Source organism: Streptomyces sp. NPDC050439 (assembly GCF_040655335.1).
GTDB lineage: Bacteria > Actinomycetota > Actinomycetes > Streptomycetales > Streptomycetaceae > Streptomyces.
The window spans coordinates 57,672-107,552 of the sequence record NZ_JBFAJT010000005.1 but is presented as its reverse complement, the minus strand read 5'-3'; the positions used below and the strand labels follow the sequence as shown (position 1 = coordinate 107,552).

Annotated in this window: 79 protein-coding genes and 1 pseudogene (1 of these 80 cut by a window edge); 20 read left to right on the top strand and 60 right to left on the bottom strand. The window is 70.5% G+C overall.

Annotated elements, in window-relative coordinates; translation table 11 throughout:
• The 5 genes from AB0I66_RS21615 to AB0I66_RS21595 form a co-directional block, all read right to left on the bottom strand.
• Positions 1-1,114, bottom strand: the 5' portion of a protein-coding gene (locus tag AB0I66_RS21615; RefSeq protein ID WP_363209532.1) for a phage terminase large subunit. Its footprint begins 224 nt before the window's first position; 1,114 of the gene's 1,338 nt are visible here — the first part of the coding sequence; it begins with the start codon at positions 1,112-1,114; its stop codon lies off the left edge, out of view.
• Positions 1,111-1,818, bottom strand: coding sequence for an endonuclease VII domain-containing protein (locus AB0I66_RS21610; protein ID WP_363209531.1), 708 nt, complete (start codon positions 1,816-1,818; stop codon positions 1,111-1,113). Before AB0I66_RS21610 ends, AB0I66_RS21615 begins: the two co-directional genes overlap by 4 nt.
• Positions 1,819-1,916: 98 nt before the next feature.
• Positions 1,917-2,450 (bottom strand): hypothetical protein, encoded by a 534-nt coding sequence (locus AB0I66_RS21605; protein ID WP_363209530.1) that lies wholly within the window; start codon positions 2,448-2,450, stop codon positions 1,917-1,919.
• A gap of 98 nt (positions 2,451-2,548) precedes the next feature.
• Entirely contained in the window at positions 2,549-2,722 is a 174-nt protein-coding gene (locus tag AB0I66_RS21600) for a hypothetical protein (protein WP_363209529.1), read from the bottom strand.
• A gap of 16 nt (positions 2,723-2,738) precedes the next feature.
• Positions 2,739-3,155 (bottom strand): hypothetical protein, encoded by a 417-nt coding sequence (locus tag AB0I66_RS21595; RefSeq protein WP_363209528.1) that lies wholly within the window; start codon positions 3,153-3,155, stop codon positions 2,739-2,741.
• A gap of 100 nt (positions 3,156-3,255) precedes the next feature.
• On the opposite strand from AB0I66_RS21595, the gene AB0I66_RS21590 reads away from it, so the two are divergent.
• Positions 3,256-3,507 carry a hypothetical protein gene (locus AB0I66_RS21590; protein ID WP_363209527.1) on the top strand — a complete coding sequence of 84 codons (252 nt, stop codon included), beginning with the start codon at positions 3,256-3,258 and terminating at the stop codon, positions 3,505-3,507.
• Positions 3,504-3,740, top strand: coding sequence for a hypothetical protein (locus AB0I66_RS21585; protein ID WP_363209526.1), 237 nt, complete (start codon positions 3,504-3,506; stop codon positions 3,738-3,740). The genes AB0I66_RS21590 and AB0I66_RS21585 overlap by 4 nt, the downstream gene beginning before the upstream one ends.
• Positions 3,741-3,806: 66 nt before the next feature.
• Here the strand turns inward: AB0I66_RS21585 and AB0I66_RS21580 are convergent, their stop codons facing one another.
• The 11 genes from AB0I66_RS21580 to AB0I66_RS21530 all read right to left on the bottom strand — a co-directional run bounded on the left by AB0I66_RS21580 (position 3,807) and on the right by AB0I66_RS21530 (position 8,820).
• Positions 3,807-4,088 carry a hypothetical protein gene (locus tag AB0I66_RS21580; RefSeq protein ID WP_363209525.1) on the bottom strand — a complete coding sequence of 94 codons (282 nt, stop codon included), beginning with the start codon at positions 4,086-4,088 and terminating at the stop codon, positions 3,807-3,809.
• A 161-nt stretch (positions 4,089-4,249) separates the two neighbouring features.
• Entirely contained in the window at positions 4,250-4,417 is a 168-nt protein-coding gene (locus AB0I66_RS21575) for a hypothetical protein (protein ID WP_363209524.1), read from the bottom strand.
• 247 nt (positions 4,418-4,664) lie between these two features.
• Positions 4,665-4,871 (bottom strand): hypothetical protein, encoded by a 207-nt coding sequence (locus AB0I66_RS21570; RefSeq protein ID WP_363209523.1) that lies wholly within the window; start codon positions 4,869-4,871, stop codon positions 4,665-4,667.
• Positions 4,872-4,907: 36 nt separating this feature from the next.
• On the bottom strand, positions 4,908-5,609 hold the full coding sequence (locus AB0I66_RS21565) for a hypothetical protein (RefSeq protein ID WP_363209522.1): 702 nt from the start codon (positions 5,607-5,609) through the stop codon (positions 4,908-4,910).
• A complete protein-coding gene (locus AB0I66_RS21560) occupies positions 5,606-6,130 on the bottom strand; it encodes a hypothetical protein (RefSeq protein ID WP_363209521.1) in 525 nt (174 codons plus the stop codon). Before AB0I66_RS21560 ends, AB0I66_RS21565 begins: the two co-directional genes overlap by 4 nt.
• A 3-nt stretch (positions 6,131-6,133) precedes the next feature.
• On the bottom strand, positions 6,134-6,301 hold the full coding sequence (locus AB0I66_RS21555) for a hypothetical protein (protein WP_363209520.1): 168 nt from the start codon (positions 6,299-6,301) through the stop codon (positions 6,134-6,136).
• Positions 6,301-7,149 carry a protein transporter Sec31 gene (locus AB0I66_RS21550; protein WP_363209519.1) on the bottom strand — a complete coding sequence of 283 codons (849 nt, stop codon included), beginning with the start codon at positions 7,147-7,149 and terminating at the stop codon, positions 6,301-6,303. The genes AB0I66_RS21555 and AB0I66_RS21550 overlap by 1 nt, the downstream gene beginning before the upstream one ends.
• 24 nt (positions 7,150-7,173) lie before the next feature.
• Positions 7,174-7,560, bottom strand: a complete 387-nt coding sequence (locus tag AB0I66_RS21545; protein ID WP_363209518.1) for a hypothetical protein — start codon at positions 7,558-7,560, stop codon at positions 7,174-7,176.
• Positions 7,557-7,733: a hypothetical protein gene (locus AB0I66_RS21540; RefSeq protein ID WP_363209517.1), complete on the bottom strand. Its 177-nt coding sequence runs from the start codon at positions 7,731-7,733 to the stop codon at positions 7,557-7,559. Before AB0I66_RS21540 ends, AB0I66_RS21545 begins: the two co-directional genes overlap by 4 nt.
• Positions 7,733-7,903: a hypothetical protein gene (locus AB0I66_RS21535; protein WP_363209516.1), complete on the bottom strand. Its 171-nt coding sequence runs from the start codon at positions 7,901-7,903 to the stop codon at positions 7,733-7,735. The genes AB0I66_RS21540 and AB0I66_RS21535 overlap by 1 nt, the downstream gene beginning before the upstream one ends.
• Complete coding sequence (locus AB0I66_RS21530; protein WP_363209515.1) at positions 7,900-8,820, bottom strand: HNH endonuclease; 921 nt, start codon at positions 8,818-8,820, stop codon at positions 7,900-7,902. Before AB0I66_RS21530 ends, AB0I66_RS21535 begins: the two co-directional genes overlap by 4 nt.
• Before the next feature lie 196 nt (positions 8,821-9,016).
• Here AB0I66_RS21530 and AB0I66_RS21525 point away from each other — a divergent pair, with 196 nt between their 5' ends.
• The 4 genes from AB0I66_RS21525 to AB0I66_RS21510 all read left to right on the top strand — a co-directional run bounded on the left by AB0I66_RS21525 (position 9,017) and on the right by AB0I66_RS21510 (position 10,227).
• Positions 9,017-9,292: a helix-turn-helix domain-containing protein gene (locus tag AB0I66_RS21525; RefSeq protein ID WP_363209514.1), complete on the top strand. Its 276-nt coding sequence runs from the start codon at positions 9,017-9,019 to the stop codon at positions 9,290-9,292.
• Between the two features lie 2 nt (positions 9,293-9,294).
• Positions 9,295-9,663: a DUF6221 family protein gene (locus AB0I66_RS21520; RefSeq protein WP_363209513.1), complete on the top strand. Its 369-nt coding sequence runs from the start codon at positions 9,295-9,297 to the stop codon at positions 9,661-9,663.
• A gap of 70 nt (positions 9,664-9,733) precedes the next feature.
• Positions 9,734-9,973 (top strand): hypothetical protein, encoded by a 240-nt coding sequence (locus tag AB0I66_RS21515; RefSeq protein ID WP_363209512.1) that lies wholly within the window; start codon positions 9,734-9,736, stop codon positions 9,971-9,973.
• 41 nt (positions 9,974-10,014) lie between these two features.
• On the top strand, positions 10,015-10,227 hold the full coding sequence (locus AB0I66_RS21510; RefSeq protein WP_363209511.1) for a hypothetical protein: 213 nt from the start codon (positions 10,015-10,017) through the stop codon (positions 10,225-10,227).
• Positions 10,228-10,243: 16 nt separating this feature from the next.
• On the opposite strand, the gene AB0I66_RS21505 is transcribed toward AB0I66_RS21510, so the two are convergent.
• The 16 genes from AB0I66_RS21505 to AB0I66_RS21430 all read right to left on the bottom strand — a co-directional run bounded on the left by AB0I66_RS21505 (position 10,244) and on the right by AB0I66_RS21430 (position 17,410).
• A complete protein-coding gene (locus AB0I66_RS21505) occupies positions 10,244-10,414 on the bottom strand; it encodes a hypothetical protein (RefSeq protein ID WP_363209510.1) in 171 nt (56 codons plus the stop codon).
• Between the two features lie 203 nt (positions 10,415-10,617).
• Positions 10,618-10,836, bottom strand: coding sequence for a hypothetical protein (locus AB0I66_RS21500; protein ID WP_363209509.1), 219 nt, complete (start codon positions 10,834-10,836; stop codon positions 10,618-10,620).
• A gap of 63 nt (positions 10,837-10,899) precedes the next feature.
• On the bottom strand, positions 10,900-11,673 hold the full coding sequence (locus tag AB0I66_RS21495; RefSeq protein WP_363209508.1) for a hypothetical protein: 774 nt from the start codon (positions 11,671-11,673) through the stop codon (positions 10,900-10,902).
• Complete coding sequence (locus AB0I66_RS21490; RefSeq protein WP_363209507.1) at positions 11,670-11,882, bottom strand: hypothetical protein; 213 nt, start codon at positions 11,880-11,882, stop codon at positions 11,670-11,672. Before AB0I66_RS21490 ends, AB0I66_RS21495 begins: the two co-directional genes overlap by 4 nt.
• Positions 11,879-12,232, bottom strand: coding sequence for a hypothetical protein (locus tag AB0I66_RS21485; protein ID WP_363209506.1), 354 nt, complete (start codon positions 12,230-12,232; stop codon positions 11,879-11,881). The genes AB0I66_RS21490 and AB0I66_RS21485 overlap by 4 nt, the downstream gene beginning before the upstream one ends.
• Positions 12,233-12,422: 190 nt before the next feature.
• A complete protein-coding gene (locus AB0I66_RS21480) occupies positions 12,423-12,689 on the bottom strand; it encodes a hypothetical protein (protein WP_363209505.1) in 267 nt (88 codons plus the stop codon).
• Complete coding sequence (locus tag AB0I66_RS21475; protein WP_363209504.1) at positions 12,686-13,105, bottom strand: hypothetical protein; 420 nt, start codon at positions 13,103-13,105, stop codon at positions 12,686-12,688. The genes AB0I66_RS21480 and AB0I66_RS21475 overlap by 4 nt, the downstream gene beginning before the upstream one ends.
• A complete protein-coding gene (locus AB0I66_RS21470; protein ID WP_363209503.1) occupies positions 13,102-13,395 on the bottom strand; it encodes a hypothetical protein in 294 nt (97 codons plus the stop codon). The genes AB0I66_RS21475 and AB0I66_RS21470 overlap by 4 nt, the downstream gene beginning before the upstream one ends.
• Positions 13,392-13,577, bottom strand: coding sequence for a hypothetical protein (locus AB0I66_RS21465; RefSeq protein ID WP_363209502.1), 186 nt, complete (start codon positions 13,575-13,577; stop codon positions 13,392-13,394). The genes AB0I66_RS21470 and AB0I66_RS21465 overlap by 4 nt, the downstream gene beginning before the upstream one ends.
• Positions 13,574-14,293, bottom strand: a complete 720-nt coding sequence (locus AB0I66_RS21460; RefSeq protein ID WP_363209501.1) for a hypothetical protein — start codon at positions 14,291-14,293, stop codon at positions 13,574-13,576. The genes AB0I66_RS21465 and AB0I66_RS21460 overlap by 4 nt, the downstream gene beginning before the upstream one ends.
• A gap of 73 nt (positions 14,294-14,366) precedes the next feature.
• Positions 14,367-14,996 (bottom strand): hypothetical protein, encoded by a 630-nt coding sequence (locus tag AB0I66_RS21455; protein WP_363209500.1) that lies wholly within the window; start codon positions 14,994-14,996, stop codon positions 14,367-14,369.
• Positions 14,997-15,073: 77 nt separating this feature from the next.
• Positions 15,074-15,403: a hypothetical protein gene (locus tag AB0I66_RS21450; RefSeq protein WP_363209499.1), complete on the bottom strand. Its 330-nt coding sequence runs from the start codon at positions 15,401-15,403 to the stop codon at positions 15,074-15,076.
• Between the two features lie 38 nt (positions 15,404-15,441).
• On the bottom strand, positions 15,442-15,789 hold the full coding sequence (locus tag AB0I66_RS21445) for a hypothetical protein (protein ID WP_363209498.1): 348 nt from the start codon (positions 15,787-15,789) through the stop codon (positions 15,442-15,444).
• A gap of 11 nt (positions 15,790-15,800) precedes the next feature.
• On the bottom strand, positions 15,801-16,061 hold the full coding sequence (locus AB0I66_RS21440; protein ID WP_363209497.1) for a hypothetical protein: 261 nt from the start codon (positions 16,059-16,061) through the stop codon (positions 15,801-15,803).
• A gap of 96 nt (positions 16,062-16,157) precedes the next feature.
• The gene (locus AB0I66_RS21435) at positions 16,158-16,454 is read right to left on the bottom strand and encodes a helix-turn-helix domain-containing protein (protein ID WP_363209496.1); all 297 of its coding nucleotides are present in this window, start codon (positions 16,452-16,454) and stop codon (positions 16,158-16,160) included.
• Positions 16,451-17,410, bottom strand: coding sequence for a hypothetical protein (locus AB0I66_RS21430; RefSeq protein WP_363209495.1), 960 nt, complete (start codon positions 17,408-17,410; stop codon positions 16,451-16,453). The genes AB0I66_RS21435 and AB0I66_RS21430 overlap by 4 nt, the downstream gene beginning before the upstream one ends.
• Before the next feature lie 148 nt (positions 17,411-17,558).
• Between AB0I66_RS21430 and AB0I66_RS21425 the strand changes: the two genes are divergently transcribed.
• On the top strand, positions 17,559-17,855 hold the full coding sequence (locus AB0I66_RS21425; RefSeq protein ID WP_363209494.1) for a type II toxin-antitoxin system Phd/YefM family antitoxin: 297 nt from the start codon (positions 17,559-17,561) through the stop codon (positions 17,853-17,855).
• A gap of 115 nt (positions 17,856-17,970) precedes the next feature.
• On the opposite strand, the gene AB0I66_RS21420 is transcribed toward AB0I66_RS21425, so the two are convergent.
• The 19 genes from AB0I66_RS21420 to AB0I66_RS21330 all read right to left on the bottom strand — a co-directional run bounded on the left by AB0I66_RS21420 (position 17,971) and on the right by AB0I66_RS21330 (position 26,619).
• The gene (locus AB0I66_RS21420; RefSeq protein ID WP_363209493.1) at positions 17,971-18,408 is read right to left on the bottom strand and encodes a hypothetical protein; all 438 of its coding nucleotides are present in this window, start codon (positions 18,406-18,408) and stop codon (positions 17,971-17,973) included.
• 22 nt (positions 18,409-18,430) lie between these two features.
• Positions 18,431-18,715, bottom strand: a complete 285-nt coding sequence (locus AB0I66_RS21415) for a hypothetical protein (RefSeq protein ID WP_363209492.1) — start codon at positions 18,713-18,715, stop codon at positions 18,431-18,433.
• Positions 18,712-19,020 (bottom strand): WhiB family transcriptional regulator, encoded by a 309-nt coding sequence (locus AB0I66_RS21410; protein WP_363209491.1) that lies wholly within the window; start codon positions 19,018-19,020, stop codon positions 18,712-18,714. Before AB0I66_RS21410 ends, AB0I66_RS21415 begins: the two co-directional genes overlap by 4 nt.
• Positions 19,017-19,466: a hypothetical protein gene (locus tag AB0I66_RS21405; RefSeq protein WP_363209490.1), complete on the bottom strand. Its 450-nt coding sequence runs from the start codon at positions 19,464-19,466 to the stop codon at positions 19,017-19,019. The genes AB0I66_RS21410 and AB0I66_RS21405 overlap by 4 nt, the downstream gene beginning before the upstream one ends.
• Positions 19,467-19,468: 2 nt before the next feature.
• Positions 19,469-19,960 (bottom strand): hypothetical protein, encoded by a 492-nt coding sequence (locus AB0I66_RS21400; RefSeq protein ID WP_363209489.1) that lies wholly within the window; start codon positions 19,958-19,960, stop codon positions 19,469-19,471.
• Positions 19,957-20,217 carry a hypothetical protein gene (locus AB0I66_RS21395; protein ID WP_363209488.1) on the bottom strand — a complete coding sequence of 87 codons (261 nt, stop codon included), beginning with the start codon at positions 20,215-20,217 and terminating at the stop codon, positions 19,957-19,959. The genes AB0I66_RS21400 and AB0I66_RS21395 overlap by 4 nt, the downstream gene beginning before the upstream one ends.
• Complete coding sequence (locus tag AB0I66_RS21390) at positions 20,217-20,969, bottom strand: exonuclease domain-containing protein (protein WP_363209487.1); 753 nt, start codon at positions 20,967-20,969, stop codon at positions 20,217-20,219. Before AB0I66_RS21390 ends, AB0I66_RS21395 begins: the two co-directional genes overlap by 1 nt.
• Positions 20,966-21,751: an ERF family protein gene (locus AB0I66_RS21385; RefSeq protein WP_363209486.1), complete on the bottom strand. Its 786-nt coding sequence runs from the start codon at positions 21,749-21,751 to the stop codon at positions 20,966-20,968. Before AB0I66_RS21385 ends, AB0I66_RS21390 begins: the two co-directional genes overlap by 4 nt.
• A 1-nt stretch (position 21,752) precedes the next feature.
• The gene (locus AB0I66_RS21380) at positions 21,753-22,790 is read right to left on the bottom strand and encodes a lambda-exonuclease family protein (RefSeq protein WP_363209485.1); all 1,038 of its coding nucleotides are present in this window, start codon (positions 22,788-22,790) and stop codon (positions 21,753-21,755) included.
• Positions 22,787-22,993 carry a hypothetical protein gene (locus AB0I66_RS21375; RefSeq protein WP_363209484.1) on the bottom strand — a complete coding sequence of 69 codons (207 nt, stop codon included), beginning with the start codon at positions 22,991-22,993 and terminating at the stop codon, positions 22,787-22,789. The genes AB0I66_RS21380 and AB0I66_RS21375 overlap by 4 nt, the downstream gene beginning before the upstream one ends.
• Positions 22,990-23,502: a hypothetical protein gene (locus AB0I66_RS21370; RefSeq protein ID WP_363209483.1), complete on the bottom strand. Its 513-nt coding sequence runs from the start codon at positions 23,500-23,502 to the stop codon at positions 22,990-22,992. Before AB0I66_RS21370 ends, AB0I66_RS21375 begins: the two co-directional genes overlap by 4 nt.
• A complete protein-coding gene (locus AB0I66_RS21365; RefSeq protein WP_363209482.1) occupies positions 23,499-24,182 on the bottom strand; it encodes a hypothetical protein in 684 nt (227 codons plus the stop codon). The genes AB0I66_RS21370 and AB0I66_RS21365 overlap by 4 nt, the downstream gene beginning before the upstream one ends.
• Entirely contained in the window at positions 24,179-24,547 is a 369-nt protein-coding gene (locus AB0I66_RS21360; RefSeq protein WP_363209481.1) for a hypothetical protein, read from the bottom strand. Before AB0I66_RS21360 ends, AB0I66_RS21365 begins: the two co-directional genes overlap by 4 nt.
• On the bottom strand, positions 24,544-24,792 hold the full coding sequence (locus AB0I66_RS21355) for a hypothetical protein (protein ID WP_363209480.1): 249 nt from the start codon (positions 24,790-24,792) through the stop codon (positions 24,544-24,546). Before AB0I66_RS21355 ends, AB0I66_RS21360 begins: the two co-directional genes overlap by 4 nt.
• Positions 24,792-25,223, bottom strand: coding sequence for a hypothetical protein (locus tag AB0I66_RS21350; RefSeq protein ID WP_363209479.1), 432 nt, complete (start codon positions 25,221-25,223; stop codon positions 24,792-24,794). The genes AB0I66_RS21355 and AB0I66_RS21350 overlap by 1 nt, the downstream gene beginning before the upstream one ends.
• Positions 25,220-25,663, bottom strand: a complete 444-nt coding sequence (locus AB0I66_RS21345; protein WP_363209478.1) for a hypothetical protein — start codon at positions 25,661-25,663, stop codon at positions 25,220-25,222. Before AB0I66_RS21345 ends, AB0I66_RS21350 begins: the two co-directional genes overlap by 4 nt.
• Positions 25,660-26,025, bottom strand: coding sequence for a hypothetical protein (locus AB0I66_RS21340; RefSeq protein WP_363209477.1), 366 nt, complete (start codon positions 26,023-26,025; stop codon positions 25,660-25,662). Before AB0I66_RS21340 ends, AB0I66_RS21345 begins: the two co-directional genes overlap by 4 nt.
• A gap of 97 nt (positions 26,026-26,122) precedes the next feature.
• Positions 26,123-26,314, bottom strand: a complete 192-nt coding sequence (locus tag AB0I66_RS21335; RefSeq protein WP_363209476.1) for a hypothetical protein — start codon at positions 26,312-26,314, stop codon at positions 26,123-26,125.
• Positions 26,311-26,619: a helix-turn-helix transcriptional regulator gene (locus AB0I66_RS21330; protein ID WP_363209475.1), complete on the bottom strand. Its 309-nt coding sequence runs from the start codon at positions 26,617-26,619 to the stop codon at positions 26,311-26,313. The genes AB0I66_RS21335 and AB0I66_RS21330 overlap by 4 nt, the downstream gene beginning before the upstream one ends.
• A 308-nt stretch (positions 26,620-26,927) precedes the next feature.
• Between AB0I66_RS21330 and AB0I66_RS21325 the strand changes: the two genes are divergently transcribed.
• The 3 genes and pseudogenes from AB0I66_RS21325 to AB0I66_RS21315 form a co-directional block, all read left to right on the top strand.
• Entirely contained in the window at positions 26,928-27,326 is a 399-nt protein-coding gene (locus AB0I66_RS21325) for a hypothetical protein (protein ID WP_363209474.1), read from the top strand.
• Between the two features lie 204 nt (positions 27,327-27,530).
• Positions 27,531-27,803, top strand: a complete 273-nt coding sequence (locus AB0I66_RS21320) for a hypothetical protein (RefSeq protein ID WP_363209473.1) — start codon at positions 27,531-27,533, stop codon at positions 27,801-27,803.
• Between the two features lie 57 nt (positions 27,804-27,860).
• Positions 27,861-28,589 (top strand): annotated as a pseudogene (locus AB0I66_RS21315) (cytosine permease); the annotation flags it as partial.
• Between the two features lie 338 nt (positions 28,590-28,927).
• Here AB0I66_RS21315 and AB0I66_RS21310 read toward each other — a convergent pair.
• Both AB0I66_RS21310 and AB0I66_RS21305 read right to left on the bottom strand, forming a co-directional pair.
• Entirely contained in the window at positions 28,928-29,869 is a 942-nt protein-coding gene (locus tag AB0I66_RS21310; RefSeq protein ID WP_363209472.1) for a class I SAM-dependent methyltransferase, read from the bottom strand.
• Entirely contained in the window at positions 29,866-30,921 is a 1,056-nt protein-coding gene (locus AB0I66_RS21305) for a carboxymuconolactone decarboxylase family protein (protein WP_363209471.1), read from the bottom strand. Before AB0I66_RS21305 ends, AB0I66_RS21310 begins: the two co-directional genes overlap by 4 nt.
• Before the next feature lie 232 nt (positions 30,922-31,153).
• Here AB0I66_RS21305 and AB0I66_RS21300 point away from each other — a divergent pair, with 232 nt between their 5' ends.
• From AB0I66_RS21300 to AB0I66_RS21290, 3 genes are all read left to right on the top strand, one after another.
• Positions 31,154-32,437, top strand: a complete 1,284-nt coding sequence (locus AB0I66_RS21300; protein ID WP_363209470.1) for a histidine kinase — start codon at positions 31,154-31,156, stop codon at positions 32,435-32,437.
• On the top strand, positions 32,434-33,102 hold the full coding sequence (locus tag AB0I66_RS21295) for a response regulator transcription factor (RefSeq protein ID WP_363209469.1): 669 nt from the start codon (positions 32,434-32,436) through the stop codon (positions 33,100-33,102). Before AB0I66_RS21300 ends, AB0I66_RS21295 begins: the two co-directional genes overlap by 4 nt.
• Positions 33,103-33,248: 146 nt before the next feature.
• On the top strand, positions 33,249-33,932 hold the full coding sequence (locus tag AB0I66_RS21290; RefSeq protein ID WP_363209468.1) for a DUF4232 domain-containing protein: 684 nt from the start codon (positions 33,249-33,251) through the stop codon (positions 33,930-33,932).
• Here the strand turns inward: AB0I66_RS21290 and AB0I66_RS21285 are convergent.
• Positions 33,898-34,953 (bottom strand): biotin/lipoate A/B protein ligase family protein, encoded by a 1,056-nt coding sequence (locus tag AB0I66_RS21285; protein WP_363209467.1) that lies wholly within the window; start codon positions 34,951-34,953, stop codon positions 33,898-33,900. The two genes, AB0I66_RS21290 and AB0I66_RS21285, sit on opposite strands and share 35 nt — an antisense overlap.
• A 103-nt stretch (positions 34,954-35,056) precedes the next feature.
• Between AB0I66_RS21285 and AB0I66_RS21280 the strand changes: the two genes are divergently transcribed.
• Both AB0I66_RS21280 and AB0I66_RS21275 read left to right on the top strand, forming a co-directional pair.
• Positions 35,057-36,514: a basic amino acid/polyamine antiporter gene (locus AB0I66_RS21280; protein ID WP_363209466.1), complete on the top strand. Its 1,458-nt coding sequence runs from the start codon at positions 35,057-35,059 to the stop codon at positions 36,512-36,514.
• Positions 36,515-36,597: 83 nt separating this feature from the next.
• Positions 36,598-37,860, top strand: coding sequence for an arginine deiminase (locus AB0I66_RS21275; protein WP_363209465.1), 1,263 nt, complete (start codon positions 36,598-36,600; stop codon positions 37,858-37,860).
• A 20-nt stretch (positions 37,861-37,880) separates the two neighbouring features.
• Here the strand turns inward: AB0I66_RS21275 and AB0I66_RS21270 are convergent, their stop codons facing one another.
• The 3 genes from AB0I66_RS21270 to AB0I66_RS21260 all read right to left on the bottom strand — a co-directional run bounded on the left by AB0I66_RS21270 (position 37,881) and on the right by AB0I66_RS21260 (position 40,708).
• Positions 37,881-38,555 (bottom strand): hypothetical protein, encoded by a 675-nt coding sequence (locus tag AB0I66_RS21270; protein ID WP_363209464.1) that lies wholly within the window; start codon positions 38,553-38,555, stop codon positions 37,881-37,883.
• A 130-nt stretch (positions 38,556-38,685) separates the two neighbouring features.
• The gene (locus tag AB0I66_RS21265) at positions 38,686-39,780 is read right to left on the bottom strand and encodes a chemotaxis protein (protein WP_363209463.1); all 1,095 of its coding nucleotides are present in this window, start codon (positions 39,778-39,780) and stop codon (positions 38,686-38,688) included.
• A 196-nt stretch (positions 39,781-39,976) separates the two neighbouring features.
• The gene (locus AB0I66_RS21260; RefSeq protein ID WP_363209462.1) at positions 39,977-40,708 is read right to left on the bottom strand and encodes a CPBP family intramembrane glutamic endopeptidase; all 732 of its coding nucleotides are present in this window, start codon (positions 40,706-40,708) and stop codon (positions 39,977-39,979) included.
• Between the two features lie 463 nt (positions 40,709-41,171).
• Between AB0I66_RS21260 and AB0I66_RS21255 the strand changes: the two genes are divergently transcribed.
• Together AB0I66_RS21255 and AB0I66_RS21250 are read left to right on the top strand one after the other, a co-directional pair.
• The gene (locus AB0I66_RS21255) at positions 41,172-42,896 is read left to right on the top strand and encodes an alpha/beta-hydrolase family protein (RefSeq protein WP_363210035.1); all 1,725 of its coding nucleotides are present in this window, start codon (positions 41,172-41,174) and stop codon (positions 42,894-42,896) included.
• A gap of 160 nt (positions 42,897-43,056) precedes the next feature.
• The gene (locus AB0I66_RS21250; protein ID WP_363209461.1) at positions 43,057-43,887 is read left to right on the top strand and encodes an inositol monophosphatase family protein; all 831 of its coding nucleotides are present in this window, start codon (positions 43,057-43,059) and stop codon (positions 43,885-43,887) included.
• Here AB0I66_RS21250 and AB0I66_RS21245 read toward each other — a convergent pair.
• A complete protein-coding gene (locus tag AB0I66_RS21245) occupies positions 43,823-44,419 on the bottom strand; it encodes a hypothetical protein (RefSeq protein WP_363209460.1) in 597 nt (198 codons plus the stop codon). The genes AB0I66_RS21250 and AB0I66_RS21245 overlap by 65 nt on opposite strands.
• Before the next feature lie 98 nt (positions 44,420-44,517).
• Here AB0I66_RS21245 and AB0I66_RS21240 point away from each other — a divergent pair, with 98 nt between their 5' ends.
• The 3 genes from AB0I66_RS21240 (at position 44,518) to AB0I66_RS21230 (ending at position 48,075) form a co-directional block, all read left to right on the top strand.
• Positions 44,518-45,927 (top strand): NAD(P)/FAD-dependent oxidoreductase, encoded by a 1,410-nt coding sequence (locus AB0I66_RS21240; protein ID WP_363210034.1) that lies wholly within the window; start codon positions 44,518-44,520, stop codon positions 45,925-45,927.
• Between the two features lie 147 nt (positions 45,928-46,074).
• A complete protein-coding gene (locus tag AB0I66_RS21235; RefSeq protein WP_363210033.1) occupies positions 46,075-47,547 on the top strand; it encodes an AlkA N-terminal domain-containing protein in 1,473 nt (490 codons plus the stop codon).
• A 24-nt stretch (positions 47,548-47,571) separates the two neighbouring features.
• Entirely contained in the window at positions 47,572-48,075 is a 504-nt protein-coding gene (locus AB0I66_RS21230; protein WP_363209459.1) for a methylated-DNA--[protein]-cysteine S-methyltransferase, read from the top strand.
• 69 nt (positions 48,076-48,144) lie between these two features.
• Here the strand turns inward: AB0I66_RS21230 and AB0I66_RS21225 are convergent, their stop codons facing one another.
• On the bottom strand, positions 48,145-48,636 hold the full coding sequence (locus tag AB0I66_RS21225; RefSeq protein WP_363209458.1) for an NUDIX hydrolase: 492 nt from the start codon (positions 48,634-48,636) through the stop codon (positions 48,145-48,147).
• Between the two features lie 63 nt (positions 48,637-48,699).
• Positions 48,700-49,761 (bottom strand): ADP-ribosylglycohydrolase family protein, encoded by a 1,062-nt coding sequence (locus AB0I66_RS21220; protein WP_363209457.1) that lies wholly within the window; start codon positions 49,759-49,761, stop codon positions 48,700-48,702.
• Positions 49,762-49,881: the final 120 nt, after the last annotated feature.

Genomic DNA, 49,881 nt, shown 5'->3' with positions numbered 1-49,881 from the left:
GACGCGGCCGGCCATCACCCGCCACCTTCAACCGCGTCTGGAACGCCTGAATCCCCGGCGACACCGCCTTATGCGCGGCCGACGTGCCGAGCTCCAAATGCTTCTCCAGCGTCGCCCGGTCCTCTGCGTCGTGATCGCAGATCACCGCGCGGGGCTGCGGTTCCCGCCACTTCCCCGACGGGTAGACCATCAAGCCCCGTGCCTGTCGCGCGTGATCCTCGACCAGGCGCCGCGTGTGGTAGATCTCCCGGTACAGGAACAGGCGGCCGTCCGGATCTTCCGCCCACCACTGCATGACGAACGGGTTCGTGAACCCGAAGTCGACCGTCAGCCAGCGGGTCCAGTCGGGCGGGACGGTGAAGCGGTCGACGAGGTGGACGGCCTCGTCGAACCCCGGATAGATCAACCCCTCGGCCGCAGCCCATGTCCCATCGCGCAGGCGCAGCTTGCGCACGCCGGTGAGCGCGTCGAGCTTCGCAAAGTACGAGGCGCCCACATCGGTGAACGATCCGTCCGCGCGCACGTATGCCGGGTTGTCGGCGTGCCGGGAAGTGAGCATCCGGGCTTGGCCCTGGTCACACCTCTGCTTGATCCAGTGCGTCGGGGCGGACGGGTTGCAGGCGCCCATCTGCTGCTGCCACGACAGCTTGCCGTTACGCAGACGCGTGCCGACCGACTCCCAGTCGTTCAGGGTCAGTTCAGTGGCTTCGTCGCCGAAGACCATGTCGTATTCCGCCGACATGATCTTTTCCGGACGGTCCATCCCCGCAACGTCGATCTTCGCCCCGTTGCCGTACCGGTAGCCCGGGGCTTCGCGTGCTGACCCGCCGAACCACTTGACGATCCCTCGCGCCAGCGCGTCGGCAGCCACCTTCTTCTCCCAGGTGACAAGGGTGGTGGAGCCCAGGGAAACGGCTGTCTTCCGGAAGATCAGAAACCGAGCATCTGGGTTGTGGAGTGCGGTGAGATGCATGCGGAAGAGACAGGCCAACGACTTCCCGGTACCAGCTGGGCCAGCCATGAAGACCTCGGCCTCGCGAGCGCGGAAGAGCTTGCGCGCCGCGCCGCGCGGCTCGTAGCGAACTACCGCATCTTGATCGAGGGCCGTGGTCACCTCCGCCTCCGAATGAGGTAGTCGGCAGCTGCCCGAACTCGCACCGGGTCGTCACGCAGCAGGCCGATGGCCATGTTGCAGTTGGAGCAGAGCAGGCCGCGAACGCAGCGCCCGCATGCCCGGCTTCCTGAGCAGCAGGAGTGATCGTGGTCGACCGCCATGGCGCGCCCACTCTCGTTCGTCCCTCCGCAGATGGCGCACCCACCGCCCTGCTCTTCGAGCAGCGACGAGTACTGCTCAGCGCTGATGCCGTACAGCTTGCGGACCGCGAGGTCGTGCGCGCAGCTGGTGCAGCGCGAGTCGAATCCATCACCGGTGCGGGTGACGGGGCGGAAGGCTGAGGTCGGCTTCCATTGCTTGCACGTGGCGCAGCGCTTGTTCCCCTCGGCGTCTCGGCCGCGCGGGTTCACGCGGTCGTTCAACGGCGTGAGCGAATTGCCCTTCCGCTGCTGCGCGTAGTGGCTGGCGCATAGGCCCTTGGCGGAGCGGGGGCGACCGCAACCGCCGAAGGAGCAGGTATAGACGGCGCCCGCGATCAGTGCCGGGCCGGGGTCGCCGGTCCGCTTCCAGCGTCGCCAGTGGGGGTTGCAGTACCCGCTGGCGTAGTGCGAGCGGGCGCATCCGCCGAGAGTGCACTGTCCTCCGACGGGCGTGCGGGAGTGCGTAGTCTGGGTCATGTCGATCTGCTCTCTCAGGTCGGCCATGCCCCGGGGGTGTTCGCGCACCCGCCGGGGTCCTCCGTTGCCCCCAATTCTATCGTTGGCGCAGGTCAACCGCCGTGCGGATGGCGCGACTTGAGCGATCATGTGAGGTCCGCCGGGTCCACGCCGACCACCTCGTACCGGACCGCCCCGGCCACGTTGACCTTCTGCGCGGCATCGGCACCGGTGAGCTTGCGGTAGGACTCCCGGATGGCCCGCATCTCGCGGATGGCGGCGAGCTTGGGCCCGTCGTCGAGGAGCGGCGTGCCGTCGGCCCCGGCGACCACCTTGCCGTGAGAGACGACGACGTGGTCCCGCTCCAGCACCTCCAGCGCGGCGACGAACAGGTCGTCGAGCTGCGCGGCCTCGGTGGCGATGAGCTCGGCGCCGGCGGTCTGCAGGACAGCTTTGCGGCATTTCTCGATGGCTCGCCAGCAGTCGCCGCGGTTGCGGTAGCCGGTCGCCTCGGCGATCTGCTGGTAGGACATGCGGGGGTTGTCGGCCTTCATCTGGGCTGCGGCGGCGGCGCGTTGTTCGTGCTCGATGGTGGTGATGAAGTGTCCGCGGGCGTCGCGGGCCGAGCCGGGCGGTGGGGGTGGTCCGGCCGGTACGGGTGGCTCGTTACCGGTTTCCATGGTCTGATGGTAACGAGGGTTGGCAAGTTGTATGGGCGCAGCGTGAAGGCCCGCTCCCGGGTGGCGATCCAGGGGGCGGGCCTTCTGCGTGCGCGGGGTCAGGCGTTGTTGCGGCCGTCGATCTCGTCGCTGACGTGGTCGGCGTAGTCGGCGTGGAATTCCTTCACGCGGTCGCTGCCCGCGTAGTCGTCGGTGGTCAGCAGCAGGCAGGCGTCGCGCTCGTCGTGGAGGCTTTCGGTGGGCATGTCGGCGAGGTGCTCGGACCGGGGCACGGTGTTCTCCTTCGGGTCAGGCTGCGAGGGCGTCGGCGAGGAGCTGGACGCGGCGGGCGATCGGGACGTCCACCGGGTAGAGGACGCGGACGGTGGCCAGGCCGCAGCTGGTGCGAGTCGTCTCGGCGGGGGCGGGGCGCGCGACCAGGTAGCTGGTGCGGTGGACCGTGTAGGAGATCAGGCGGTCGAGGCGGAAGTCACGGCGCTCGCCGGTCTCGCGGTCCATGGCCTTGACGAGGATGTCGCCTGCCGTGCTGACGTAGAAGTCGTAGATCTCGACGGTGCGGACGGTCTCGACGAGGTGGCCGGTCTTCTTGCCCGCGTCGTCCTTCTCTTCCTTCAGGTAGGTGATGGTGACGGGGTGCTGGCGGTCGTGGGTGGCGATGAGGCGGGTGAGGGTCTGGGTGCTGCTCTCGTTCGCGGTGCGCCTCATCGGATCCCCCTCGTCGTTTCCTTGTGGGTACACAGTAAAGCTAAACCGTGTACCCACACAAGGGGTTGCGTTGAACTATCCGTGTGGGAACATGAGCGACATGGCCGCAGACGACAAGGACCACACGTTCGCCACCCGCTTCCGCCTCCCGCGCCGCATGTGGGACGCCTACGGAACAGCCGCCGACCGGCAGGGCGTTGACCGCAGCGCCGACCTCGTCGACCACGTCCGCGGCTTCATCCGCGCCCACGGCAATGAGCAGGAACTCGCCGAGCTGAAAGCCGCGGAGCAGGAACTCGCTGAGCGCCGCGCACGCAGGGGCGGCCGACCGAAGAAAGGCCAGACCGCATGATGCAATCCCTCGTTCTCGACGGGCCCGCGCGCGGCATGGGCAAGCTGTACGAGCAGCTGCGCTGGGGCAAGAGCGCCAAGCGCCCTGGACTGGCGGACACGCTGCTCGTGACTAACCACCACATGGGCGGCATGCTGGACCAGATGCGCCAGCTCGACGAGGCGCGGGTCCGGGAACTGCGTGACCGCAACCGCGCTGAAGCGGCGGCCGAGCGGGAGGCGGCTGGCCAGTAGCCCCGCCCCGCATGACGAAGGCCCCGCCCGGACACCTCCCGGACGGGGCCGCTACCTGTCGGTAGATCAGACGCTGCCGTTGATCGACCCGTCGTCGTAGTAATCGAGCGTGTCCCGCTGCTTCTTGGGCATGTCGTCGAGCGCGTTCTCCAACGACCAGTTCAATAAGACGGCGTCGTAGTTCTTCTGTGACAGGCCCTCACACTCCGAGGGCCTGTCCGTCTTCGTCGCCTCCTCCGTGAGCGCGGCCTCGCACTCCTTCGCGATCTCCTTCTGAGATGCCGAACAGCCGACCGCGGCCCCGGCGAGCAACAGGGCGGTGGCGAGCAGGGTGGTGGTGCGGCGCATGGTTCCCCCCAGGCTTGTGAGGCGTGGAGCGTAGCGGGGCCGGCGGGCGCTGCGGGTGGGAACGGCGAAGCCCCACCGCTTCGGGGGGATGCGCGGCGGGGCCTCATGCCGGGCGCTACCCGGCGCGGAACCTTCAGTGTGGCAGCGACGACCGGTGCGCGTCAGTCGAGCGGTATCTCAACCTGCTTGATCTTGCCGTTCGTCGACAACTCCGCATGGATGGCGCTGTCGCCGGAGATGCCGGCGCGCTCGGCGGCCTTCACGAACGCGGCGAGCTCGTCGAGGGTGAGGTCTTTGTCTTCACCGGTGAATCTCAGTGCGGCGGGCATGGCGCCATGGTGACGCAGAGAGGCCCTGCCGCGCGAGAGTGCGGCAGGGCCGTGTGCATCGGTGCAGGGCTCAGCTACTGGCAGCCGTGGCCCATCGGATAGTGCCCGCCGCACTTCTCGCAGTAGACGGTGATGTGCCGTCCGTCCTCGTCGGCCATGATGGCGCTCCTGTCTCGTGTGATCGGGATAGGTGAACCGGGGCGGCCGGGCTGCTTGGCGGTAGGACGGCCGCCCCGGGGCTCGTGGGTTACTTGCCGATGGCGTTACCAGGGGCCATGCGGACGACGCCGTTCGGATCGTCGGCGGCTACCCAGTCGTGGTGCTCGCGGCAGTAGTAGAGGCCTTTGGCCTTGCGCTCGGCGCAGTAGGACTCGGTGGAGTCCCAGCCGTTGGTGGACAGCTGGTAGCCGCATGTCTGGCTGCTGCGGGCGGGCTCGGTACGGACGGTTTTCATGGCGATCTCCTGGGCGTCGGAATGTGGGGCGGGCCGCTAGGTCTTGCCGATGTCCTTCTGCTGCGCCTGCTCGGCGGCGTCGAAGAACCGGGATACGAGGCTGCTGGCGTCGACTCGGGCACGACGTAGCTGGGTCTCCGCGGGGTCGCGGACCAGCCGCCCGCCTTCTCCGATGGCCTCTACACTCAACCCCTTCTGAGAGGGGTCCTCGTCGTCGTTGTTGGCGTTGGTGTTGTTGGCTGACCTGCAACAACAACCCTGGCCGTGTTCCTCGGAAGGGGCGGGAGGGATGTCCGTGTGATGCACGCCCGGCCCGTTCCCCTTGGGCGTGCGCACGCCTGCCCGCACGTCGATCCGCTCGGCCTTCAGCAGCCTGCGAACGGTCTTCGTGTCGGCGACGCCGAGACGCTTACGGAGCGCGGTCAGCAGTACGTGCTGCTCGCCCTTGCTGAGCTCACGCAGCGCCTCGCCGACGTCTGGCAGCTCCTCCTCGTCGGCCTCGTCGCCACCGCTGCGCCGCCCCACGATCCAGGCCCGTGCCTTCTGCCATCCGACGCAGACGATCACCCCGGCGACGAAGTACGCGACGTACGGCACCGCGGTCACGATCAACCGCAGGACGAGCACCGCGGCGCCCGCGAGGATCAGCGTCACGAGGGCGCCCGCGATCCGGCTCGGCGGTGCATCCTCCGCGGCCTCGGCCTGCTGCTCGGCGTCCTGCGTCGTCTCGTCGCTCATGCCAGTGCTCCGTAAGCGGCGCCGTACACCTGGTCGCCAAGCCAGTTCACGGCCTGCGCGATCGGCACGGCTGCGAGCCCTGCAACGCCTGCGCTGGTGCCGAGGCAGATGCCGCACCAAGCGCCCATCTTGAGTCCGCGCCCGTACTTCGCCGACTTCTTGATGGTGACGATGATGGCCACGGTGAGGATGAGGACGATGCCGCCGCCGCCTTGCGTGAGCGGGAGGTAGGCGGCGCCGGACGAGCGCTGTCCGGCCTGCCCACCGACCCCCCAGACCAGTGCTGCGTCACCGAGCCAGTTCGTGATCCACAAGGCGGTGTCGGCGATCCAGCCGATGATGCCGCCGACGCCGAGGGTGACCAGGACGCCGTACGTCCAGGCGATCAGGAACGGCAGCAGGCCGCCGGCCTGGCCGAGGGGATCGCTCTTGAGGGATTTGAAACCGGGCCACCACTGGATGAAGGCACCGACCAGGATGCAGATGCCGATGGTGACACCGCCGAAGGTCACGTAGGTCATGGGTCAGTGGCTCCAGACGGCCGCGACGAACACGGTGGCGGCGGCGAGTAGGGCGACGGTTCGGATGGCCGGCAGCGCGTACCGGCCGACATCGTGTTCGGGGGCGCAGGCGATAAGGCCGAGGAGGGCGAGGATCGCGAGCATCGGGAAGACGATCAGGGCGAGGAGCATCACGCGCCCTTCCGGACTTCGCGAAGGGTGCGCTCGACGGACGACTCCTTGGCGTTGGCGTCGGCAACCTGCCGGACGTAGCGGAGGACCGCATCCGGAGCGGTGACGCCGCAGGAGACAGCCATCCGGACGGCATCCGCGATGGTCATCGGGCCGGACACGGGCAGCGCTGGGATCTTCTCCGGGGCCTCCTCCTGATCCTCCGGAGGCTCCGGAGCCGCGTCCGGGGACATCCGGAGGGCGCTCTCCTCGGCATCCACCAGGCCTCGCGCACGGGTCAGTTCACGGTTGATCGCGACCATGGCGAGCTCACCGCCGGCCTCCGCGCGCTGCTTGTCGACCCACTGCTGTGTCTTGTCGTCGAGCGGCTTGGCGTGGTGGCGCAGGACGATGGTCCACAGCGCCTTGACGATGCCGGAGACCACAGCGCCGATGATCCCGATCGCTTCTTGCCCGGCGAGCCAGCCGTGCGCGCCGACCGCGACCATGGCCACGGCGAGAGCCCCGTGCCCCATGTTGCGGGGCAGCTCGGCGCGCTTCGGGTCGTAGCGGGCGAGCCACTCGATGGCCATGCACAGGATCCATGCGAGGTCGAAAGCGACCGCGGCGGCGTACGCGGCGGGCGCGATCGTGACGCGCGCGAGGAGATCGCCGATGGAGGCGGTGGACCAGGCGACCGCGACGGCGACGAGGAGTCCGGCCGCTGCGGTGACCGCGTTCAGGATGAGGCGGTCCCAGTCGCGGGGCGGAACGGGTACCTCGACTTCGTACCGGTCGAGAACCATCTCGGTCTTGCCGTTCACGGTGTGCGGTACGAGGCGAGTGCGCTGGATGGGGCGGGTCTTCACGGGAGGTTCCTCCGTGACCGTGGGTCAGAGGGATGCGAGGCAGAGCGTGTAGGCGCCGGCGCGGCGGACGTGCGTGGTCTCGGGTACGTCGTGGCACGGCTTGGCCGCGCGCGGTGAGTGGAGTGAGGCGACGACGCGCAACGCGCCGGGCGTGCATGCGGTGCGTGTGGGGGTGGGGGTAACGCAGCTGCCTGCGGGCCAGGGGTGGCGCGTAGCGGGCGGGGGCTCGGGTGCGCCCTGCGGCGACGGCGCGGGTACGGCTTCGGGCTCCGGGCGCGCGGGTGCTGCTGCGGCGGCGCCGGTGCCCGTCCACCACTCCTGGTTGAACCGCTCGTACGCGACGGCGGCCGCGACCGCGGGCCCGCTGAGTGTCAGCAGGACCGCGGCCGCCGCGCGTGCGAGCCGCCTCACGTGATCACCAGGCCGACGAGGGCGGCCAGGGCGAGGACGCAGAGCAAGAGGATGGATCCGCACCCGCTCTGCGGCTCGTTGTCGAAGCTGGCGCGGTCCTGGAGTTCCCGCTGCGAGCGGCCTACGCCGTCACGGCGCGGCCGATGCCACTCACCCCCGAACGTGTCCGGCATCAGCGGGTGCCTCCCTGCTCGTTGCCGTGAGCGCGGGCGTGGGCGAGCTGGTCGCGTGCGGCGGCCTCTTGTTCGGCGCGGAGGGCCTGCGCCTTGGCGTAGTCGGCGGCGGCCTGCAGCTGGAGGGCAGCGACGCGCTCGGCCTCGGTGGGTTCGGGCTGCTGACTCACCGCTGTCCCTCCCTTGCAAGGCGGGACAGGCGCAGCGCCTCATTGGTCTGCCGCGTCACGGGAACGATGTGCGCGGGGTTCACGCACGTCCGGACCAGACAGAGGTGCTCCAGCACGCTGCCCTCGGGGGCCGCGCCGACGAGCGCGAAGTAGGCGAAGCGGTGGGCGTTCACCTGCCTCTTGATGCCGTCGGCGGCGAGGTGGAACATCCCGTAACCGGACCTGTCGCAGTTCGCGGTCCACTTCCAGCACGTCTCGGGAGCGGCTTCGCTGACCTTGCTCCAGAAGCGGTTCATGTCCGACTGCGTGATGGCGTGAGACCACCCCGTGGACGAGGAGAAGTGGCCACCGGGGCGGGCTGGTGCGCCGAAAGGGAGGTCCGTTCGCGCGGGCGGAACGTCACCGGGTGAGATCGTCAACGGCGAGCCGGTGAAGCGGAGGCGGGCGCAGGTGCGGCAGTAGCGGGTGCCGTCGCTCCCTTGCCCGGTGTTGGCCGCGGTGAACTCGTGGTCCTTGGCGCAGTGAGTCTTGCGCGCGTTGATGGCGGCCGGTGCGATCGGCGACCGCATGATGTTCTCGCGGCAGGTGACGGCTTCCAGGTGATCCGGGTTGCAGCAGGCGCGTACGCGGCAGAGATGGTCGATGTGGAGGCCGTTGGGGATCTGTCCCTTGTGGATCTCGTAGGACACCCGGTGTGAGTAGAGGTCGCGGCGCGCGATCGTGATGCGGCCGTACCCGTTGGGCAGTCGGGAACCGGTCCATGCCCAGCATCCGCCGGGCGCGGCGCGGTTGATCTTCACCCAGAACAGGCGGGTGATCTGCTCTTGGGTGAACTCGATGGGCTCGCCCCTGAGGTGTACGACGCGGGTCGTGATGGGGATGGGCTCGGGCGGGTGGCCGACAGTAAGGTCTTCCACGGACCTGCTCCTTCTCGCGTTGTGGGTAGGTCCGCCCCCGGCCCATATGGCGTTCCAGCGCCGGGCCGGGGGCTTACTTGTTGATCACGGCCGGAGGGGGTCCCTCGAACCGTTGTGTAGGAAGCTACACGCTGTGTAGAGTCCTACACAAGACGGTTGGGACGATCCGCCTCCCGAGCCCCGGGAAGGAACGGACATGGACGACCGGGCAGAGGAGGTGCAGCGCGTGCTGGATGCCATCGACGCGCTTACTGAGGGGGAGTCCCCTGAGGCGAGGGCCAGGAGGCTGACCGACCTGTTGAAGTCCGTCGGCGAGAAGGTTCGGCGTGAACGGCGTGACGCTGTACTGGAGATGCAGGCGGGCGGTATGTCTTACCGCGACATCGCGAAGGCGGTCGGCGTGAGCTTCGGCCGCGTTCGCCAGATCATCGCCGATGACCCGGATAAGCCGTCCGGCGATGCGGAGGCGTAGCGGTGGATGATCTCGTGCAGTGGCTCGGCGAGCAGTACGACGAGGAGCAGCAGGCGGCCGAGGAAGCGCTCAGGAAGACGACCACGACGCGCCGCCGGATCGGCGGCGAATGGGTGGAGGCCACGGTGCAGCCGCCGGAGTGGCGACGCTCGGCGTGGCCACCGGAGCGGGTGCTGCGCGACATCGACGTCAAGCGGCAGCTGCTCGTCGAGTTCAGAGAAGCGGGGTCAATGCCGGACACCCCTGAGAATCGCGCTCGACACGACTGGCCGGGAGACTTCGGGTACCTCCAGGGCCTCGCGCGGGCAGTACGCATTGCGGCGGTGGCCTACGCGGACCGGCCGGGCTACCTCGAGGAGTGGCGGCCGTAGCTGTACGCGTCCGAGCTCCTACCTCGCGGGTCGAGGTAGGGGCCCTGTGCTGCCCGCTTAAGATCCACGGGTGGCTGACATCACCGATGAATTGATCACGCTGGAACGTTCCGCCGAGGAGGCGCGCGCCAAGCTCGCGGGCCTCGACGGCGAGGACTACGCGGCGCAGTGGCGCCTGTGGGCTGACGCCGCGGAGGCGTTCCAGGCGGCCGTCACCGTGCACGCCACGGAGACGGGTCAGCCCCGGCATGTGGTCGAGATGGCCGCAAAGAAAGCCGTACGGCACGCGGACGAGGACCCGGTGGACTAGCCCAGCCTGCGCCCCGCCGCGCCTGCCCGCAGGCTGGGGGCATGGCCCCCAGCCCGGTAGTGATCTATCCGCCCGATGAGGAAGGCGGCCGGCGTATCCGCATCGACGGGTCGATCCTCGGCCGGGCGTACTCGGTGCAGGACGTCGCGAAGTTCATGCAGGAGGCCGGGCTCCAGTCGTTCGATGAGGTGGACGTCGTCCGGTCGTCGCTGATCGACTGGCGCGGTGGCGGGCCGGACGTCTGGACGCACTGATCGAGCGCCGCCGCGATCAGTGCGAGCGCGGCTTCTTCAGCGCGGCGAAGCTGCGCGCCATCTCCTCGCCTGCCTTCTGCACGGCCGGGGCAAACGCACGGGCCGCCGCGTCCATCCAGTCGAATACCTCGGCGACGCGATCGGCGGTGGCCGGGTTGGGCTCGGGCTTGATGAGTGGCACGGGCATTGGGCTCTCCCTCGTGGTGGCTGGCCTCAGGATGGCACGGAGCTGTACGCCGCGGAGGGAAGAGTGCCGGGTCATCCCTGACGCTGCGTTACTGGGGGTGCGCGGCAGGCGCAGAGATAGTTACGCCTGGGTGTAACCATCTCTGCGACCGCGCCCCAGGGCGGACACACAGCGTCATCTGGAGACGCGCTCAGCCTCGGGCGTCAGGCTGCCCGGAGCCCCGCGAGGAGCGCCTCGCGGGTGAGGCTGAAGACGTGGCGGCAGCGGTGGAACCAGACGCGCTGGCCGTCAGCCCGCTGGGTGATCCGCTCGGAGCGGAGGCCGCAGGCCGGGCAGCACGGCAGCGGTGTGAAGGGGTCGTCTTGCTGGGCGCAGAGGCCGGCAATGAGGCGAGCGGCGCTAGCGTGGTTGAGAGTGATCATCGCGACAGTCCTTCTCGTTGAGAGCGCAGGGCGCTCGGGGCCTGGCGCGGACCGCTGCTCACGCTACTCGTGGGGCTGGCTGCTGTCGACGGGCTGCTCCTTGGGCGGGTTGAGGACGTCGCGCCACTGCTCGACGGTGCGGACGCTGATCCATCCGGTCTGGAGACAGGGCTCACCGGGGTGGCCCTTGTGGACGAAGTTCCGGAGCACGGTGTCGAGGGTGGTCGCGAGCAGCTCGGCCCGGTCTCGGTGCGCGTGCAGCGCCGCGCACGCCTGCTCGTACGCCGACGCGGTGGGGTAGGGCTGCCGGTCGTGGGCGATGGCGAGGTCCCGCTCCCGGGTCAGCTTGATGATGCGGCTGGTGAAGATCGGCAGGACGGCCGCGGTGACGTACTGGGCCCACTCGTCGACGGTGTGTGCGCCGGTGCCCGCGAGGATCATGCGGACTGCGGCCTCGCACCGCTCGCGGAGTTCGGCGGCCGGCGCCTCGTCGGTGGGACAGCCGCATCCCCAGTTGTGCGTCTCGGGTGTGGGGCAGCCCCGGAGGTCGACTGCTGCGGGGGTTGGCTGCTCGTCGAGGGTCTTGCGGAGTTCGGTGGCGGCGCTGCCGTATGCGCGGAGGACAGCCCACCGGGAGGCGAGCGCGCGGGCTCGGTCGATGGCGGCCTCGGCGTGCTCGGCACGCTCGCGTTGCACCTTCAGCCGCCGCTGCGCGTCGTCCGCGTACCACTTGAAAGTGCGCTCCCCGGTGGCTGCCTTCTCGGCGACTGCGATCTTGCGGTACAGGGCGTCGAGTTCGGCATCGGTGATCGTGGCGGCGGTGGGTCGGTCGCTCACTTCGTCCTCCGTGCTGCGCGCGCGGCTGCGCGCCTGGTCTGTCGGTTCGGGCGGGGTATCTCGGCGGGGTCGGGGTCGCTCCAGCCGAAGGGGTTCTCGTCGCGGTCGATGTCGACGACGACTTCGCCGAGGTGGACGAGCTCGGTGTCCCAGGCGACGCCCGGGGCGGCTATGTGCTCGCCCCGGGGTGCGCTGCTCGGGCCGCTCACGCTGCGCTCCAGTGCTCGCGGTTCGGGCATTCCTCTTCGTGGGCGGTGCCGCGGGAGACGAAGTAGGCGGCGCAGCACGCGCCGGCGAGTTCCACGCGCACCACTGCGGCGGCGTCTTCGTCGGCCCACGCCTTCTCGCGGGCCTGGGTCTCGGCTCGGATCGCGGCGGCCTGCTGCTCGTCGGCGAGTTCGGACTCACGCACGACAGAAAGCACGGGGACGACCGAGGCCGCGGCGAACATCCACCCCGCCCACGCTTCGCCGTAGCGGAACTGCTGCACGGTGGAGAAGGCGAGCAGGATGAACACGAGGGCGTGGAGGCTGCACAGGCCGCGGGCGAGTCTGGTCATGGGGTCACCTGGATGTCTGCGAGGGGTACGCCGGCGTCGAGTTGGTCGTGGAGTTCGCGGAGGCGGCCGATGGCGCGGTCGCCGCGCCGGTTGAGGGCGCGTCGTGTGGGGGCGGGGAGGTGGTTCCAGCATTTGCCGCAGAGGTACATGCGGGGTGCTCGTGGGCGTCCGCATCCGCGGCACAGGGTTGTCATCGCGGGGCCTCCGGGGTGGTCGGGGCGGTTGTGGTGCGCGCGGGGCTCTGAGTGCCCGTGTGCCCGTGTGTGGCGGCGTGGGGCGCGGAGTTGGGTGCGGAGGCGCTGCGGGCGCTCCAGTGGCGCACCAGGCGGCGCGTAGCGGTCACGACGGCGGACGCCAGGGCGGCGATGCCGAGCAGTCCGCAGGAGACGATCAGGCCGACGGTCACGCACGCGCCGATGATGATCAGCGTGATCGAGTCCGTGAGGTCGACGATCACGGGGCGGCCCCCGATCCCGGGCCGAGAAGCCCGAGCTGCCAGCCCAGAGCGACCGCGTGCGGGCACGTCTTCGCGCCGAGGTGCCGGCGTAGCTGCTCGCGGCGGTTGTACGGCAGGGTGTCGCCCCTTGCGAGGGCGATTAGCGTCTCGTGTCGTCGTGGGGTGAGGCGGCCGGTGCGCTGGATGGTCTCGGGGGTGAGGCCCTCCATGTAGCCGTGTTTGTAGGCGTAGTTGACGAGCAGGGTTTGTGACTGTCGGTGCAGGCCGATGCGGGTGCAGGCTGCGGCGATGTGCTGGTGGACGTTGCGGGCGTCGGGGAGGCGGAGGTCTGCGGCGATGCGGGCGGCACCGTGGCCGCGTGCGAGTCCGGCGATGATCTGTCGGTCGAGGGGTGTGAGGCACTCGGTGTGGATCATGGCTGCGCCTCCGGGTTGTGCTCGGCCTCGACGGCGTACCTGTAGGTCCCGGCTTGGGCCGTCTTGCGGCCGAGTCGGCGGGCGATGCGTTCGGCCTTGGCTCGGGCACGACGAGCCGTGCACGCAGTTCCAGCGCGCGTCAGCCATCCGGGGACGGTGACCTCGTACACCCAGTTCTCAAGGGGCCCTCGTATGAAGGGCACGTCGCTACGGGTGCATTCGCGGACAGTGATCTCGGCGAGGACGGGATTCTCGCCGGTGGTCGTGTCCGCTCTACGGTTGCGGGTCACAGGTAGCTCCCGGTGGGCCAGGTGGTGCGGATGACCTTGCGGCGGGCGGCGAGGCCTTGGCCGTAGGTGTCGGGGCTGAAGTGGTGCCGGCGGAGGTGTCGGGGCACGACGACGCAGCGGCATTCGTCGGTGGGTGCGTCGGCGGGGATGAAGTGCCCGCGGACGCAGCGGCGCGTGGTCACGATTGGCCGCCCTGCTGCGCCTCGTCGGCCATGCGGCGCAGCTCGCGCGCCACGTCCCCGCCGCCGATGGCGTAGGAGCAGTCGGGCCCGTAGCGCTCATCCATCAGCCGCTCGGCGATGTCGGCGGCCTCGCGCAGCACGGCGAGCCGGTTGCTGCGCGCTTCCTCGACTGCCTGCTCGGCGGTCTCCTCGCGGTCGACCGCTTCGTTGGCGCGCTGGTTCTCCGCGGTGAGCAGGCTGCGCAGGTGCGCGACTTCGGCGGCGCGCTCGGTCTGGGCTACGGCCATCGCGGCGTCGGCGCGCCTGCGGTAGTCGCGTTCGTCGTCCTCGTACATGGGCGGCCAGTTGTGGCCGTCACGGCGGGCCATGGCGGCGGCGTACGCGTCCAGGCGTGCGGCCTCGTCGGCGGGCGCAGACGGCACGGCGGCTTCGGTGCTGGCGCGGCGGAGCAGCTCGTCGAGCATCGACTCCGAACCGGGGATAGCGCGGTACAGGACCGTGTTGCGGAGCTTCTCGGTGGTGAACTCGACCTCGCAGGTGATGTCGCAGTACGTGTGCTTGCCGCGGGCGTGCTCGCGTTCGGTCTCCTCGCGGTCGGCGCGCTCTTCGTCGGTCTCGGCGGGCGCGGGAGGGATGGGGGTGGTGACCGCGGCGAGCAGCCGGTCTTGGTCCTGCTCGGCCTTGGTCTTCAGCCACTTGGGCCGGTGGTCGGCCATGGTCATCTCCGTGTGGTCGTGGTGGACTGGTCGGGTCGGCCGCCCGCACTTCGATTGCGGGCGGCCGGTCCTGTCAGACGTGGCGGAACGTGATCTCGGCGAGCTGCTCGCGGGCGTCGGTGATCGTGGTGCGGCCCGTCGCGAGGTCGTAGATCAGGCCGACGGCGTGGTACTCGCCCTCGTCGGTGGCGTCGCGGAGACGGCTGGCGATACCGGCGATCAGCGCGAACACGTCGCTGTCCGCGTCGGCCGACTCGTTGGGCTCGGGTTCGTCGAGGGATGCCGCGGCGTCGTCGAGCGCCTCCTCGATGCCCTCGACGAGCGCGGTGCGGATCTCTTCGGGCGTGGTCGGCTGGTACGCGAAGTGGATGCGGGCGATGGGGAACGGGCCGCTGTTGATGGTGATCTCGTGTTCGGTGGAGGGCTGGAGGCCGTCGGCGCCGAGGTTGATGGCCCACTCGGACACGTCGGCCGCGCCCTCGATCAGCGTGTGGATCTCCCCGACCGGCACGCCGAGACCGTCCTCGCCGACCACGCCCGCCCACGTCGCCTCAGGGCCGCTGTCCGGGGTGCGGTGGGAGTCGATGTACGTGTCGGGCAGGGAGCGGCGGATATCGGCGGCGGTGGGCAGGATGACGAGGGCGGCGAGGCAGTGCGCGGCTTCGGCGCGGAGGTCGTCGTCGGTGTACGGGGTCTCGTTCATGGGCTTCTCCAGGTGGGGTGTGGTGTGCTGGGTGGTGCGCCCGCCCGTGGCTCCAACACGGGCGGGCGTCCTGCTGCTCACGCGTTCGGGTCGTGTCCGCCGAGCTCCTTGAGCAGGGCGAGAAAGCCGCGCGCGCCGCCTTTGAGGCTGAGGCTGATCTCCTGCGCGGCGGTCATGACGGACCGTGTCCAGTCGACGAGCGCGCCAACGTGCTTGGCGGCCGCGGTCGCAGTGGCCTCGGTGTCGAACGCGGCGACCACGTGGCCCGCGTGGTGGCTGAGCAGCCACCGGTGCTGGAAGTCGGGGCGGAATCCCTCGGGCGCTTCGAAGACGAGGAGGCCCGGCGCGGCTTGCACGGCGTCGACGGTGACGGGGCCGATGGTGGTGGGGATGGTGGCGGTGGGCATGGTGCTCCTTCGTGGTGTCGGGTCGGCGGCCGTACGGCTCACCGCGGCACGGTCTCGTCGGCCGCAGGGAACGGGATCGGCAGACCGGTGAGGCCAGAGGGCCGGTCACGCTCGGGGTGGTCGACGTCGGCCGGCATGTGGTCGGTGATGATCTGCCGCAGCCAGTCGGGGAGTTCCGCGGCGGGTGGCCACAGCTCGGCGTCGTCCTCCCACTCGACGGCGAGGTCGATGCGGGTGATGTCGGTGCGGGCGCCGTAGGTGATGCGTAGGCCGTGGGGGTGTCGGGTGCGTCCGATGGTGTTGGTGAGGGTGGGGGCGTTGGTGAGGTCGATGCGGACTTGGGAGCGGATCTCTCGTACGGCGGTGGTCGGGGTCGGGTGGGTCATGTCGTCGCTCCTCAGGCGCAGATCACGCAGCGGTGGTCGGCGACGTTGTTGTCGTGGCAGCGGTCGACGCAGCCGCGGCAGTGAGGCGAGGACGCGTATTGGGCGCGTTCCTCGAAGCCGGTGAGGGCGGGGACGAACGGCTGACGGCACTTGGCGCACGCCGCGGGCTGCTCATCGGCGCGGAGGGCCTGCTCCTCGCGGGCGAGCTCGGCGTTATCGATGGCGGCGAGGGTGGCGTCGAGTTCGGCGGGGGTCAGTGGGCGGTCGGTCATGGTGATCTCCGTTGCTGTGGCGTTCGGTTGGGTCGGTTCTCGCGGTAGTGATCGTTTGCTGTGGTGCGTGGGGCGGGGTGTATCCGGATGAGCGCGCTAGGCGGCTGGTTCGCCTTCTCTGGCTCGTGCTCGCCAGCGGTGGATGGTGCGTGGGGTGACGCCGAGGATTCGGGCGATCTCTTTGGCGGGGAGGTTGAGGGCGGTGAACTGCGCTGAGATTGCTCGGCGTTCGTGTGGGCGGAGTCCGGGGGTGGCTCGGCGGTTGGTGATGGTGAAGGTGATGGCGGTGTCGTCGAGGCGGCGTGTGGCTTCGCGGCGTTGTCGGTTGTGGCAGGGCTGGCAGTGGGCGCCGCGGTTTCGGGGGGTGTGGCAGCGGGGGCAGCGGGTCTTCATCCGGCTTCTCCGGTCTCGCGGTCGCGTCGGCGGTCGGCTTCGGCGGCGGCGTCGAGTTGGCGCATGCGTTGCGCGTACGAGGGGGGTGTGGGGGTGGGGGGTGTTGCTCCGCCTCCGGGCAGGCCGACGAGGAAGGTGCCTTGGGTGGGTGGCGTGGGGCGTTCGCGGGTGAGCCAGGTGAGCCAGAGGGGGCCGAAGTCGGCGGCGTGGGTGGCCTTGGCGGTGTGGTGGCGCACGAACTTGGCGGTGGCTGCTGCGGCGCCTGCGGGGCCTAGGCGGTCGAGGTCGGCCCGTGCCTTGTCGAGGTCGGCGTGGCTGGGGTGCCAGTCGTCGGTGATCAGTGAGTGAGTGGCGTTGTCTCGCGCGCTACTACGGTCACTTCTCTCTCTACCTGCACCACTAGTAACGGGAGGGGAGGGGATGGGAGGGGAGGGGACACCCGTTGCACCCTCGTGGGTGTCACGCCGTGACGTTCCGCTTTGACCTGCGGTGCTGCCCTCAGACTGGGGTGCATTTTGGCGCGAGTTTGGAGTGAAACCGTCGTCATTCTGGCGCGACTTTGAGCTCAGAATGGCGTCAGAATCGCGCGCGTTTCGGTTCAGACTGGCGTTGTCCCGGCCGCGCTGCTGTCGCTTGCGGGCGGCCTCACGGGCGGCCTCGATCTGCGCGCGGGACTTGTTGTAGTCGAGGTAGTCGTGGATGTAGAAGCCGTTGTCGGCGGGCTGGGGACAGCGGCGGCAGGGGTGGCCGGGTTCGTGGAGCATGCCGACGGTGACGAGCTTGCGGATGGTCGCGGCGGTGCCGTAGTCGCGGACGATCGCGCCGTCTAGATGGCCCTCGGTGAGGTGCTTGGTCGCGTGGACACCGAGCCGCACGAAGAGGCCGACCGCGGCGTTTCCGGCCTTGCGGACCTTGGGGTGCGTATCGAACCCGTCGTCCAGTGCGAACCAGGGCATGTAGGGCTTCTCTCGTGCGTAGCGATCAGGGCATGTCGGATAGCGCCCTCTTTCAGGGCGGTTTCTGCTCCTGCCTGACATAGCCATCATAGCTAAGAGAGCTACTTCGCTGCCTTGTGCAAGGTCGCGAATTCGCTACGCTGTGGGGATGGCGAACTCCCCCACTGAGCACCGGGCGAAGATCGCCGAGGCGCGCAACGTCCTCGGCGAGGTGATCGCGCGCGCCCGCTTTGCCGGCGAACCGACGGTCCTGATCAACCGGGGCAAAGAGGCGGCGGTGATTGTGGGCTACGACTTCTACGAGCAGGCCCTGCGTGACCGCGCGATCATCGACGAACTGCACCGGCGTACAGAGAACCCGGGCGGTGTTGCGGCGTGGGATGAGACCAAATCCCGCAGCGTCCGCGAGGCGTTGGACTCTGCCGCTCGCACGGTCGACTTCTGACACCGCCTCCTCCTCTCCGGCCGGGTCCCGCACCGAACTGGTGCGGGGCTTCGTGATGTTGCGGAACCGATACGGCTTGATCCGGGGCGGCCGGTGAGACCGCCCCGGAGTGCGGCTACCTCACGTACTCGCCGCGGCGCCGGTCCTCGGCCTGCCGCTTGTGCTCCTTCAGCTCCGCCTCGGTGGGCTTCGTCGCGGTGAGCAGGCCGAGTTGGGCGTCGGGGTGGATGGGGCCCTGTCCGACCTCGTCGAACGTGCCGTCGATCTGGCGGCCGCGGTACATCGCGCGACGGGCTTCGATGAGTGCCTTCGCGTCTTCGTCGCTGCGGGCGACCTCGCAGCCGGTGACGCGAACCTTCACCTGCGGGTCCTTGTCCTCACCCTCGGCGTGCCCGGTGTAGGACTTCGAGGTGAGCTCGACGATCGCGTAGACGACCATGCCGGGCTTCTCAAAGAGACCGCGGCGCTGCTCGCGGGTCATGGTGGCTTCGATGCTGGCGGCGGCCGAGTCGAGCTTGACCTCGGGGACGTCGGCCGGTGAGAGCTTGGGCATGTGCTGTTCCTTTCGGGTGCGACTACTTGCGCTTGCGGCGAGGCTTGGTGAGTGAGTGCTGGAGGGCGGCGTACTGGCGGTGTGCCAAGTCGCGGACTTCGGGGATCGGGCAGTCGTCTCGGCGGTGGCGCTGTGCGCGGATGACGAGGTGCTCGGTCGCGGCGTAGCCGACGGCGTCCTCTGCGTGGCCGCAGGGGCAGGTGAAGTCGGCGGCGGCAAGTGCCCTGGCGCCCCACGGGTTGTCGAGGCGGACGCGTATCCCGAAACCCGGGTGGGGGTTGCCGATCGTCGGCCCGAGCCCGTTCATGCCGCGGCCTTGCGTTGCGCGGTCTGCTCCCGAGCTTCGCGGCGGAGGATGCTGCGGCGTTGTCTCGCGGTGAGGCCGCCCCAGATGCCGAAGGCCTCGCGGGTCTGGAGGGCGAACTGCGCGCAGGCAGCACGGACTGGGCAGAGCGACTTGCAGATGTCGACGGCGTATCCGATGTCGCCTGTATTGCGGTCGGAGTACCAGAGGTCGCGGTCTCGGGCGTACTCGGGGCGGCGGCACTCGGCCTGGTCCTGCCATCGGGGTGCGGGTTCGGCGGTGTCCGGGGCGGGGTTGATGAGCCTCACGACGCACCTCCGAAGATCGCCGCGAAGGTGGTGTTGGTCCGCTCGCGGATACGGCGGTCCTCGGTGTGCCCGGGGGCGACGCAGCCATCCCGGTCGCAGGTGACCGTGACGTGGCCCTCCGGTTCGCGGCCGTGCTTGAGGCGGAACGCGATCCGGTAGGCGGTGTGCACCCTGCCGCCGTGGCGCAGGGTCGGAACGGAGCCGGAGCGACTGGTGGTGCGGTACCCCGTCCAGATGAAGTGGCCGCCGCCGACCGGCTGGGTGCGGCGCCAGAACAGGTCTTCCGGGGTGGCCGCGGGCTTCCTGCCGGGCCGTGCCGGGGGGAGGCCGAGCGCTTGGCGGGTGGCGCGGACGGTTACCGTGGCGTCCACGTTGAGCTCGCGACCGATTGCTCTGTCGGAGAGGCCGGCGCGGAGCAGCTCGGCGACGTCGGCGCGGATGCGCATGGTCACCACGCCCCGTTCGCGAGGGGGTCTTCCCCTGCCTTCAGGCCGTGTACTACGAGGACGAGTTGACCGCCCTTGACCTTGTGCCCCAGGCGCATATCCGGGCCGACGAGCCGCGTGTGATCGTCGTCGTCGAGGAGCCCGGCGTCGACGAGTCCGTCTACTGCGGCCTTGAATGAGGGGTACCAGTTCGCGGGGTCGCGGCGGTTGTTCGTTGCCGGGTGCAGGACGCCGAGGACGTGAGCGCGCTGGAACAGTGGTCCTGGTTTCGCGGCAGCCAACGCATCCATGAGCGCCGGGCAGTCGCTGACGGCTTCCTGTGCCTTGCTGCGGATGACCTTGACGATGCGGGCTCGTCGAGCGCGGTGTTGGCTCTCGTTGGAGTTGATCAGCTCCATGCCTGTGGGCAGGGGGATGACGAAGGGGACGGGCTGGGGCCCGGCCGCCGAGGTGGCGGCCGGACGCTCGGGCTCGAACAGGGTCGGGGCGCTCACTCGGCACCGTCCTTGGTGTAGTGCTCGCGTCCGCAGTCGCCGCAGGTGTGGCCTTCGCGGTGGAGGATCGCGACGGTGTCGGTGCCGCACTGCTGGCAGTGCCGAAATCCGTGGGGCACGACGCCGGTGTGTGGGGCGGGCGGGAAGATCGGGCGGCGGTCGCTCGGGGTCTTGCGGCGTACGGGGCGATGGGCCCCGGTGCCGCGGATGAGGCCGAGGACGGGGATACGGCCGAGGGGCGGGAGGGAGATGGTCATCACGACTCGCCTCCCGCACGCTGCGCGGGAATGAGCGGCCACGACCCGTCGATGACCTTGTCTGGGGCGCCGCCCTGCTCCGCGGTCGCCTTCGTGCGGAACCACTTCTGCAGTCCGGCCTGCTGCTCTGCGCGCCACGCCTTCTGTGCCGCGTACAGCTGCTGCGGGCCCATCGAGGTGAGCTGGGGGTGCATCGCGAACTGCTTCTCGGCGATCAGGAGCGCGGCGAGCGCGTCGGCCTCGGCGGTGTGCCAGTCCGCCAGGGCTACGCCGTACCGTTCGGCGGTGGGCTTCAGCTTCCGCATGCCGGTGCCCTTGACGTACTTGTCGACCTGCTTGTCGATGACGTGCGGGTCGATCAGCGGCAGCGGTCCGGGGCCGACGCGGTCCTGCACGGTGGGGAGACCGTTGCGGATCAGGTCGTAGTGGAGGATCGACCAGTCGAAGCTGTGGTTGAACGCGATCACCGGCATGCCCCACTCGATGGCGCGGGCGAGGTTCGTGGCGATCTCGTCGAGCGCGGTCTTGGGGTCCTGCCCGTCGGCCTCGACCATGGTGTCCGTGACGCCGTGGACTTCGGTCGCCTCGGCCGGGATCGGGATGCCGGGGTTGATGAGGTGCGAGAAGGCGCGGTCGGGCTTGCCGCCGCCGCGGACGACGATCGCCGCGGTGACGATGCGGTCCTCCAGCGGGTCGGGGCCCGTGGTTTCCGTGTCCCACGCGAGACGGCGGCTGTCGGCGAAGGTGCTCACTGGCCACCGCCGGTGCGCTCGCCGTATTTGCGGCGGCCGAGATCGTCGAGCGTCTCCGCCTCGCCGGTCTCGTTGGTGACCTTGGTGTTCAACATCCGCAGGTTGGCCAGCTCGTAGCTGATCTGATGCAACCGGCCGGGCGACGTCTTCTTGTCGAGGATCTCGTCGCGGTAGGAGTCCGCCGAACGGGCCGGTGCCTCGACGCCGCGCTCGATCCGGTCGGCATCCGGGTCCTTGTCGTGCGTCGGCGTCAACCCGAACCCGAGGAGCAGCGTCCGCAACGCGACCGACTGCGCCTTCGTCGTCGCCTTGTCCGCGGTGTCGAGGGCCTCGCCCATCGTCTGCAGAGTGAGCGTGTCACCCATCGGCCCCATGATCGTCCAGGTGACAAGGGCGGAGCACTCCCGCATCGTGCCGCCGGACTTGGTGTTCTTCGTCCCGTACGTCGCTTCGACCTTGGAGGACATGACGTGCACGCCGTGCTTCAGCGTGACCGGGCCGAACACGTTGACGACGGTGTCGACGCCACGGAAGTTGAAGCGGGTCCCGGACTGGTTGTAGAGCTCGCCCTTGCCGATGGCGCGGATCTCCCGGCGGACGCGGAGCCAGGCGACACCGACCGGCACCATGTCCGGGTCGTCGTCGCCGGGCTCGTAGTCGGCCATCGGGTCCGATGCCGGAGCGAACTCCTCGGCGGGCGGGGCCGCCTCGTCGGGGCGGTCGTGCTCTTCGTCGGTCAGGGTGCGGCCGGCGGCCGCGGCTGCGTTCTCGCGCAGGCTCATCTCAGAACTCCCCCTTGTACTGCGGTGCGATGTCGATGCGTTCGGTGGGATTCGGGGTGACACAGGCCGCGTAGGCGTCGGGCCAGCGCTCGGCGAGCTGCTCCAGGTCGACGCGTGGCGCGGCGTTGGAGGGCTCCAGGGAGTAGGCGCGTTCCCCGCCGATCAGCGCGGACTGTGCTTTGCCGAGGGCGGCGACCATGCGGGCCTTCGCCGCGGCCTTGCCCTTCTTTCCTGCGGACTCGGCCCGCTGGTGGCGGCCGTAGTCGTACAGCGCGTCAAGGGCGTCGGCGTGGCGGTCGACATCGACCGTTCCGGTGCGGGTGGGGTGGAGGCGGCGGAACAAGCGGGTCAGGGCCTCGCCGTCACCGGTCGGCTCCGGCGGGACCTGCGCCTTGACGTGGTCGAACCAGAACTTGTCGACGGCCGTGGTGATGTCGTCGATGACGTCGAGGTAGGCGTCCCGGCGGATGGTGCCCTGGTGGTACTCGTTACCGCCGATCAGGACGGCGTAGTGCATGTGCTCGTAGCCGTTGACGGCGATCTGGTGGAGTACCTGCGCGGTGACGTCATCGGGGGCCCCGGCGTGCCACTGCGCGGACTTGAAGGCAGATCGGGTCTTGACCTCCAGCGCGCACGGGGCCTTCTCGTCGGATTCGAGGGGGCATTCGGTGACGCGCCGGTCGAGGGTGGTCATCCGGTGCGGGTGGTCGACGTGGGCGACGAGGCCGACGCGGCGGATCACAGACCGGTTCTGCATGGCCCAACGGCGGGCGACTGGCTCCTCGTTGACGGTGCCCCAGTAGGCGGCTTCGCCTGCGTCGTCGACGTCGGCGCCGATCTTGTCGTAGTAGACCTTCAGCGGTGGTGTGTAGTCGACGAGGCCGAGGATGGCGGGGACGTCGGAGGAACCGATGCCTTCGCGGCGGCGGGCGAGCCAGTCGGCGCGGTCGGCGTCGGCGGGGAGGATGAGGCGGCCGGTCGGTGTGACCCGGCGGCCGGCGGCCGGGACCGTAGTCCCGACCGTGGTCGTGTTCGTCATGCGGCATCCCGGAGGGGGAGGTGGGTGGCGGCGCTCCAGGCGAGCGCGGTGAGCAGGGCCTCGGCGGGGGTCCCGTGGAAGGCGGCCCCGTACGCGGTCTCGGCCTTGGTGGCGATCTCGCGGGCGGCATCCCGTCCGGCGCGGACTTCGCCGCGTTCGATCTGGCCGAGGACTCGCTCGGTGTCGGCAGACTGCTCGATCACTGGGCATCACCCTCGGCGGTGTCCACGGCCTCGATCTCGAACGTCCCGGCGACCCGAACCCCAGCAACGATCCGGCCGTTCATGGCCTCCAGGTCGACGACGACCTCGGCGCCGTTGGAGAGCAGGTACCGGCGGACGTCCTTGGCGATGTGCTCGGCGAGGCTCTCGGCGGTGGCAGCCGACACGGTCAACGGGGCCGGGGGCCTGCTGCCGTTGCGTCCGCCGTAGTTACCGACGCGGGCATAGGTGACGCGGTACTGCGTCGGGGCGCCCTGCGGCATGTAGCGGGCTTCGACGAGGTTGGTGTCGGTGGTGATGACCAGGCGGGCTTCGCACGATCCGGCGGGCCGGTAGTGGCTGCCGGAGTGGGCGGACGCGGTGCGGATCATCGTGGCCGTGCTGTTCGCGGAGGTGCGGTTGCGGTACTCGCCGACGGGCTGCCATGTGCCGGGCTCCTTGCGGAGGTTGGCAGCGGCGCGGGCGTGGTCGACGCGGGTATGGCGGCTCATGAGCCGTCCTTTCGTGCCAGCAGGTAGTAGCGGGCGTTCTCCGGGCCGCAGCAGACGAGGTGACCCGCCTCAGCGAGTGCCTGGAGGTCGCCGCGTGCGGTCGATCGGTTCGGTTCCTGGAGCCCTTGGGCGCGGTAGACGGCCATGGCGCGGGTGGTGGTCCATTGGCCGGGCCACGTGCGGATGGCGTTGAGGAGCTGCGCGAGACGCCCGGTCAGCTCGGCCTCCTCGTCACCGCCCGGGTCCACCAAGAGCAGGCCGAGGGCCTCGCGGTGCTCGTCGTCGAGGAACAGCGCGTACGGGCGGCCGGCCTCGTCGAGGCAGCAGACGATCGTTTCCTGGATGTCGTCGGCCTCGGGGTGCATGACGGTGCGGTCCCAGCGCACGACGATGGGGTCAGCGTGGGGAGTGGCCGTCGGCGCCGTGGCGCTGGCCTTCTCCTCAACCATGCGCCGTTGCTCGTCCGCCACGTTGCGGATAGCCAGGGCGGTCAGCCGGTCGACTGCCCTGTCCGCGTGCTTGTCGGCTACCGAGGCGGCCTCGGGCAGAACCTCGGCGCGGACCGCCGCGTACAGCTGCTCCGCGATGTCACCGGGCTCGGCGTCCATGTCGTACCGGGTGTCGAGGAAGTCGGTGGCGCAGTGCCGCACGATCGCGGCGATATCGGCGAGGGCGTTCATGCGGTGCGCCTCCGCTCCTGCGAAGGCACCGGACGCGGCGCCGCAATCTCCCGCAGCGCAGCCAGGAGTTGAGCCGTCCCCGTGGCGTACAGGCCGACCTTTCCCCCGTCCGCGTAGCGGTCGAGCAGCCGGTCCATGCGCTCGTCGAACTCATGCCGGACGTGACTGTCCGGGCCGCCGTGCTGAGCCGAGATCGACATCGCATGCAGGTCGGCCAGCTCCTCGCCGAACCCGACCGGGTCGCCAGCGGCGTCCTCGATCAGCTCCAGGAACACAGTGCGGAGGAACGTGGCGAGGCCGAGCTCGACGCCGTCGGTCGTGGCCTGGACTGTGATGGGCAGCGGGCCCTCGATGCGATACGTCATCGATTGGCTCCCTTCGGAGCGGCGAGGCGGAGCAGGAAGAGAAGGGCGTCGATCACGGCGATCCGGGCCGTGTCACACGCGAGGAGCAGCACGAGCCAGGCCCGAGCGGCGGCCCGACGGAGCCAGAGGGGCGTGAGGTGCTTCTCCTCGATGAGGAGGAAGAACGGGATCAGCGATCCACCGAAGAGCGCGGACGCGATGAGGACGGCGCCGATCACGTCGCTCGCGGTCTCCTGGCCGGTCATCACGAGGCACCGCCCGTCTCCGGCAGATCCCGGCCCACGAGGTACGTGTGATGAAGCGGCGAGTCGTGCGGGTCCTCCAACGGCAGCGCCTGCGTCGGTGCGAGGAGCGCCGTCAACGCATCCGCCGGAGCCTCCGCCGGGTCGTACGGCAGGCTCACACCGAGGATCTCGGCGACCTGCTCCCACACCCCCCACGCGGCATCACTCGCGACCAGGTCGTTCGGGAGCCCCTGCTCCGGACGCGACTCGGTAGGCAGAAGCGACAGCAGCACCTCACGCCGAGCCTGAAGATCCGCCAACTCGTGGGCCACCCTCTGCGACTGGAGAAGGTGAGCCGACTCCAACGCGAGCGCGATACCCGCCGACGTCCGGTCCTGCGCCTGCGCGGCCTGGATCACAACGGCCGCCGCATTCACGCGCTTGGTGTTCATCGCGCCACCGCCTCAGCGGCGATCCAATGCGTGTGCATCCGATCGCGGCACGGGACGCAGACCACTGGAGCGTCACGACCGCCGAGCCGCACGAAGGAGACGCCCGGGTCGCCAAGCGCCGTGGGGCAGGACGCGCACAGCTCCGGCACGATCCACCGCTCGATGGGACGCAGGTACCAGACCTGCCCCGCCACGCCCTCCCACGTGAACGGCACCTTCACCAGGCGCCCGTCGTCCGTGTGAGCGTCCTCCGCGATCTCGATCATCGGGGCGAGGAGACGGAACGCCGGGGTCTCGGGCATCTCGCCAGCGAGTTGGCCGCTGAGGATCCACGTGTCGATGTCCTCGGCGACCTCCCAGTGGTTCACCGGGGGCAGCCAGGAAGGTGCGGCCTCAAGGAGCGAGGTGAGCGCGGCGGCGACAGTCGATGCGGTACTCATGCCGACACCGCCGCAGCGACCTCGCACGGTACGAACCCCGACGCCGGAACCGGAACCGTCACCAGCACCCGGCACCCGACGTAGCCCTCGTCGGCACCCGCGTTCGTCGACAACGTCCACACGATCACGCCGTAACCCGTGTCGAGCCGGGAGACCGAGCCGCCCTTCTCCTCCAACCACGCGGCCAGAACGCCGATGTCCGCGGAGGTGACACGCACCGCGTCGACGTCCACCGTGTGCTCGGCCGACGGGATGCCGAGGATGTTGACGGTGACCTCGTAGTCCAGGTCGTTCTTGAGGCGGGCGTCCTGCTCCTCACGCCAGGTGAGGGGTGGGGTAGGGGTCTGGAAAGATGTGGTCATCGGTGACCTCTGCTTTCTCTGTGGTTGAGGCGCCGTAGTCGTGGGGCTCGCCGGGCCGGGAAGTCGGGCGGGCCCTGCGGCGCGTTCAGTGGGTAGATCAGGCGGCGTCGGCTGCGGAGTCGGCCGGCCGCGGCGACGGAAGGGGGAGAGACGCCCACAGGGCGCGGCCCCGGAGGATCTGCTCCTGCGTGAACCGTGGCGCCTCGCGGGCCTCGCGGATCTTGCGCTCGTCTTCCTCAGGGCCGAACGTCGCGATGCAGTCAGCGAAGGAGAACGGGACGCCGTTCATGCGCCGACTGCGACCGGCTGCCGGGCTGGCTGCTCCGGCACGAAGGAAAGAGACCGGCCAACGGCAGCGAAGAGGATCTCCAGATCGACGCCGATCGCGGCGCAGATCGCGGCCGCGCTCTCGTAGGTCACTCGCTTGCGGGCTCCGGAGACGAGGTCTCCGACGACTCCGCGGGCGACGCCGGCGCGGTGGGCCAGCTTCCGTACGTCGACTGCGTCCCCCTGGCCTGTGCGTTTCATCAGGCGGAGGAGGAGGTCGCGGTCGAGGAGTTCCTGTAGCGGTGGGGGCTGGGCAGGTGTAGTCACGTCCACCTCTTGCAATGAATGGCCTTGCGGTGTTGCACCGCTTGGATGGCTGAAGCATTGCATGGCTTGGACGAACTGTCCATCCTCTTGGAGAAGATGCATAAATGCATCCACCGCCCGGGATGGTTGCGTCTCGATTCCGCCAAAGTCGACGTGCGCTCTGGTGCGCGCCGTCCATTTGCATGGACACTCTGTCCGGCGCATAAGTTGTCGGGCCTGCGCCACCAGGGGGTATCTCCCTCGCGCCCCCCTGGCCCCATGGACACCCCACGGCCCATGAAGCGACACGGAGTGGCAGGATGAGCCTCATGGCAGCGGAAGATCATCGGGCGACGCAGCGGACCCAGTTCCGCGACATCGTCGTGGCGCGCAAAGAGGCCCTCAATCTGAGCTACGCCAAGCTGGCCGCCCGCTGTATCCACCCCGACACCGGCGTGCAGACCGTGAAGGACTCGTGGCTGCACCGCGTGGCCACGGGTGAGACGGTCCAGGCGCCCGACTTCGACATGCTGCTTGGCATGGCCGAGGGTATGGAGGTCGACATCGACGTCCTCCAGGACGCAGCCTCCGCGCAGTTCTTCGGCTCGCAGAAGGTGTTCACCGAGTCGGCCGAGGCGAAGGCGTTTCTTGAGGACGCGGACCGGTTGACGCCGGCGCAGCGCGAGGCCGTCCAGGCCCTGATGCGGTCGCTCGCCGAGGGGCGCTAAAGGGGCATTCCGCAAGAATCCCCGGCAAGATCATTGGCCTATGCCGCTACGCTGGGTGATTATCGTTGGCGGGGTGTAGTCGAAACTTGTTCAGGGTGGCACCATTACTGATCCGCCTGGGAAGCGTGATGCTGAGATAGCCTGCACGAACGATTCGTTCGAACGCGCGATCGAATCTGTGTGTGCACGACCCTGGGGGGTTCGATGACGGAAAGTAGCAAGCCCAACGCACCGCGAAAGACAGTCCGCGCCCGCATCGTCTTCAGCGACGAACTCCCCGCAGAATGCCTGCCATTCGAATGGCCGGACGGCCGCAACATGATGGAGATCGAACTCGTCGACGAGACGCTCATCGTCATCAAACCCGAGAGCATGGAGCGTCCTCTCTACGACGAGTGGAACCGCTACCTCGATCGGGTCACCAGCCAGGGCAACTGGTCGCGCGAGCCTAGCCGTTCCGGCCCAGCAGGTACCTGACCTGCGAACGAAGCCCCCTCGGTTCATGGAACCTAGAGGGGGCTTTCGTGTGCCTTCGGCCTTCCGACCACCATGACCGCGTTCGCCCTCCTCTCGGTTCTGGTCACCTCCGGTTCGCAAGCGGTGTACGGGGAGCCGATCTGGGAGCCCGTCGACCTGGCCGCCAAGGCCGACAACGTCTTCGGTCTCCTCTACGCCTTGGTGACCGTCCTGGTCGCCACGGTCTCCGTGAACATCGCGGCCAATGTCGTCTCACCCGCCTACGACCTCGCGAACCTCGCCCCGAAGTTCATCAACTTCCGTACGGGTGCGCTGATCACCGGTGTCGTGGGCGTGGTCATCTTCCCGTGGAAGCTGATCGAGACGCCCGAGCTCTACATCTTCGTCTGGCTCGGAGTGGTGGGCGGGCTGCTCGGCACGGTCGCGGGAATCCTGATCGCCGACTACTGGGTGGTGCGCCGGACGGCTCTCGACCTTGCCGATCTTTACCTCCCGGAAGGGCGCTACTGGTACACGGGCGGGTGGAATCTGCGGGCCGTCACGGCCTTCGTGATCGGGGGTGTGCTCGCCGTGGGCGGCTCGCACTCGGAGCCGGGGAAGGGGCCGTTCCCGGAAGACGGCCTGATTCCTGTCCTGAAGCCCCTCGCGGACTACGGGTGGGCGATCGGGCTGACCTCGGCGCTGGTCGTCTACGTGGGGCTGATGGCGACGGGAAGGCACATGGGCTCGGTGGGCTCCGGGGGTTCTGCCGGCTCGGGGGCGCGGGGGGCTGGGCAGGATCGGTGAGGTCGGTGAGGTCGGTGAGGTCGGTGAGGTCGGTGAGGTCGGTGAGCTCGGAGAGCTTGGCGGATTCGGCGGGCTGGGCGGGCTTGGCGGGCTTGGCGGGTATAGCGAACTCGGCGGCCTTGGCGGGTCCGGCGAAGTCAGGGACCTTGGCGGCCCGGCGAAGTCGGGGGCCCTGGCGGGCCCGGCGAACTCGGCGACCGTGGCGGACCGGCGGACCGGCGGGCTCCGGGCTCCGGGCTCCGGCTCCGGGGGAGGCCGGTCTAGGGCGGTGGTCTGCGGCTGCGGACCGAGGCTGCGGGCCGGGGCGTCGGGCTGGGGCGTCGGTCCAGGGCGGTGTTCTAGGCCGGGCGCACCGCCGTCACCAACCACACCCCCGCTCGCATCCGCACGCCGTACTCGGTCGCGTGCGGCCGGAACGCCTCCTCCAGGGCGGCTCGCTTCCTCGCCGTGACCGTCCTGCCCGGGGTGCGCGACAGCATGAAGTCGACCGCGTCTGCGGGGGTTTGACCCCACACCGCCTCCACCGGGACCGGAGTCACCGTCACGTCCTCATAGGCGGTGAGCACCTCACGTATGCGGGCCGGGTCCGAGAGCGAGGCCATGGCGGTGCGCGCGGCGGCCGCGTCGGTTGCGGAGTCGGGTTCGGGTTCGGCCCCGGCTGCGGCTTGGGCTGCGGTTTCGGCCTCGGGTATGCCGGGTGTCGTGTGCTCCGAGCTTGCCTGAAGGCCCTCCTCGTCCGCCGGATCCGCGAGGAGCTTCGCGAAGAGGCCGAGCGTCCGGGATTCCTCGGTCTCCTGGCCGACGGGCTGCGGGCAGACGAACGCCAGCCGCCCGCCGGGGCGCAACGCGCGGGCGATGTTCGTGAACGCGGCGGTGTGGTCGGCGAAGAACATCACCCCGCCGCGGCTGATCGCGACGTCGTACCCGGCCTTGGGGAAGGGGTGGATCTGGGCGTCCGCCTGTTCGTACGCCGCGTTCGTGATGCCCTCGGCCACCGTGCCCGCACGGGCGCGGTCGAGGAGCGGCGCCGAGATGTCGACCCCTGCCGCGTGCCCGTGGGCGGCGCGGCGGGCAGCGATGCGGGTGGTGACGCCCGCGCCGCAGCCGATGTCCAGGACACGGTCGCCGGCGCTGATGGCCGCGGCTTCGAAGAGGGCGTCGTTCACCCCGGACAGCATGGTGTCGTACCGCTCGTGGTGGGTGGCCCAGTGGGTGCCCACGGGGCCGTTCCAGGCAGCGGCCTGGCGGGAGTTGGGGCTTGCTGACGTCGCCGTGGTCATGACGCCTCCCTGGCGCGGTGGGAGGAGTGCTGGGCCTGGGCGGAGTACTGAGTCGCGAGGACGTTCTCGATGCGGTCGACGGCGGCGAAGGCGCCGAACGAGATCAGGTGCACGAGACAGTGGTCGCTGAACGGTGGCTTCTTCCAGGCCGCCACGTCCTCATCGGTGATGCGGTAGGGAGCGAGCGCGGCGAGCAACGCGAGCCGTGCCCCCGGGCGGGACGCGCGGTCGGGCAGTCCTTGCCAGGACAGCGGCGGATGAGCGCCGTCCCACGCGGACACCGTCGACTCCACGAGCGCCCGGTCGGCATCGTCGAGCAGGCCCGCGCCCCTCCTCGCCGCGTCCCGCAGCGCGGCGTAGGCGGAACCGATGGGTGTGCCGGCCGCCCAGGCAGGTCCCGGCTGCGGGTCGTCGAGCAGGGCGAGTGAGTCGCCGGGGGTGCAGGAGCGGCGCACGGTTTTCTGGAGGGTGCGACCGCCGATCGAGCGCACTGCCCGGAAGCGCTGCGCGTTGCACGGCAGTATCTTCTCGGTGATCAGCGACGACGCGACGCGATTGATGAAGTGGAACGTGAGCGCGGTGCCGATGTGTGCGGGGGCGTGGGCGCGCGGGAACGGCGGCGCTGCCAGCTCCGGCGCCCGAGGTGTCCGGGTGGCCTTGCCCCAGGCGAGCAGCCGGGCCTGTGCCGGGTCCTCCGGCTGCTCGCCTCGGAGCACCCGCTCCGCCACGCGGTGGTCGCCGGTGGCGTGCAGCATCATCGTGTGCGCGCTCACGCAGAACGGGCAGCGGTTGGCGAGCGAGACGCCCACGGCGACCAGCTCGCGGTCGGTGCGGGTCGTGCCGCCGCTGCCGAACACCTCGTCGCCGCCGGCCAGCAGGGACTCGCGGAGCAAGGCCCAGGCGGCGGTGAACAGTTCGGGCGCGGGACTGAGGGCGACCAGCGGCGCGGGCTCGGCGATGCCGAAGTCCTCTGCCATCTGTGCGTACGCGTCGGCGGTCCTGCCGGTCGCGGACTTCGCGAGTACTGGATCTGTGTATCGGTAAGTTGCCATGCCCCGATGGTCGGGGCGCCGGGGGCCTCGGGTCGTCGTCCGGCGGAAGGCAGTTGGGAGTACGTCGCCGGGGCTGTTCGGGCTCGCGACTACTGCACGGGGAGTAGTGCAGGAGCGGTCTGCTGGGGTGACGCGGACGTCGGCGGCGGCCCCTAAAGTTCTGAACACGGCGGGGGATGCGCCGTGACGGGGGATGCAGAGGTGCGGGGATGCGAGGGGTGCGGGGGATCAGATGACGGCGGACCGGGCGGGGAGATCGGCGGATCAGGTGAACGTGCGCGAGCGGGTGCGGAAGCGGGTGCGGCAGGCGTGGATCGGCGATGCGGTGCTCGCGGTCGTGGTGGGTGCGATAGTGGCGCTCTCGGTGGGCCTGGGCGAGGGCGGGGCGGGGTTCCTCGACTACGCACTTATAGGGGCAGGTTCGCTGGCCCTCGCCGCACACAGGAGAGCGCCGCGCACCGTGCTCGCTGTCACCACGGCCTGCCTGCTCGTGGAGGTGCTGTACGGGGGCGCGAGCAGTGTCGCGGCGATTCCGGTGGTCGCGGCGGTGCACACGGCCGCCCGAGCGGCCCACCGGGGTCTTGCCGCTGTCGCCGCCGGGGTGTTCCTGGCGGGCTTCGCGGTGGCGGGGAAGGCGTCGGACGACGTCGTGCAGTGGACGCTGCTGCTGGCCGGCTGGTTCCTGTGCGCCCTTGTCACGGGCCTCGCCGACAAGAACTGGCAGGCGTATCTGCGCCAGACCGAGCAGCGGGCCCTGGAGGCCGAGCGGACCCGCGAGGAAGCCGCGCTGCGCAGGGCGGGCGAGGAGCGGCTGCGGATCGCGCGCGAACTGCACGACTCGCTGACGCACAGCATTTCGATCGTCAAGCTTCAGGCGGGAGTCGCCGTGCACCTCGCCCGGAAGCGGGGCGAGGAAATACCGCCCGCGCTGCTCGCCATTCAGGAGGCGAGCGGTGAGGCGATGCGTGAACTGCGCTCCACGCTGACCGTGTTGCGCACGGACGAGCCGACGGGGAGCCCGGCGCTGCTCGTCGAGCGCGCTCGGGCGGCCGGGCTCGCGGTGGAGCTGACGGTGCGGGGCAAGGAACGGACGCTGGCCGGTGACCTGGAGAGGGCCGCGTACCGCATCGTGCAGGAGGGCCTTACCAATGCGGCGCGCCATGCGGGGGGCTCTGCCAGGGTGGTGGTCGGGCTCGATTACGGGGAGCGGGTGTTGGGGGTGCGGGTGGAGGACGACGGGGTCGCCGATGCGGGGCGGCCGCCGGCGGAGGGGACCGGGCTCACGGGGATGAGGGAGCGGGTCGCGTCCCTGGGCGGGACGTTGCGGGCGGGGCCGAGGGTTGAGGGGGGATTTCTGGTGCGGGCTGAACTGCCGTTGAAGTATGGGGCATTGACATCCCGGGTGTCTGCGGGGGACGTCGGGGAAGGGCGCGGCGCAGGGGGCGGAGGGCGGGGCGGGGCGCCCGTTGAGGCGGGGGTGGCCGCTGAGGCCGGGCGCTCGAGGGAGGGCGGGTGATCCGGGTGGTGCTCATCGACGACCAGGCGTTGATGCGCGCCGGGTTCCGTGCGCTGCTCGAAGCCGAGGACGGCATCGAGGTGGTGGGGGAGGCCGCCGACGGGGAGCGTGGGATCGCTCTGGTGCGGGAGTGCATGCCTGACGTGGCGCTCATAGACGTACAGATGCCGGTGATGACCGGGATCGAGGCGACGCGCCGGATCGCCGCCGACCCCAGCCTCAGTGCCGTACGCGTCGTGATCCTCACCAATTACGGCCTCGACGAGTACGTCTTCGACGCCCTGCGGGCCGGGGCCAGTGGGTTTCTGCTCAAGGACACGGAGCCGGCCGATCTGCTGCACGGCATCGAGATCGTCGCGCGCGGGGACTCCCTGCTCTCGCCCTCGGTGACCAGCAGGCTGATCGGCGAGTTCGTCTCGCGGCCGCCGGACCGGGCCACCGCGCCGGGCCTGGAGAACCTCACCCGTCGGGAGCGGGAGGTCACCGCGCTGGCCGCGCGCGGACTGACGAACGAGGAGATCGCCGAGCACATGGTGATCAGCCCGTTCACGGCGAAGACGCATGTGAGCAGGGCGATGACGAAGCTCGGGGCGCGCGACCGGGCCCAACTGGTCGTCTTTGCCTACGAGTCGGGGCTCGTGGCGGCGCGTAATGCGACGCCCTAGAAGGAGCGGGTGAGGCGGATGGCGCGACTTCCTGAGGGCTTCCTGGAACGGGAAGGGGAAATCTCTGGCCATGGCATGATCTCCGCGTGACCGTCATACCGTTCAGACACGTCGCCCGGGTAAGACACGTCGCTGTCCTCGCGGCAGTGACTCTGCTCGCTTCCGGATGTGGGCTCTCGGAGGAGTTCGAGCGGGAGAGGGATCCCGCCCGTACGGCGCCTGCCGAGGACGAGCGGCCTCCTACAGCGGACCGTACGGCTGCCTCTCCCGGGCCCGACTCGCTGACGGAAGCCCCCGACGAGACAGGGCCGCCGGACGTGCCCGACGTGGCATCGCCCTCCTGCCCCGCGTCCGGGGTCCGCATCGAGGCGGGCCTGGTCAACCCGGCCATGGGGCTACGCGCGATGAGCGTGACCCTGACCAACTGCGGAAAGGACACCTACCGCCTGAAGGGCTACCCGAAGATGCGGGTTCTCGACGAGCACCGTGAGCCCCTCGACGTACAGGTCCTCGAAGGCACCGAGCCCATCATGGCGAGGGACGACGACCCCGGCCCGCGCCACACGGTCACACTGAAGCGGGGCGAGGCGGCCTACACCGTGGTCGTCTGGCGCAACACCGTCACCGACACGACGACGACCGCCGTCAGCGGCACCTATCTGAGGGTCACCCCGGCCCCGGGCACCCGCCCCGGGACCGTGACCCCGGAAGGCCGGATCGACCTCGGCAACACCGGACGCATCGGCACGACCGCCTGGCAGCGCAGCCCGGCGGACGAGACGAACCGGACCAGGCTTACGGCACCCGCGCCGTCCACTCCGGCGAGCTGAACTTCGTCCGGGCGAGCTCCCGCGCCCGGGCCATCTCCTCGTCCGTGGCCTTGCCCGCCGTCAGGCCGTACCGGGTGCGGAAGGAGTCGAGCATCCGCTCGATCACTGCCTCGCGGGGCAGGCCGGTCTGGCGGCGCAGTGGGTCCACGCGCTTCTTCGCGCTCTTGGTGCCCTTGTCCGAGAGCTTCTCGCGGCCGATGCGGAGCACCTCGACCATCTTCTCCGCGTCGATGTCGTACGACATGGTCACGTGGTGCAGGACGGCGCCGTGCCCGCCGGCGACCCGCTTCTGGGCGGCGCCCGCGACCTTGCCGGCGTCGGTGGCGATGTCGTTGAGCGGTTGGTACCACGCCTTGATGCCCATGTCGCCGAGGGCGTCGAGCACCCAGTCGTCCAGGTAGGCGTAGCTGTCGGCGAAGGACAGGCCCTGTACGAGGGAGTCGGGGACCGAGAGAGAGTAGGTGATGGCGTTGCCCGGCTCGCAGAACATGGCGCCGCCGCCGCTGATCCGGCGCACCACCTCGATGCCGTGGCGTTCGGTGCCCGCCAGGTCCACTTCGTTGCGCAGCGACTGGAAGCTGCCGATGACGACCGCCGGGGACTCCCACTCCCACACGCGCAGCGTCGGCGGGCGGCGCCCCGCGGCGACCTCCTCGGTGAGCACCTCGTCCAGGGCCATGAGCAGGGCGGGGGACTGGGGTGCCTCGTGGATCAGCTGCCAGTCGTAGTCGGTCCAGTCGGTGGCGTGCGCGAGAGCCCGGCGCACCGCGACACCCACGCCCTCCGACGTGAGTCCGTACAAGACGGCGTTCTCGGGGAGAGCCGCGTCGATGCGGGCGGCGAGGCCCGCGGCGTCGGTGTCGGCGGGGGCGCCCTCCAGGGCGTGGCTCAGCACGTCGAACGCCTCGTCAGGTTCCAGGAAGAAGTCACCCGCCACCCGCACGTGCCGCAGCACGCCGTCCTCGACCTCCAGGTCCACGACGACGAGCTTGCCGCCGGGGACCTTGTACTCACCGTGCACTGTGCTTCCTCCGGACGCGGCCGAATCGCGGACACCGGCAGCCTGCGATTTCATAACAGGACAACTCTGCCCACCAGGGATGAATTCCCGCACAGGGGACTGCATGAGTCACGCTGAGACGACCGACCAGCCCACAGCCGGCGCGTCACCGGCCGTCAAACTGACCCTCGCCACGCTCACGATGATGGTCGTCGGATCGATGGTCGGCGCGGGAGTCTTCTCGCTGCCCCGGCGGTTCGCCCAGGAGACCGGAGTCGCGGGCGCCCTGATCGCCTGGGCCATCGCCGGTACGGGCATGCTGATGCTCGCGTTCGTCTTCCAGGCCCTCGCCGTCCGCAGGCCGGACCTGGACGCAGGTGTCTACGCCTATGCGAAGGCCGGGTTCGGCGAGTATCTCGGGTTCTTCTCCGCCTTCGGGTACTGGGCCAGCGCGTGCGTCGGCAACGTCACCTACTGGGTGCTCATCATGTCGACCATCGGCGCCATCTGGCCGGCCCTCGGCGACGGCGACACCCTGCTCGCCGTGGTGCTCTCCTCGTTCGGCCTATGGGCGTTCTTCCTGCTGATCCGCCGGGGGGTCAAGGAGGCGGCGGCCATCAACAGGATCGTCACCGTCGCCAAGATCGTGCCCATCCTCGTCTTCGTGATCCTGGCGCTCTTCCTCTTCGAGCCGTCGGTGTTCGCGGACAACTTCGGCGGCGCCGACTACGCGGGATCACTGTTCAACCAGGTGCGCGGCACCATGCTGGCCACCGTCTTCGTCTTCCTCGGGGTCGAGGGCGCGAGCGTCTACTCCCGGCACGCCAAGCGCCGCGAGGACGTCGGCCGGGCCACGATCCTGGGCTTCCTCAGCGTCTTCGCCGTCTTCGCCTCCGTCACGATCGTGTCGTACGGGATCATGCCGATGGCGGAGATCGCCGAGCTGCGCCAGCCCTCCATGGCGGGCGTCCTGGAGGAGGCCGTCGGCACCTGGGGCAAGGTCTTCGTCAGCGTCGGACTCATCGTCTCCGTGCTCGGCGCCTACCTCGCCTGGACGCTGATGGCGGCGGAAGTGCTCTTCGTCGCCGCGAAGGACGACGACATGCCCCGCTTCCTGCGGAAGGCCACCTCCGAGGACGTGCCGGTACCCGCGCTCCTGATGACCACCGCGCTGAGCCAGGTGGTCCTGGTCGTCACGATGTTCTCCGACGACGCGTTCAACTTCGCGCTCGACCTGACCAGCGCGCTGAGCCTGATCCCGTTCCTGCTCGCGGCCGGTTTCGCCGTCAGGATCGGCCTCGGGTACGGCCGTGCGGAGGTCGCCGGGCGCAGCACCCGCAAGGAGCTGGTGATCGCGGTGATCGCCACGCTCTACACGGCGTTCCTGCTGTTCGCCGCCGGGCTCAAGTTCGTCCTGGTCTCCTTCATCATCTACGCCCCCGCGACGTTCCTGTTCATCAAGGCCCGGCGGGAACAGAACCGGCGTCTGTTCTCGCCCCGCGAAGCCGTCATCTGCGCCGTCTCGATCGCGGGCGCCGTCGTGGGCGTGATCGCCCTCGCGGTGGGCTGGATCGAACTCTGACCGGCCACCGCCCCCCTGCTGACGGCTCTTCCACTGCCACCGGGCCTCCGTAGCCACCGACCGAAAGGCGCACCGTGACCACCGTGACCAGCCACGACAATTCCGCCGCACCGACGTTCGGTGTCCACTCCGAGGTCGGCAGGCTGCGCAAGGTCCTGGTCTGCGCGCCCGGTCTCGCGCACCGCAGGCTGACCCCCACCAACGCCGACGACCTGCTCTTCGACGACGTCATGTGGGTGGAGAACGCCCAGCGCGACCACGCCGACTTCGTCATCAAGCTGCAGCAGCGCGGCGTCGAGGTCGTCGAACTGCACGACCTGCTCGCCCAGACCGTCGCGCTCCCCGAGGCCAGGACCTGGCTCCTCGACCGGAAGATCACCGCGAACGAGGTCGGCCCCGGCCTCATCGACGACACCCGCGCCTTCCTGGAGACGCTGGAGCCCCGGCAGCTCGCCGACTACCTCATCGGCGGCCTGGCCACCGCCGATCTGCCGGACGAGTTCCGCTCCGGATACGCGGCGCTCGTACGTGAATCCACCGGCGTACGCGAATATCTGATGCCGCCGCTGCCGAACACTCTCTACACCCGCGACACCACGTGCTGGCTGTACGGAGGTGTCACGCTCAACCCGTTGTACTGGCCTGCCCGGCACGACGAGACGCTCCTGATGAAGGCCGTCTACCGATTCCACCCCGACTTCACCGGCGCCACGGTGTGGTGGGGCGACCCCGAACTCGACTGGGGACAGGCGACGTTCGAGGGCGGCGACATCATGCCCGTCGGCAACGGCGTCGTCCTGATGGGCATGAGCGAGCGGACCTCGCGCCAGGCCATCACGCAGGTGGCCGCCGCGCTGTTCAAGAATGGCGCGGCCGAGCAGGTCATCGTCGCGGGCATGCCCAAGCTGCGCTCCGCGATGCACCTCGACACCGTCTTCACCTTCGCCGACCGCGACATCGTCACGCTCTACCCGAAGATCATGGACGCGGTGCACTCCTTCACGTTGCGCCCCAGCGACAAGGCGGCGGGCGTCGAGATCACGGACGAGGGATCGCGCGCGTTCGTCGACGTCGTCGCCAAGTCGCTTGCCCTGCCCGAGCTGCGCGTCATCGAGACGGGCGGGGACGTCTACGCCTCCGAGCGGCAGCAGTGGGACAGCGGCAACAACGCCGTGGCCCTGGAGCCGGGCGTCGTCTTCACCTACGACCGCAACACCCAGACCAACACGCTGCTGCGCAAGGCGGGCGTCGAGGTCATCACGATCGTCGGCGCCGAACTCGGGCGCGGCCGCGGCGGCGGGCACTGCATGACGTGCCCGCTCGTCCGCGACGCGGTGGACTTCTGAGAGCCCTTGTCGTACGAAGGCTAGTACCGCTGCGCCTTGACCAGCTTCGCGGACAGCTTCGGCTCCGGGGGCTCGTGGCTGATGGCGTACCGCTGGGCCCGCTTGCCCGGTTCGAGGTCCTCCGTGCCGACGTAGCGGGTCTCCGCGACCTTGCCCGACGAGTCGACGAAGTCCACCTGGACGGCGAAGTCCGCCGTCTTGTCCGTCCTGTTGGTGAAAGTCACCACGGAGGCGAGCACCCCGCCGGTCTCGGAGCGCGGCTTGCCCGTCATGGAGACGTCGGACATCGCGTTGCCCCGCCCGTCGACACCCTTCAGGGCGTCCTTGGCGGCCTGGTTGGCCCGTTCCGTGTCGGCGGACACGGACGCCTCGAATTCGTCCGCGCGCTCGGACGAGGAGGCCTCCGCCTTCGACGCGGAGGCGCGGGCGGACTCGGCGGCCTCCGAGGCCTGCGACTTCAGCGGCGACGCCGTCTTCTTGGAGAAGGACGACGAGTCCGGGGCCGTCGGCCGTTCGCTGACCGTCCGGCTGCCCTCGGCGGACGGGGCGTCGCTGTCGGTGCTGCACGAGACGAGCGCGGCGGCGGCCGCCACCGTGGCGGCGATCGTGAGGGCGGCGGACACCGCGGGCCCGCGGTGCGCGGGGCGGGTGAGGCGCGTGGGGCGCCGCTTCCCGCGGGGCGGCAGGGGTTTCATTGCTGCGGTCCTTTCCCGAAGCTGTGCTGGGCGTGGGGCGCATTGCTGGGCGTGGGGCGCATGGGGCGTGTGGCACGCGTGCGGCGATGTGAGTGCGCGTGGGGCGACGTGAGTACGCGTGGGACTGACGTCAGTACCGCAGGGCGCAGGCGATCCGGCCGCGTTCTGTGAGCGTGCCCTCGGGCACGAAGCGGACCTGCGCGCCGGTGTCCAGGGCCCGCTCGACGATGTCGTCGACCACGTCGTCCACCGCGTCGAGGTCGTCGCCGTCGGCCGGCACGAGGTGCCCTCCGTCGTCGCGTACGGTCGCCTGATAGGTGTCCTCCACGGCGAGGAGGCGGACCCGGTCCGTCGTCACGTTCTGCCAGACCTCGTCGAGACCGGCGGCGTACTGGCGACGGCCTTGCGCCGCGCTCAACTCTTCGACCACGGAGTCGAGTTCGGACCTCTCCCGGGTGGCGAGGAAGGGGCGCGCCGCCTGCCACACCGCGTCCGCCGGGCCGTGCGCGAGGCCGCCGTGGGGTACCCGTGTGGCCCCCTTGATGGCCGTGCCGACGTCGTCGAGGAGGGAGAGCGCCTGGGTTTCCCCGGCCACGAACAGGGGGCGTGGGTGAGCGTGGAGCACACCGGCCACGGCGTGGTCCGCGTCGCGCAGGAACTTGCGTGTGTGCTCGTCGCGGAAAGTGCTCGGCAGGTCGCCGATCCGCTCCTTGCGCTCGGCGTCGGGGTCCTCCAGGCTCCGGGTGAGCGGGAAACCGTCCGCCGTGTGTTCGACGACCCGCTCCGGGGTGCCGTTCCACAGCGAGACGCGGTCGGCCGAGACGGCGAGGACCCAGTACGGACGCTCGGCGGCCTGCGCCGCGACGACGTTACGCGTCAGGAAGGTGTCCGAGAGCACCACGCGTGAGGGCACCGTCCTGGCCAGCGACCACACCTGGTGCTCGCCGGGGGCGGCGAAGACGGCGAGCCCGTCCTCGGCGTGCACCAGGTCGATCTCCGCCACCGCCCGGTCCAGCTGCGCGGCCACCTCGATCCGCTGCTCCCTGGCCACGGCCGGGTCGGACTTCAGGCGCTCCTTGGCCTCGGCGACCAGATTGCGCAGCCGAACGGGATCCTGGGCGTTGTCCGGTTCCCTGCGGTGGGTCGGCAGCAGGACCGTGACGGCGGGGTAGGGGCGCGGCCGGCGCAGCCCGGCCAGTGCGGCCGGGTTGAGGGAGGGATGCATGGAGTGACCCTTTCGGGGCGGGGCGGCGGATGAGGAGCCTCCGGGGAGGTTTTACGCCTTGAAATGCACCATATGCCGGTTCGTCGGCCGTGGCACTTCCCCCGGGGGTGCCGTTTCGGCAGGCGTTCGGTCTCGGCTTCGGTTCACGGCAGCAGGCAGCCTCACGGCAGCGGCAGCTTCACCGCGGCAGGCAGCTTCACCGAAGCAGGAAGCCGAAGACGTACCCGAGGGCGTTGGTGGCCCAGTGCAGTCCCATGGGGGCGAGCAGGCTCGTGCTGCGGCGGCGCAGTTCGCAGAAGAGGCAGCCCGCCAGGGCGGTGAAGAGGACGGCCCCGGCGTCGACGACGATCACGCCGAGGACCGAGTCCCCGAAGACGCCGCCGAGCGCGGGCTTGGCGTCGGCAAGCCCGAGCGACGGCAGGATGTGCCAGAGGCCGAAGAGCCCCGACGAGATCAAGGTCGCGGCGAGGGGTCCGCGAGCGCGCAGCAGCAGACCGAACAGGACGCCCCGGAAGGCCACTTCCTCCAGCAGGACCGTGCCGAACGGAACCGTCACGAGCACCCGCAGTGCGACTTCCCCGCCGCTCAGGCCGCTCTGCCGCTGGTCCTCGAACAGACCGCGGGTGAGGGGCAGCGCGGCCGCCACGGCGTACCCCGCGGCGACGATGCCGATCAGGGCCAGCGCCCACCCCAGACCGCGCAGGAGGGTGCCGCGCGCGAGGCCCACGTCGGCCCACCGCCCGCCGGACCAGTACACGATCGCGAGCAGCACCGCCGTCGCCAGGAGGGAGACGGGGAGGCTCCAGTCCCGTGCCCAGCGGTTGTTCGCGAGGTTGGTGAGGACGAGAACGGCGACGGTGGCGGTGACCGCGGTCGCCGTCGCGACTGGACGCCGCAGCGGCCGCCGCGAGGCGGGGCGGGCGTGCATCCGTCCATCGTGCGGTCGCCGGGCAGACGCGGCGACCGGAAGGGACGGGCCGCGGTGGGTGCGCGGCGGAGTCATCGCACGGACGCGGTCGGGTCGGCGTGCGTACGTCTGCGAGTCGCCGCACGTACGTGGCGGAGTCGCCGTGCGTCCGGGAGGCACTCAACCTGAGGCATGAGAGAGCGCGCGTCCCGCCCGCGCCCATATCGCCCGCGCGGACTTCGTGGCCGTCGACTGCCTGACCCTCGGGGACGCGAGAGGGGCGGTCGACGCACTCAACGCCGAGCGTTAGCGCGCCCGCCGCCACCTCCGCGCCATCTGCGTACTGTTTGCACGAAATGCACTAAATACACGAAATGCGTGTACGAGTGTTCTGAGTGAGCGGGAGGTGGCGGTGAACCTGAGGCGTTCGGCGAAGAGCGCGCCCGGGCGTGCGGAGGCCTGGCGAGGAGCTGCGCAGCGGGCCGTGCGGCGGGCCGGCGCGGTCGCGCGGCGGCCGTACTGGGAGCGGCCCGACCCCGCCTACCTCGTCCGGCGCTGGCCCGACCTCACCGCCGTCTGCTTCGGCACTGTCTTCTTCTGGCTCTCGCTCACACCCTCCCTCGTGCCCCGCCCCTGGTTCCTGCAGGGCGTCGTCGGCGGGATCACCGCGGCCATCGGCTACGGAATCGGCTCGCTGGTCGCCACCGCCTGCCGCGCGCTGTTCCGGTGGCGGCCGAGCGAGAAGACGCGGGCCCGCCTCTGGCAGGCGTACTGGCTGGCCGGGCTCGTCCTCACCGTCTGGCTGATCGCCGAGAGCGACCACGCGCAGCGGCGCCTGCGCGAGCTGCAGGGGCTGCCGCCGTCGATGCCCTGGCACACACCGGTCATCATGCTGATCGCCGTGCTGCTCTGGGCGCTGTTCCTGCTCGCGGCCCGCGGCGTCCGGCTGGGGGCGCGCAGGCTGATCCGCGGGCTGAACCGGTTCGTGCCGCTGCCCGTCGCCGTCGGACTCGGCCTCGCGCTGAGCGCGCTGATCGTCACGGTCGGGCTGCGCGACGTGGTCTTCCAGCGCGGCGTCATCGACCTCGCGGACCGCATCGCGTACGAGACGAACGGCGGCACCGAGGAAGGCATCCGGCGGCCGGAGTCCCCACTGGTCTCGGGCGGGCCCGGCTCGCTCCTGCAGTGGCGGGACCTCGGATTCCAGGGCCGTAACTTCGCGGGGTCCACGCCGACGAAGCAGCAGATCGGCGCGTACACGGGCCGGCCCGCGAAGGACCCCGTCCGCGTCTACGTCAGCGCGTCGGCGCCGGAGGCCTTCAGCAACCGGGACCCGTTCGCGGCGAAGGCCCGGCTCGCCGTGCGGGAGCTGGAGCGGACCGGCGCGTTCGAGCGGGACGTGCTGGCGATCGCCGGGACGACGGGGACCGGCTGGGTCAACGCCGACATCAGCGAGCCCCTGGAGTACATGCACGACGGCGACACGGCCATCGTCGCCGTCCAGTACTCCTACCTGCCCAGCTGGGTCTCCTTCCTGGTCGACAAGGAGCGTGCCGCGCAGGCCACGCGGCAGCTCGTGGACGCGGTCCTCGCGAAGTGGTCCGCGCTGCCCGAGGACGACCGGCCCGAGCTCGTCGTGACCGGGGAGAGCCTGGGCGGGTTCGCGATCGAGTCGTCGTTCGACGGCGTGGACGATCTGCTGGCGCGGACGGACGGGGCGCTGATCGTCGGCACGCCGAACTTCGCCCCGATGTCGCGGGAGATCCGCGAGCACCGGGAGGCCGGGAGCCCGGTCTGGCGGCCGCTGTACGGGGGCGGCAGGAACGTGCGGTTCGCTCAGTTCCCCGAGCGGGACCTGAGGCGGCCGGGTCCGCCCGCGGTCTGGGAACACCCCCGGGCCGTCTACCTGCAGAACGCCTCGGACCCGGTCGTCTGGTGGTCGACCGCCCTCTTCCTGCACCGCCCCGAGTGGCTCGAGAGCCCCCTGGGCCCGGACATCACCCCGGCGATCCGCTGGTTCCCCGCGGTCACCTTCTGGCAGACGTCGGTGGACATGGCGGTGTCCTACGGGGTGGAGGCGCCCCACGGCCACCGCTACGGGGCGGGCCCGGTGGACGGGTGGGCGGCGATCGTCCCCCGGGAGGGCTGGACGGACGCGGACACGGCCCGCCTGCGCCGCCACATCGAGGATCGGGAGTCGCCCTACTGAGGTGAGGTGCCTTGTCGACGTGACTCGCCCCACTGAGGTGAGGTGCCCTACTGACGTGGGGGGAGGGCCCGGAGGGCAGGTCACATGGGATTCATCTCGAATCCATGCCCCCTTTCCCTGAGCCGTACGGATTGTCAGTCCGGCGTGCTCTCATGGATGCATGATCGAAGCGATCGAAGACTTTCTTGTACGTGGCGTCCCCGATGTCGAAGAAGCACTCCGCAAGGCCGCGGCGGCCGAGGTCATGCCGCGATTCCGGCAGCTCGCCGAGGGCGATGTCGTCCAGAAGACCGGCCCGCACGACCTCGTGACGGTGGCCGACCGGCTCGCCGAGGAGCAGCTGACGGAAGCACTCACCACGCTGCTCCCCGGCTCCGTGGTCGTGGGCGAAGAAGCGGTGCACGCGGACCCCACGCTGTACGAGGCGATACGCACCGACGCGGCCGTGTGGATCGTCGACCCCGTGGACGGCACGAGGCAGTTCGTGCACGGCGACCCCGGGTTCTGCATGCTGATCGCGCTGGCGTGGCGCGGCGAGGTCATCGCCTCCTGGACGTACGCCCCGGCGCTCGACGAGATGGCGGTCGCGCTGCGCGGCAAGGGCGCCTGGCTCGACGGCGAGCGGCTCGTGGCCGGATCTCCTGGAGAGGTCCTCGAGGTGGCGACCTCGCACCCGGACTTCACCACGCCCGAGCAGAAGCAGGCGCTGCTCGGCCTGCGCGTGGCGGGCGTCGCACCGCGGCCCTGCGGTTCGGCCGGGCTCGAGTATCTGGCCATCGCCAGGGGTGAGTTGGACGCGGTCGCCTTCTCCTGGGAGCTCGCCTGGGATCACGCGGCGGGCCTGCTGCTCGTGGCCGAGGCCGGCGGCAGCAATCGCACCGTGTCGGGCGAGCCCTTCCGAATAGAGGGCGGCAACACGCTGCCGTTCACGGCAGGACGGGACGCCGCCACGGTTGACCGGGTGGTGGAGTTGCTGTCGGCCGCAGCCTGATCTGCGGGGCGTTGCGCGGCTCGAAGTGGAAGCGCACGGTGGTGACCTCGAACTCCGTGACGGTCCCGACGCGCGGCCAGTCCTCGGGGTCGAGGGGGAGATGCCCCAGGTCCACGAAGCCGGCGATCGGCAGCCCCAGGTCGACGAAGAGCCCGGTCCGCCCCGGGCCCCACGGCAGTTCGCTGACCGTGCCGGTCAGGCGGGCGCCCCGGGGAAGAGGGCCTGCCGTTTCCTGCGCCGTCGTGTTCCGGCTGTGCCGGGCCCGCTGCCACGCGGTCTCGAACTCCGCCTCGGAGACCGGCTCTCCGGCGGTGCCGGGGCCGTTCGCCGGCACGCCGTATCTCACCTCGTACAGCTGTGCCCCCAGCGTCTCGAACTCGGCCCGGGTCAAGGCCAGTTCGTCGCGCGAGGCCGCCACGGAGGCCGGTCCTTCCGGGTCGGGAAAGGACGCCTGACGTACAACGGTTCCGTCCTGCCCCGTCTCGAACCAGTCCTCGGAGCTCGCGTCAGCGCGGCGGAACCAGTACGTCACCCGTCAGAGGCTACCCGCGCCCGCGTTGCTGTCGGTGGTCCGGCCTATCCTGGGCGGCAGAGGCCATCGGCAGACAAAGGAGTCCGAAGGTGCCGTCGATGCTTGATGCCGTCATCGTGGGGGCGGGACCGAACGGTCTGACCGCTGCCGTCGAGCTGGCCCGCCGCGGCTTCTCGGTGGCCGTGTTCGAGGCCAAGGACACCGTCGGCGGCGGTGCGCGCACCGAGGAGCTGACGCTTCCCGGATTCCGGCACGACCCCTGTTCCGCCGCGCACCCGCTGGGCATCAACTCGCCGGTGTTCCGCACCATGCCCCTCGACCGGTACGGCCTGGAGTGGCTCCAGCCGCAGCTGCCCATGGCGCACCCCTTCACGGACGGCAGCGCGGCCGTGCTCGCCCGCTCCGTCGCCGAGACCGCCGCCTCGTTCGGGCCGCGCGACGCGGGTGCGTACAGACGACTCGTCGAACCCTTCGTCGGCAAGTGGGACGACATCCTGCGGGACTTCATGGCGCTGCCCTCGACGGCCCTGCCCCGCGACCCGGTGGCCCTCGCGCGCTTCGGCCTCACGGGCCTGCCGCCCTCCACCTGGCTGATGCGGCGTTTCCGCGACGACCGGGCCCGCGCCCTGTTCTCCGGGCTCGTCGCCCATGTCATCGCGCCGCTGGGCGGGCTCGCCACCGGCGCCGTCGGCATGGTGTTCGCGCTGGCGGCGCACGCCCGCGGCTGGCCGGTCGCCCGGGGCGGCTCGCAGTCGATCGCGGACGCGCTCGCCGCGTATCTGAAGGACCTCGGCGGCACGGTCCACACGGACTACGAGGTCAAGCGGCTCGACGACCTGCCACCGGCGCGCGCGTACGTCTTCGACACCTCGCCCACCGCGCTCGCCCGCATCGCGGGCCTGGGGCGCAGCTACGAGAACTACCGCTACGGCGCGGGCGTCTTCAAGATCGACTACGCCCTCGACGGCCCCGTCCCGTGGACGGCGAAGGAGGCCCGAGTCGCGGGCACCGTACAGATCGGCGGCAGCAGCGCCGAGATCGGCGCCGCGCTGAACGCCGCCTCGCGCGAGAACCGCGCGCCCGACCCGCCGTTCCTGATCACCGTGCAGCCCAGCGTCGTCGACCCGTCCCGCGCGCCCGCGGGCAAGCAGGTCTTCTGGGCGTACGGCCACGTGCCGAACGGCTGGGACGGCGACCTCACCGACGCCATCGAGCGCCAACTGGAGCGTTTCGCCCCCGGGTTCCGCGACCGCGTCCTGGCCCGCGCCACCGCGGGCCCGCCCGCGCTCGCCGCCCGCAACGCCAACTACGTGGGCGGTGACATCGCCTGCGGCGCCGCCAGCGGCCTCCAACTGCTGCTGCGCCCCAAGCTCTCCCTCTTCCCGTACGGCACCGCGCACCCGGCCGTCTTCATCTGCTCGTCCGCGACGCCCCCCGGGCCCGGCGTGCACGGCATGTCGGGGCACAACGCGGCGAAGGCGGTCTGGCGCAAGCTGCGCACGTCCTGACGCGCGCGCCCGAGGGGTGAGCCCCTGGAGCCCCGACCGCCCGACCGCCCGACCGCCCCCGACCTCCATGTCGGATTCTCGCCAGCCACCCGCGCCCCCATGCCCGATCCTTGAGGCATGACCACGAGTTCTCCGCCGCTCACCTCGATGCATTCCGACGCCGAGCGCTGCGTACGTGCGGTGCAGTCGAAGGACGCCCGGTTCGACGGCTGGTTCTACACCGCCGTGACCACCACCCGCATCTACTGCCGCCCCAGCTGCCCCGTGGTCCCCCCGAAGCCCGAGAACATGAGCTTCTATCCGAGCGCGGCAGCCTGCCAGCAGGCGGGGTTCCGGGCCTGCAAGCGGTGCCGCCCGGACAGCAGCCCGGGGTCCCCCGAGTGGAATCAGCGCGCCGACCTCGTGGCCCGCGCGATGCGGCTCATCGGTGACGGCGTGGTGGACCGCGAGGGAGTCCCCGGCCTCGCCGGACGCCTCGGCTACAGCACCCGCCAGGTGGAACGCCAGCTCCTCGCGGAACTCGGCGCGGGCCCCCTCGCCCTCGCCAGGGCCCAGCGCGCCCAGACCGCACGCCTGCTCATCGAGACGACCCCGATGCCGATGGCGGAGATCGCCTTCGCGGCCGGGTTCGCCTCGATCCGCACCTTCAACGACACCGTCCGCGAGGTCTTCGCCCTGGCCCCCGGCGAGCTGCGGGAGCGCGCCCCCAAGGCCGCCATGAGGCCGTCCGCCCCCGGCGCGCTCTCGCTCCGCCTCCCCTTCCGCGCCCCGCTCAACCCCGACAACCTCTTCGGCCACCTCATCGCCACCGCCGTACCCGGCGTCGAGGAGTGGCGCGACGGCGCGTACCGCCGCACGCTCCGTCTCCCGTACGGCCACGGAGTCGTCGCCCTCACCCCCGCCCCGGACCACATCGCCTGCCGCCTCAGCCTCACCGACATGCGCGACCTCACGATCGCCATCAGCCGCTGCCGCCGCATGCTCGACCTGGACGCGGACCCGGTCGCGGTGGACGCCCAGCTGAGCGCCGACCCGCTGCTCGCACCCCTGGTGGCCAAGGCGCCGGGGCGCCGGGTGCCGCGCACGGTCGACGAAGCGGAGTTCGCCGTACGCGCGGTACTCGGCCAGCAGGTGTCCACCGCCGCCGCCCGCACCCACGCCGCCCGCCTGGTCACCGCGCACGGCGAACCGGTCGACGACCCCGAGGGCGGTCTCACCCACCTCTTCCCGGCGCCGGAGGCCCTGGCGGCGCTCGACCCGGAGGCACTCGCGCTGCCGCGCAGCCGCCGCACCACCCTGACCACGCTCGTACGCCACCTCGCCGACGGTTCACTGCGGCTCGGCGTGGAGAGCGGCTGGGAGGAGGCCCGCGCCCGGCTCACCGAACTGCCCGGCTTCGGCCCCTGGACCGTCGAGGTCATCGCCATGCGAGCACTCGGCGACCCCGACGCGTTCCTCCCCACCGACCTGGGCATCCGCCGCGCGGCACAGGAGCTGGGCCTCCCGCACACCCCGGCCGCGCTGACCGCGCGGGCCGCCGCCTGGCGCCCCTGGCGGGCGTACGCGGTCCAGTACCTGTGGGCGACCGACGCCCACCCCATCAACCACATCCCGGCCTGACAGCCGGCCCGAGAGGACACGCCCGTGCACCGTCAGCACACACTCATCGACAGCCCCTACGGCCCCCTGACCCTGGTGGCCACCGACGGGGTCCTCAGCGGCCTCTACATGACAGAGCAGCGGCACCGCCCGCCGGAGGAGACCTTCGGAGACCGCGACGCGGGCCCGTTCGGCGAGACGACCAGCCAGCTGGAGGCCTACTTCGAGGGCGAGTTGAAGGAGTTCGACCTGCCCATGCGCCTGGACGGCACGCCGTTCCAGCGCACTGTCTGGCAGCAGCTCCAACTGATCCCGTACGGCGAGACCCGTACGTACGGAGAACTCGCGGCCCTGCTGGGCAAGCCCAACGCCTCACGCGCCGTCGGCCTGGCCAACGGCAAGAACCCCATCGGCGTCATCGTGCCCTGCCACCGGGTGATCGGCACGGGCGGCTCCCTGACCGGCTACGGCGGCGGGCTCGACCGCAAGCAGCGGCTGCTGGCCTTCGAGGGCGCCACCACACCCCGCAAGGAGGACGCCCTCTTCTGACCCTGCCCCTGCCCCTGACCCTGCCCCTGACCCTGGCTCTGGCTCTGGCTCTGGCCCTGACTCTCTGGTTCAGACGGCCCGCACGCCGTTCTCCAGTTCCACGGTCCCCGTCCCCGCGTCGAGCGCCTCAAGTGCGGCCCGCACGCGCAGCCCCAACTCGCCCGGCAGGAACCGGGGCAGGTCCTCGCGGGGCACCAGGCGCCAGGAGAGCAGCTCGTCCTCCTGAAGTCTGATCGACTTCAGCCGGTCGTCGTCGAGCACCCCGCCGTCGTACAGATAGGCGACCAGCGGGGGACGTGCGACACCCGGCACCCAGTCCACCGCGAGCAGCGCGCCCAGCTCGACGTCCAAACCGATCTCTTCCGCGGTCTCGCGGCGCGCGCCCTGGCGCGGTGTCTCGCCCTCGTCCGACTCGACGGTGCCGCCGGGCAGGGCCCATCCCTCACGGTAGTTGGGCTCGACGAGCAGCACGCGCCCCTCGGAGTCCCGGAAGAGGGCGGCGGCCCCGGCGATGATGCGGGGCAGGCCCGCGATGTACGTGGCGTAATCCTGAATGGTCACGTGAAAAGGGTAGACGCGGCGCAGGTCCGGCCCCGAGTGGGCGCGCCCCCGGCCGCTGCCGCCCTACTCCTGCACCAACTCCACGGTTCGCGCGGCCAGTTCACTGATCCGCGCCCCGTCGAAGCCGAACACCGCACTGCGCACCTTGTCCTCCAGGGGGTCCCGCCACTGTGCCGGGATGGCCTTGGCCCCGCACAGCACCCCCGCGACGGACCCGGCGGTCGCGCCGTTCGAGTCGGTGTCGAGACCGCCGCGCACCGTGAGGGCGATGGTGCGGGTGAAGTCACCGTCGCCGTAGAGGAGCCCGGCGGCCAGGACGGCCGAGTTGGGCACGGCGTGGATCCAGCCGAGTCCGGTGGTCTCCGACTCGGCGGTGGCGAGGGTGTCCTCCCAGCTGAGCCCGGCCTCGTGGAGCGTGACGACCCGGCGCACCGTACGGGCGAGCCGGCAGCTGGAGGGGATCACGCCGAAGGCCGCGTCCAGGGCGGCGCGCGCGGTGGCGGCCGAGAACGCCGCCGAGACGAGCGCCGCCGCCCACATCGCCCCGTAGACGCCGTTGCCGGTGTGCGAGAGCACCGCGTCGCGGCGGGCGAGGGAGGCGGCGCGGCGCGGTGCGCCGGGGTTCGTCCAGCCGAAGATGTCGGCTCGGATGAGGGCGCCGATCCACTCCTGGCAGGCGTTCTCGTACGTCGCGGTGAGCGGTGGCTTGAGTCCGTTGGTCAGATTCCGGTACGCGGCGCGCTCCGCGGTGAACGTCTGCAGATAGGGCAGGCGCAGCAGCCACAGTTCGCCGACCTGTTCGGTGCTGAACGTGAACCCGTGTGTCTCCAGGAGGTGCAGTCCGAGGATCGCGTAGTCGATGTCGTCGTCACGGCAGCTGCCGTGCACCTTGCCGCGTACGCACTGCTGCCACTCGGGCCGCAGCTGGAACTCCTCGACCCAGGAAGGGGGTTCGGGCAGGTAGTCGGTGAGCGGCAGTGCGTCGGCCTGCCGCAGATAGCGCTCGATGCGCTCGCGCGTCCAGTAGTCGCCCCGCTCGATGGGTTTGCCGAGCATGTTGCCCGCGATCCGCCCGATCCAGCCGCCGAGAACACGGTCGGCGAGTTCCGTATGTGCTGGGGTCATGCGTCCGGTCTACCGAATCCGGGGCGGTTGTGCGCGGTCAACGTGACGGGTTCGGCGCGGAGCGTGACAGGTTTGTCTGGTTCTCGAAGTCGACGGCGCCGTCTTGATCGATCATTGGAC

Excerpts from the sequence above, each read along its gene's own strand:
- AB0I66_RS21610 (WP_363209531.1), bottom strand. The coding sequence starts at position 1,818 with ATGGCCGACCTGAGAGAGCAGATCGACATGACCCAGACTACGCACTCC.
- AB0I66_RS21605 (WP_363209530.1), bottom strand. The coding sequence starts at position 2,450 with ATGGAAACCGGTAACGAGCCACCCGTACCGGCCGGACCACCCCCACCG.
- AB0I66_RS21595 (WP_363209528.1), bottom strand. The coding sequence starts at position 3,155 with ATGAGGCGCACCGCGAACGAGAGCAGCACCCAGACCCTCACCCGCCTC.
- AB0I66_RS21590 (WP_363209527.1), top strand. The coding sequence starts at position 3,256 with ATGGCCGCAGACGACAAGGACCACACGTTCGCCACCCGCTTCCGCCTC.
- AB0I66_RS21585 (WP_363209526.1), top strand. The coding sequence starts at position 3,504 with ATGATGCAATCCCTCGTTCTCGACGGGCCCGCGCGCGGCATGGGCAAG.
- AB0I66_RS21580 (WP_363209525.1), bottom strand. The coding sequence starts at position 4,088 with ATGCGCCGCACCACCACCCTGCTCGCCACCGCCCTGTTGCTCGCCGGG.
- AB0I66_RS21575 (WP_363209524.1), bottom strand. The coding sequence starts at position 4,417 with ATGCCCGCCGCACTGAGATTCACCGGTGAAGACAAAGACCTCACCCTC.
- AB0I66_RS21570 (WP_363209523.1), bottom strand. The coding sequence starts at position 4,871 with ATGAAAACCGTCCGTACCGAGCCCGCCCGCAGCAGCCAGACATGCGGC.
- AB0I66_RS21565 (WP_363209522.1), bottom strand. The coding sequence starts at position 5,609 with ATGAGCGACGAGACGACGCAGGACGCCGAGCAGCAGGCCGAGGCCGCG.
- AB0I66_RS21560 (WP_363209521.1), bottom strand. The coding sequence starts at position 6,130 with ATGACCTACGTGACCTTCGGCGGTGTCACCATCGGCATCTGCATCCTG.
- AB0I66_RS21555 (WP_363209520.1), bottom strand. The coding sequence starts at position 6,301 with ATGCTCCTCGCCCTGATCGTCTTCCCGATGCTCGCGATCCTCGCCCTC.
- AB0I66_RS21540 (WP_363209517.1), bottom strand. The coding sequence starts at position 7,733 with ATGCCGGACACGTTCGGGGGTGAGTGGCATCGGCCGCGCCGTGACGGC.
- AB0I66_RS21525 (WP_363209514.1), top strand. The coding sequence starts at position 9,017 with ATGGACGACCGGGCAGAGGAGGTGCAGCGCGTGCTGGATGCCATCGAC.
- AB0I66_RS21510 (WP_363209511.1), top strand. The coding sequence starts at position 10,015 with ATGGCCCCCAGCCCGGTAGTGATCTATCCGCCCGATGAGGAAGGCGGC.
- AB0I66_RS21505 (WP_363209510.1), bottom strand. The coding sequence starts at position 10,414 with ATGCCCGTGCCACTCATCAAGCCCGAGCCCAACCCGGCCACCGCCGAT.
- AB0I66_RS21500 (WP_363209509.1), bottom strand. The coding sequence starts at position 10,836 with ATGATCACTCTCAACCACGCTAGCGCCGCTCGCCTCATTGCCGGCCTC.
- AB0I66_RS21485 (WP_363209506.1), bottom strand. The coding sequence starts at position 12,232 with ATGACCAGACTCGCCCGCGGCCTGTGCAGCCTCCACGCCCTCGTGTTC.
- AB0I66_RS21475 (WP_363209504.1), bottom strand. The coding sequence starts at position 13,105 with ATGATCCACACCGAGTGCCTCACACCCCTCGACCGACAGATCATCGCC.
- AB0I66_RS21460 (WP_363209501.1), bottom strand. The coding sequence starts at position 14,293 with ATGGCCGACCACCGGCCCAAGTGGCTGAAGACCAAGGCCGAGCAGGAC.
- AB0I66_RS21455 (WP_363209500.1), bottom strand. The coding sequence starts at position 14,996 with ATGAACGAGACCCCGTACACCGACGACGACCTCCGCGCCGAAGCCGCG.
- AB0I66_RS21450 (WP_363209499.1), bottom strand. The coding sequence starts at position 15,403 with ATGCCCACCGCCACCATCCCCACCACCATCGGCCCCGTCACCGTCGAC.
- AB0I66_RS21445 (WP_363209498.1), bottom strand. The coding sequence starts at position 15,789 with ATGACCCACCCGACCCCGACCACCGCCGTACGAGAGATCCGCTCCCAA.
- AB0I66_RS21440 (WP_363209497.1), bottom strand. The coding sequence starts at position 16,061 with ATGACCGACCGCCCACTGACCCCCGCCGAACTCGACGCCACCCTCGCC.
- AB0I66_RS21435 (WP_363209496.1), bottom strand. The coding sequence starts at position 16,454 with ATGAAGACCCGCTGCCCCCGCTGCCACACCCCCCGAAACCGCGGCGCC.
- AB0I66_RS21430 (WP_363209495.1), bottom strand. The coding sequence starts at position 17,410 with ATGCCCTGGTTCGCACTGGACGACGGGTTCGATACGCACCCCAAGGTC.
- AB0I66_RS21425 (WP_363209494.1), top strand. The coding sequence starts at position 17,559 with ATGGCGAACTCCCCCACTGAGCACCGGGCGAAGATCGCCGAGGCGCGC.
- AB0I66_RS21420 (WP_363209493.1), bottom strand. The coding sequence starts at position 18,408 with ATGCCCAAGCTCTCACCGGCCGACGTCCCCGAGGTCAAGCTCGACTCG.
- AB0I66_RS21415 (WP_363209492.1), bottom strand. The coding sequence starts at position 18,715 with ATGAACGGGCTCGGGCCGACGATCGGCAACCCCCACCCGGGTTTCGGG.
- AB0I66_RS21405 (WP_363209490.1), bottom strand. The coding sequence starts at position 19,466 with ATGCGCATCCGCGCCGACGTCGCCGAGCTGCTCCGCGCCGGCCTCTCC.
- AB0I66_RS21395 (WP_363209488.1), bottom strand. The coding sequence starts at position 20,217 with ATGACCATCTCCCTCCCGCCCCTCGGCCGTATCCCCGTCCTCGGCCTC.
- AB0I66_RS21385 (WP_363209486.1), bottom strand. The coding sequence starts at position 21,751 with ATGAGCCTGCGCGAGAACGCAGCCGCGGCCGCCGGCCGCACCCTGACC.
- AB0I66_RS21380 (WP_363209485.1), bottom strand. The coding sequence starts at position 22,790 with ATGACGAACACGACCACGGTCGGGACTACGGTCCCGGCCGCCGGCCGC.
- AB0I66_RS21370 (WP_363209483.1), bottom strand. The coding sequence starts at position 23,502 with ATGAGCCGCCATACCCGCGTCGACCACGCCCGCGCCGCTGCCAACCTC.
- AB0I66_RS21365 (WP_363209482.1), bottom strand. The coding sequence starts at position 24,182 with ATGAACGCCCTCGCCGATATCGCCGCGATCGTGCGGCACTGCGCCACC.
- AB0I66_RS21360 (WP_363209481.1), bottom strand. The coding sequence starts at position 24,547 with ATGACGTATCGCATCGAGGGCCCGCTGCCCATCACAGTCCAGGCCACG.
- AB0I66_RS21355 (WP_363209480.1), bottom strand. The coding sequence starts at position 24,792 with ATGACCGGCCAGGAGACCGCGAGCGACGTGATCGGCGCCGTCCTCATC.
- AB0I66_RS21350 (WP_363209479.1), bottom strand. The coding sequence starts at position 25,223 with ATGAACACCAAGCGCGTGAATGCGGCGGCCGTTGTGATCCAGGCCGCG.
- AB0I66_RS21345 (WP_363209478.1), bottom strand. The coding sequence starts at position 25,663 with ATGAGTACCGCATCGACTGTCGCCGCCGCGCTCACCTCGCTCCTTGAG.
- AB0I66_RS21340 (WP_363209477.1), bottom strand. The coding sequence starts at position 26,025 with ATGACCACATCTTTCCAGACCCCTACCCCACCCCTCACCTGGCGTGAG.
- AB0I66_RS21335 (WP_363209476.1), bottom strand. The coding sequence starts at position 26,314 with ATGAACGGCGTCCCGTTCTCCTTCGCTGACTGCATCGCGACGTTCGGC.
- AB0I66_RS21325 (WP_363209474.1), top strand. The coding sequence starts at position 26,928 with ATGGCAGCGGAAGATCATCGGGCGACGCAGCGGACCCAGTTCCGCGAC.
- AB0I66_RS21320 (WP_363209473.1), top strand. The coding sequence starts at position 27,531 with ATGACGGAAAGTAGCAAGCCCAACGCACCGCGAAAGACAGTCCGCGCC.
- AB0I66_RS21310 (WP_363209472.1), bottom strand. The coding sequence starts at position 29,869 with ATGACCACGGCGACGTCAGCAAGCCCCAACTCCCGCCAGGCCGCTGCC.
- AB0I66_RS21305 (WP_363209471.1), bottom strand. The coding sequence starts at position 30,921 with ATGGCAACTTACCGATACACAGATCCAGTACTCGCGAAGTCCGCGACC.
- AB0I66_RS21300 (WP_363209470.1), top strand. The coding sequence starts at position 31,154 with ATGACGGCGGACCGGGCGGGGAGATCGGCGGATCAGGTGAACGTGCGC.
- AB0I66_RS21280 (WP_363209466.1), top strand. The coding sequence starts at position 35,057 with ATGAGTCACGCTGAGACGACCGACCAGCCCACAGCCGGCGCGTCACCG.
- AB0I66_RS21270 (WP_363209464.1), bottom strand. The coding sequence starts at position 38,555 with ATGAAACCCCTGCCGCCCCGCGGGAAGCGGCGCCCCACGCGCCTCACC.
- AB0I66_RS21265 (WP_363209463.1), bottom strand. The coding sequence starts at position 39,780 with ATGCATCCCTCCCTCAACCCGGCCGCACTGGCCGGGCTGCGCCGGCCG.
- AB0I66_RS21260 (WP_363209462.1), bottom strand. The coding sequence starts at position 40,708 with ATGCACGCCCGCCCCGCCTCGCGGCGGCCGCTGCGGCGTCCAGTCGCG.
- AB0I66_RS21250 (WP_363209461.1), top strand. The coding sequence starts at position 43,057 with ATGATCGAAGCGATCGAAGACTTTCTTGTACGTGGCGTCCCCGATGTC.
- AB0I66_RS21240 (WP_363210034.1), top strand. The coding sequence starts at position 44,518 with ATGCTTGATGCCGTCATCGTGGGGGCGGGACCGAACGGTCTGACCGCT.
- AB0I66_RS21235 (WP_363210033.1), top strand. The coding sequence starts at position 46,075 with ATGCATTCCGACGCCGAGCGCTGCGTACGTGCGGTGCAGTCGAAGGAC.
- AB0I66_RS21220 (WP_363209457.1), bottom strand. The coding sequence starts at position 49,761 with ATGACCCCAGCACATACGGAACTCGCCGACCGTGTTCTCGGCGGCTGG.